The 52,635-nt window shown below is 36.0% G+C and carries 53 protein-coding genes; 17 read left to right on the top strand and 36 right to left on the bottom strand.

What is annotated here, in order from left to right; genetic code table 11:
- The 10 genes from A3EE_RS21950 to lpdA all read right to left on the bottom strand — a co-directional run.
- Nucleotides 1-2,576 (bottom strand): glycoside hydrolase family 11 protein (locus A3EE_RS21950; protein ID WP_211208929.1); only part of this gene is annotated, 2,576 nt, incomplete at its 3' end.
- Nucleotides 2,577-3,453: 877 nt separating this feature from the next.
- On the bottom strand, nucleotides 3,454-3,840 hold the full coding sequence (locus A3EE_RS0110770) for a hypothetical protein (protein ID WP_018343456.1): 387 nt from the start codon (nucleotides 3,838-3,840) through the stop codon (nucleotides 3,454-3,456).
- A gap of 111 nt (nucleotides 3,841-3,951) precedes the next feature.
- Nucleotides 3,952-4,686 (bottom strand): hypothetical protein, encoded by a 735-nt coding sequence (locus A3EE_RS20370; protein WP_018343455.1) that lies wholly within the window; start codon nucleotides 4,684-4,686, stop codon nucleotides 3,952-3,954.
- 125 nt (nucleotides 4,687-4,811) lie between these two features.
- Nucleotides 4,812-5,582: a hypothetical protein gene (locus A3EE_RS0110760; RefSeq protein ID WP_157446977.1), complete on the bottom strand. Its 771-nt coding sequence runs from the start codon at nucleotides 5,580-5,582 to the stop codon at nucleotides 4,812-4,814.
- A 13-nt stretch (nucleotides 5,583-5,595) separates the two neighbouring features.
- Nucleotides 5,596-6,396 carry a hypothetical protein gene (locus tag A3EE_RS0110755; RefSeq protein ID WP_018343453.1) on the bottom strand — a complete coding sequence of 267 codons (801 nt, stop codon included), beginning with the start codon at nucleotides 6,394-6,396 and terminating at the stop codon, nucleotides 5,596-5,598.
- Between the two features lie 162 nt (nucleotides 6,397-6,558).
- Nucleotides 6,559-6,876: a hypothetical protein gene (locus A3EE_RS0110745; RefSeq protein ID WP_018343451.1), complete on the bottom strand. Its 318-nt coding sequence runs from the start codon at nucleotides 6,874-6,876 to the stop codon at nucleotides 6,559-6,561.
- A gap of 153 nt (nucleotides 6,877-7,029) precedes the next feature.
- Entirely contained in the window at nucleotides 7,030-7,758 is a 729-nt protein-coding gene (locus tag A3EE_RS0110740; RefSeq protein ID WP_018343450.1) for a hypothetical protein, read from the bottom strand.
- Between the two features lie 266 nt (nucleotides 7,759-8,024).
- Nucleotides 8,025-8,264 carry a hypothetical protein gene (locus A3EE_RS0110735; protein ID WP_018343449.1) on the bottom strand — a complete coding sequence of 80 codons (240 nt, stop codon included), beginning with the start codon at nucleotides 8,262-8,264 and terminating at the stop codon, nucleotides 8,025-8,027.
- Between the two features lie 239 nt (nucleotides 8,265-8,503).
- Nucleotides 8,504-9,934 carry an SDR family oxidoreductase gene (locus A3EE_RS0110730; RefSeq protein WP_018343448.1) on the bottom strand — a complete coding sequence of 477 codons (1,431 nt, stop codon included), beginning with the start codon at nucleotides 9,932-9,934 and terminating at the stop codon, nucleotides 8,504-8,506.
- A gap of 244 nt (nucleotides 9,935-10,178) precedes the next feature.
- Entirely contained in the window at nucleotides 10,179-11,573 is a 1,395-nt protein-coding gene (gene lpdA / locus A3EE_RS0110725) for a dihydrolipoyl dehydrogenase (RefSeq protein WP_026209729.1), read from the bottom strand.
- A gap of 279 nt (nucleotides 11,574-11,852) precedes the next feature.
- On the opposite strand from lpdA, the gene fabG reads away from it, so the two are divergent.
- The 4 genes from fabG (at nucleotide 11,853) to A3EE_RS0110705 (ending at nucleotide 17,036) form a co-directional block, all read left to right on the top strand.
- Complete coding sequence (fabG, locus tag A3EE_RS0110720) at nucleotides 11,853-12,599, top strand: 3-oxoacyl-[acyl-carrier-protein] reductase (protein ID WP_018343446.1); 747 nt, start codon at nucleotides 11,853-11,855, stop codon at nucleotides 12,597-12,599.
- 176 nt (nucleotides 12,600-12,775) lie between these two features.
- A complete protein-coding gene (locus A3EE_RS0110715; RefSeq protein ID WP_018343445.1) occupies nucleotides 12,776-14,848 on the top strand; it encodes a hypothetical protein in 2,073 nt (690 codons plus the stop codon).
- Nucleotides 14,849-14,996: 148 nt separating this feature from the next.
- Entirely contained in the window at nucleotides 14,997-16,040 is a 1,044-nt protein-coding gene (locus tag A3EE_RS0110710) for a hypothetical protein (protein ID WP_051081610.1), read from the top strand.
- Between the two features lie 108 nt (nucleotides 16,041-16,148).
- A complete protein-coding gene (locus A3EE_RS0110705; RefSeq protein WP_018343443.1) occupies nucleotides 16,149-17,036 on the top strand; it encodes a hypothetical protein in 888 nt (295 codons plus the stop codon).
- A 125-nt stretch (nucleotides 17,037-17,161) separates the two neighbouring features.
- Here A3EE_RS0110705 and A3EE_RS0110700 read toward each other — a convergent pair whose 3' ends face one another.
- Nucleotides 17,162-18,091, bottom strand: coding sequence for a hypothetical protein (locus tag A3EE_RS0110700; protein WP_157446976.1), 930 nt, complete (start codon nucleotides 18,089-18,091; stop codon nucleotides 17,162-17,164).
- A gap of 96 nt (nucleotides 18,092-18,187) precedes the next feature.
- Nucleotides 18,188-19,192 (bottom strand): DHH family phosphoesterase, encoded by a 1,005-nt coding sequence (locus tag A3EE_RS0110695; protein ID WP_018343441.1) that lies wholly within the window; start codon nucleotides 19,190-19,192, stop codon nucleotides 18,188-18,190.
- Nucleotides 19,193-19,514: 322 nt separating this feature from the next.
- Between A3EE_RS0110695 and A3EE_RS0110690 the strand changes: the two genes are divergently transcribed.
- On the top strand, nucleotides 19,515-21,176 hold the full coding sequence (locus A3EE_RS0110690) for a leucine-rich repeat domain-containing protein (RefSeq protein WP_018343440.1): 1,662 nt from the start codon (nucleotides 19,515-19,517) through the stop codon (nucleotides 21,174-21,176).
- Between the two features lie 304 nt (nucleotides 21,177-21,480).
- Nucleotides 21,481-22,353: a hypothetical protein gene (locus tag A3EE_RS0110685; protein ID WP_018343439.1), complete on the top strand. Its 873-nt coding sequence runs from the start codon at nucleotides 21,481-21,483 to the stop codon at nucleotides 22,351-22,353.
- A 25-nt stretch (nucleotides 22,354-22,378) separates the two neighbouring features.
- On the opposite strand, the gene A3EE_RS0110680 is transcribed toward A3EE_RS0110685, so the two are convergent.
- From A3EE_RS0110680 to A3EE_RS0110655, 6 genes are all read right to left on the bottom strand, one after another.
- Nucleotides 22,379-22,954, bottom strand: coding sequence for a histidine kinase (locus A3EE_RS0110680; protein ID WP_018343438.1), 576 nt, complete (start codon nucleotides 22,952-22,954; stop codon nucleotides 22,379-22,381).
- A gap of 119 nt (nucleotides 22,955-23,073) precedes the next feature.
- Nucleotides 23,074-23,535 (bottom strand): hypothetical protein, encoded by a 462-nt coding sequence (locus A3EE_RS0110675; RefSeq protein ID WP_018343437.1) that lies wholly within the window; start codon nucleotides 23,533-23,535, stop codon nucleotides 23,074-23,076.
- Nucleotides 23,514-23,909 (bottom strand): hypothetical protein, encoded by a 396-nt coding sequence (locus A3EE_RS20365; protein ID WP_018343436.1) that lies wholly within the window; start codon nucleotides 23,907-23,909, stop codon nucleotides 23,514-23,516. Before A3EE_RS20365 ends, A3EE_RS0110675 begins: the two co-directional genes overlap by 22 nt.
- A gap of 65 nt (nucleotides 23,910-23,974) precedes the next feature.
- Nucleotides 23,975-24,808 carry a hypothetical protein gene (locus tag A3EE_RS0110665; RefSeq protein WP_018343435.1) on the bottom strand — a complete coding sequence of 278 codons (834 nt, stop codon included), beginning with the start codon at nucleotides 24,806-24,808 and terminating at the stop codon, nucleotides 23,975-23,977.
- Between the two features lie 168 nt (nucleotides 24,809-24,976).
- Nucleotides 24,977-27,523 carry an ATP-dependent Clp protease ATP-binding subunit gene (locus A3EE_RS0110660; RefSeq protein ID WP_018343434.1) on the bottom strand — a complete coding sequence of 849 codons (2,547 nt, stop codon included), beginning with the start codon at nucleotides 27,521-27,523 and terminating at the stop codon, nucleotides 24,977-24,979.
- Nucleotides 27,524-27,679: 156 nt separating this feature from the next.
- Nucleotides 27,680-28,318: a WbqC family protein gene (locus A3EE_RS0110655; protein WP_033417835.1), complete on the bottom strand. Its 639-nt coding sequence runs from the start codon at nucleotides 28,316-28,318 to the stop codon at nucleotides 27,680-27,682.
- 14 nt (nucleotides 28,319-28,332) lie between these two features.
- On the opposite strand from A3EE_RS0110655, the gene A3EE_RS0110650 reads away from it, so the two are divergent.
- A complete protein-coding gene (locus A3EE_RS0110650) occupies nucleotides 28,333-29,208 on the top strand; it encodes a lysophospholipid acyltransferase family protein (protein WP_018343432.1) in 876 nt (291 codons plus the stop codon).
- Between the two features lie 112 nt (nucleotides 29,209-29,320).
- Nucleotides 29,321-30,139, top strand: a complete 819-nt coding sequence (locus A3EE_RS0110645) for a hypothetical protein (RefSeq protein WP_018343431.1) — start codon at nucleotides 29,321-29,323, stop codon at nucleotides 30,137-30,139.
- A gap of 89 nt (nucleotides 30,140-30,228) precedes the next feature.
- Here the strand turns inward: A3EE_RS0110645 and A3EE_RS0110640 are convergent, their stop codons facing one another.
- The 5 genes from A3EE_RS0110640 to A3EE_RS0110620 all read right to left on the bottom strand — a co-directional run bounded on the left by A3EE_RS0110640 (nucleotide 30,229) and on the right by A3EE_RS0110620 (nucleotide 36,312).
- Nucleotides 30,229-30,645: a DUF1801 domain-containing protein gene (locus A3EE_RS0110640; RefSeq protein WP_018343430.1), complete on the bottom strand. Its 417-nt coding sequence runs from the start codon at nucleotides 30,643-30,645 to the stop codon at nucleotides 30,229-30,231.
- A gap of 164 nt (nucleotides 30,646-30,809) precedes the next feature.
- Nucleotides 30,810-31,343 carry an HD domain-containing protein gene (locus A3EE_RS0110635; protein WP_018343429.1) on the bottom strand — a complete coding sequence of 178 codons (534 nt, stop codon included), beginning with the start codon at nucleotides 31,341-31,343 and terminating at the stop codon, nucleotides 30,810-30,812.
- 235 nt (nucleotides 31,344-31,578) lie between these two features.
- Nucleotides 31,579-34,446: a tetratricopeptide repeat protein gene (locus A3EE_RS0110630; protein ID WP_018343428.1), complete on the bottom strand. Its 2,868-nt coding sequence runs from the start codon at nucleotides 34,444-34,446 to the stop codon at nucleotides 31,579-31,581.
- Between the two features lie 70 nt (nucleotides 34,447-34,516).
- Nucleotides 34,517-35,488, bottom strand: coding sequence for a WD40/YVTN/BNR-like repeat-containing protein (locus A3EE_RS0110625; RefSeq protein WP_018343427.1), 972 nt, complete (start codon nucleotides 35,486-35,488; stop codon nucleotides 34,517-34,519).
- A gap of 197 nt (nucleotides 35,489-35,685) precedes the next feature.
- Entirely contained in the window at nucleotides 35,686-36,312 is a 627-nt protein-coding gene (locus A3EE_RS0110620; protein WP_018343426.1) for an L-threonylcarbamoyladenylate synthase, read from the bottom strand.
- A gap of 189 nt (nucleotides 36,313-36,501) precedes the next feature.
- Between A3EE_RS0110620 and A3EE_RS0110615 the strand changes: the two genes are divergently transcribed.
- Nucleotides 36,502-37,149, top strand: coding sequence for a hypothetical protein (locus A3EE_RS0110615; RefSeq protein ID WP_018343425.1), 648 nt, complete (start codon nucleotides 36,502-36,504; stop codon nucleotides 37,147-37,149).
- A gap of 49 nt (nucleotides 37,150-37,198) precedes the next feature.
- Here A3EE_RS0110615 and A3EE_RS0110610 read toward each other — a convergent pair whose 3' ends face one another.
- From A3EE_RS0110610 to A3EE_RS0110595, 4 genes are all read right to left on the bottom strand, one after another.
- A complete protein-coding gene (locus A3EE_RS0110610; protein ID WP_018343424.1) occupies nucleotides 37,199-37,720 on the bottom strand; it encodes a hypothetical protein in 522 nt (173 codons plus the stop codon).
- A complete protein-coding gene (locus tag A3EE_RS0110605; RefSeq protein WP_018343423.1) occupies nucleotides 37,701-38,192 on the bottom strand; it encodes a hypothetical protein in 492 nt (163 codons plus the stop codon). Before A3EE_RS0110605 ends, A3EE_RS0110610 begins: the two co-directional genes overlap by 20 nt.
- Before the next feature lie 261 nt (nucleotides 38,193-38,453).
- Nucleotides 38,454-39,173, bottom strand: a complete 720-nt coding sequence (locus A3EE_RS0110600; RefSeq protein ID WP_018343422.1) for a hypothetical protein — start codon at nucleotides 39,171-39,173, stop codon at nucleotides 38,454-38,456.
- A 197-nt stretch (nucleotides 39,174-39,370) separates the two neighbouring features.
- Nucleotides 39,371-39,568 (bottom strand): hypothetical protein, encoded by a 198-nt coding sequence (locus A3EE_RS0110595; protein ID WP_018343421.1) that lies wholly within the window; start codon nucleotides 39,566-39,568, stop codon nucleotides 39,371-39,373.
- Between the two features lie 107 nt (nucleotides 39,569-39,675).
- Between A3EE_RS0110595 and A3EE_RS22180 the strand changes: the two genes are divergently transcribed.
- The 5 genes from A3EE_RS22180 (at nucleotide 39,676) to A3EE_RS0110570 (ending at nucleotide 41,807) form a co-directional block, all read left to right on the top strand.
- The gene (locus A3EE_RS22180; RefSeq protein ID WP_018343420.1) at nucleotides 39,676-39,801 is read left to right on the top strand and encodes a hypothetical protein; all 126 of its coding nucleotides are present in this window, start codon (nucleotides 39,676-39,678) and stop codon (nucleotides 39,799-39,801) included.
- A gap of 14 nt (nucleotides 39,802-39,815) precedes the next feature.
- The gene (locus A3EE_RS0110585) at nucleotides 39,816-40,316 is read left to right on the top strand and encodes a thermonuclease family protein (protein ID WP_018343419.1); all 501 of its coding nucleotides are present in this window, start codon (nucleotides 39,816-39,818) and stop codon (nucleotides 40,314-40,316) included.
- Between the two features lie 89 nt (nucleotides 40,317-40,405).
- Complete coding sequence (locus A3EE_RS0110580) at nucleotides 40,406-41,161, top strand: hypothetical protein (protein WP_018343418.1); 756 nt, start codon at nucleotides 40,406-40,408, stop codon at nucleotides 41,159-41,161.
- Nucleotides 41,161-41,565, top strand: a complete 405-nt coding sequence (locus A3EE_RS0110575; RefSeq protein ID WP_018343417.1) for a DUF5675 family protein — start codon at nucleotides 41,161-41,163, stop codon at nucleotides 41,563-41,565. The genes A3EE_RS0110580 and A3EE_RS0110575 overlap by 1 nt, the downstream gene beginning before the upstream one ends.
- Before the next feature lie 8 nt (nucleotides 41,566-41,573).
- Nucleotides 41,574-41,807 (top strand): hypothetical protein, encoded by a 234-nt coding sequence (locus tag A3EE_RS0110570; RefSeq protein ID WP_018343416.1) that lies wholly within the window; start codon nucleotides 41,574-41,576, stop codon nucleotides 41,805-41,807.
- Between the two features lie 234 nt (nucleotides 41,808-42,041).
- On the opposite strand, the gene A3EE_RS0110565 is transcribed toward A3EE_RS0110570, so the two are convergent.
- Entirely contained in the window at nucleotides 42,042-42,767 is a 726-nt protein-coding gene (locus A3EE_RS0110565; RefSeq protein ID WP_245553831.1) for an ATP-binding protein, read from the bottom strand.
- On the bottom strand, nucleotides 42,679-43,311 hold the full coding sequence (locus tag A3EE_RS0110560; RefSeq protein WP_245553830.1) for a hypothetical protein: 633 nt from the start codon (nucleotides 43,309-43,311) through the stop codon (nucleotides 42,679-42,681). The genes A3EE_RS0110565 and A3EE_RS0110560 overlap by 89 nt, the downstream gene beginning before the upstream one ends.
- A gap of 361 nt (nucleotides 43,312-43,672) precedes the next feature.
- Between A3EE_RS0110560 and A3EE_RS0110555 the strand changes: the two genes are divergently transcribed.
- The gene (locus A3EE_RS0110555) at nucleotides 43,673-44,479 is read left to right on the top strand and encodes a response regulator transcription factor (protein WP_018343413.1); all 807 of its coding nucleotides are present in this window, start codon (nucleotides 43,673-43,675) and stop codon (nucleotides 44,477-44,479) included.
- A 540-nt stretch (nucleotides 44,480-45,019) separates the two neighbouring features.
- Here A3EE_RS0110555 and A3EE_RS0110545 read toward each other — a convergent pair.
- From A3EE_RS0110545 to A3EE_RS0110530, 4 genes are all read right to left on the bottom strand, one after another.
- Nucleotides 45,020-45,325: a hypothetical protein gene (locus tag A3EE_RS0110545; RefSeq protein ID WP_018343411.1), complete on the bottom strand. Its 306-nt coding sequence runs from the start codon at nucleotides 45,323-45,325 to the stop codon at nucleotides 45,020-45,022.
- Nucleotides 45,326-45,462: 137 nt separating this feature from the next.
- The gene (locus tag A3EE_RS0110540) at nucleotides 45,463-46,731 is read right to left on the bottom strand and encodes a Y-family DNA polymerase (protein WP_018343410.1); all 1,269 of its coding nucleotides are present in this window, start codon (nucleotides 46,729-46,731) and stop codon (nucleotides 45,463-45,465) included.
- 6 nt (nucleotides 46,732-46,737) lie between these two features.
- Nucleotides 46,738-47,166 carry a LexA family protein gene (locus A3EE_RS0110535; RefSeq protein ID WP_018343409.1) on the bottom strand — a complete coding sequence of 143 codons (429 nt, stop codon included), beginning with the start codon at nucleotides 47,164-47,166 and terminating at the stop codon, nucleotides 46,738-46,740.
- A gap of 100 nt (nucleotides 47,167-47,266) precedes the next feature.
- The gene (locus A3EE_RS0110530) at nucleotides 47,267-47,644 is read right to left on the bottom strand and encodes a hypothetical protein (protein WP_018343408.1); all 378 of its coding nucleotides are present in this window, start codon (nucleotides 47,642-47,644) and stop codon (nucleotides 47,267-47,269) included.
- A 103-nt stretch (nucleotides 47,645-47,747) separates the two neighbouring features.
- Between A3EE_RS0110530 and A3EE_RS0110525 the strand changes: the two genes are divergently transcribed.
- Nucleotides 47,748-47,963: a helix-turn-helix domain-containing protein gene (locus tag A3EE_RS0110525; RefSeq protein WP_018343407.1), complete on the top strand. Its 216-nt coding sequence runs from the start codon at nucleotides 47,748-47,750 to the stop codon at nucleotides 47,961-47,963.
- A 201-nt stretch (nucleotides 47,964-48,164) separates the two neighbouring features.
- Here A3EE_RS0110525 and A3EE_RS0110520 read toward each other — a convergent pair whose 3' ends face one another.
- From A3EE_RS0110520 to A3EE_RS0110510, 3 genes are all read right to left on the bottom strand, one after another.
- Nucleotides 48,165-49,328, bottom strand: a complete 1,164-nt coding sequence (locus A3EE_RS0110520) for a GmrSD restriction endonuclease domain-containing protein (protein ID WP_018343406.1) — start codon at nucleotides 49,326-49,328, stop codon at nucleotides 48,165-48,167.
- Nucleotides 49,325-50,497: an adenine-specific methyltransferase EcoRI family protein gene (locus A3EE_RS0110515; RefSeq protein ID WP_018343405.1), complete on the bottom strand. Its 1,173-nt coding sequence runs from the start codon at nucleotides 50,495-50,497 to the stop codon at nucleotides 49,325-49,327. Before A3EE_RS0110515 ends, A3EE_RS0110520 begins: the two co-directional genes overlap by 4 nt.
- A gap of 303 nt (nucleotides 50,498-50,800) precedes the next feature.
- Complete coding sequence (locus tag A3EE_RS0110510) at nucleotides 50,801-51,457, bottom strand: hypothetical protein (RefSeq protein WP_018343404.1); 657 nt, start codon at nucleotides 51,455-51,457, stop codon at nucleotides 50,801-50,803.
- 583 nt (nucleotides 51,458-52,040) lie between these two features.
- Between A3EE_RS0110510 and A3EE_RS0110500 the strand changes: the two genes are divergently transcribed.
- Nucleotides 52,041-52,541, top strand: a complete 501-nt coding sequence (locus A3EE_RS0110500) for a hypothetical protein (protein WP_157446974.1) — start codon at nucleotides 52,041-52,043, stop codon at nucleotides 52,539-52,541.
- Nucleotides 52,542-52,635 lie beyond the last annotated feature (94 nt).

Raw genomic sequence — 52,635 nt, 5'->3', positions numbered from 1 at the left:
GCGTACCATTTCAATGCTGTACCCGTTGCAGTCAATTGGGTTGCTGCAGCATTCTGACAATAAGCAACTGTTGCGGTTACTGCCGGAGCAGTTGGTGCAGCATTTACTGTTACGGTTGTTGCAGTTGAAGTAGCTTTACATGTATTGGCATTGGTTACTTCTACGGTGTAAGAACCGGCTGCTGTTGCAGAGTACGTTGCTGCCGTTCCAACTTGTGTGGAACCGTTTTTCCAGATATAAGAAGAGCCCGTGCTTGCAGTTAATGTTACTGAACCACCTGCGCAGAATGTTGTTGAACCACCTGCTGTAATTGCTGCAGTTGGTAACGTATTAACCGTTACTGCAATTTGTGCTCTTGCACTTTCACAACCGTTTGTAGTTTGGGATACAAAATAGTTTGTTGTACCTGTTGCTGAAGTTGAAGGAGTTGGTGCAGATGCTAATGCTGTAGTTGTTGTATTATCTGCGTACCATTTTAATGCAGTTCCTGTTGCAGTCAATTGTGTTGCTGCTGCATTCTGACAATAAGCAACTGTTGCCGTTACTGTTGGTGCGTTTGGAGCAGCATTTACCGTTACTACTGTTGCAGCTGACGTTGCTTTACAATTATTTGCATTGGTTACTTCTACTGTATAAGAACCGGCTGTTGTTGCAGCGTATGTTGCTGCTGTTCCAACCTGTGTTGTTCCGTTTTTCCAAATATAAGAAGAACCTGTGCTTGATGTTAATGTTACACTTCCACCTGCACAGAAGGATGTTGAACCACTTGTTGTGATTGCTGCAGTTGTTGCCGCACTTACGGTTACCGCGATCTGTGCTTTTGAACTTTCACAACCGCCTACATTTTGAGTTACATAATAATTAATTGTTCCTACTGCAGACGTAGATGGAGTTATTGCCGTAGCTGATCCTGTACCTGTCGTAGATGTATACCACAATAAACTTGTACCGGTTGCTGTTAAAGCTGTTGCTGTTGAATTCTGACAATACGTTGCTGTTGATGTAACAGTTGGTGCCGCAGGAGTAGTACAAGGAAGCAAGCCCTGTAAAATTGCAGTACCAAATAAAGACGGATCTTCCCAGGCATCATCTGCTGTTGCGTTCCAGGCAAGTTTACCATCGCGGGTTCCACCATCATCATCGTCGTTGATCATGAAATCCATCCCAACCAACTGACCGATTACAGGTGATCCCTGTAAGGTTGACCATGGGATACGTGCTTCCACGATATATCCTCCTGTTTTAGCTACCGCAGAATACGTAATATTTGTTGTAGATCTTCCTGAAGGCAATGAACCAACGGTTGTACCATCGTTCCAGCCAAATGAATACTGTACATCGTTTGTACCGTAAGTAGTTGCTTTATCATTATTAATATCGACATATACTTCTACTGCATCATCGTCGTATACATTCGTGCTTTCATTTATCAGATTCGCATCTGTAACGTCAGCCAATACATATAGATATGTATCATCCCATAAGGCTTTAAAATTACCTGACAAATCCGCGGCGTTTGTTACTGTACCCGACAATAATTTTGCAGCAGCTGCAGGTAATACACTTGCATTGTTCCATGTGGCTTCTATTGTACCATCAATGGCTATAGGTGTTGAGACTTTAAAAATCTTATATTTATTTACTACATTAATTGTAACGGAAGTTCTTGGACCTTCACAACCATTCAATGTTTGTCCAACATAATATACCGTTGTTCCGGCAGTACTTGTACTCGGTGTTGGAGCTGCAGATAAAGCAGTACCTCCACTAGATACTGTATACCATTTTAAAGCAGTACCGGTTGCAGTTAATTGAGTTGCTGAGGCATTCAGATCGTAGTTAACAACTGCTGCAGGAACTGTTGGTGCAGCTGTTGCACAGCTAGGGCATTCACTTACTGTAATGTTTGAACTTCCTGAACTGTGGTATCCTTCTGATTCCATGATCTGGTAATCCCAGGTTGTACCCATAGGCATGCCCGCTGCCTGCCATGCGGCAACGTGATTGGCAAAGGTTATGGTTCCGCTTGAACGTGTCTGTGTACGCACACTCCAATATTGTTTGAATGTTGCTGTACCTATAATCGATGGCTGGTTTGTACGTGTAGCTGTATAGATCGTGTATGTACCGCCGTCACTTGTATATGTTCCTTTTTGCTGAATATCACTTGTATTGCCCGGTGGTGTCCATGATCCGTGATTCTCACACACATAATATTCGATCAGGTTATTTTTTGTCCAACCATATAAGGCTAAGAAACCATTGCTTCCACCATTAAAACTACCGGAAAAACATACCACGCGGTCTGCTTTCCCAACAGCCCAGCCCTTACCTGCCGTGAAGTTCCCGACATTGTTCCAGGTTGTACTGTAGTTACCTGCAGCACCTAAGGTCATGGATGCAGACCCCTGGGAATTATCATTCCAGAAGGAATAAAAGAAACCATTGTTGGTGCTTTGCGTATTAGTGGTTACTGTCTGTGCGTATGTTTGCATAGTTACAAACAATAATGCGAATGAGAATACTATTGGTGAGAGTTTCTCAAATACGATTTTTAAAAGTATTGATCTTTTCATGCCTTATATAATTAAAATTACGGGTCTAAACGGACGTGATTTTTTATACTACTGATGAAGGGTTAAAAAAGTAAACAGTATTTTAAAGATTTAATGATAAAACAGGATTTTGGCACGATTGAAAAAATAAACAGCCTCCGGACACGTTTATAGGGTTGTAGGACAAAACAGGATTTTGAGCGGATGAGGAGGGTTTCTTTGGCACTTATCTTTATTTTTCAAAACTTTGTATTGGATTAGGGACGGATTTTTTGATGTATTCTTATTTTTTTGATTTACTATTTTTGCAGACCAACGGAATCAATTCAATCATTTTATTTATTATGAGGCGGATCATAGGCGGAATGTAGGCGGATTATACACGGAATATATATAAAATAGCCATGGTTAAAACCGTGGGCTATGCAATCCATTTAATAGTTTACACACTAATTAAACAAAAAGAGTCCCGTCCCGATAGTTATCGGGACGGGACTCTTTTTGTTTAATTATAATGGATGTCGTTTACAGTATGCTACACATATTTAAGCAGCATATAAATAATAATGAACACGATGATGGTACCCAGGCATCCGCCTCCTAATTTTTTTGCGCCGTAGCCTGCAATGATTGTTCTGAAAAAGCCATTCATAATGTTCGTGTTTATAGGTTGAGTTTATTTAGTTTATAGTACAAATAAACCTGTTTCAAGAAACACTCTTTTTACATTTGTTTTGGATTTCGTTGTATAATTATGGGGTGTTAGTAAACAGTAGTCAGTAAACAGTGGTCAGTGGCTCTCTACTGTTGAGATTTATTCAACATAAAGAGGATTACAAATCCTTTTATCTGGCTTCCGGATTACAAATCCGGAAGAGGTTTGTTGTTGAAAAATATTTTATTCTTCAATCACTGAGATCTTCAAATCCGAAAAATGTTCTGCGATTGTTCTTTCTTCTCCTTCTAACCATAAGAGAATAGCCGGATCCGTAGCTTCTTCATTCGATACATCAAATAACAGTAAGCCACCATTACTCATTTCTCCGTAGTTTTCCGGATGGTGGTTCAAGCCCAACAATCCAAAGGGTTTCCAATCGCCGGTTGCTATTTTATCTTCGCATGCTTCGTCGTTTACAAAATAGTCCAGGATATCAGTATACTCCTCGCCCATAGTTCCGGATAATACATCCCAATCAATAAAAGTGATATTGTCTTTTTCACCGTTAATAACAACTTCCGTTTTTTTAGAGAGGTAAGGTTCGATGAATGTTTTGGTTGTGCTCATAATTGGTTGATGCGTTTTATTTTTATAATGTATCTAAAATCCAGCACATATCTGCACATCTTTTAATAATAAGAATAAGTTTCGATCTATGTACCACAAACCAATGTGATTTTACATTTCAATTTCCTGATACGTTTTATTCAAATCCAGTCGCATAGTATATAATTCCATTTCCTTCTCTTCTTTAATAGAATTGATATACTTTTCATTGTTGCAGTTCATTTTCTTTGCTAAGTCAAGCGCTTCAGTAACTGACAGATTTGATTTATTGAGTTTTGTAATAATCAATGCATGCGGTTCTGCATTGGCTTTTCGATACGCTAAGAATTTATGATGCCCGTCCAGGATGAAGTTAAGACAAGATTCTTCATTCTGTAAAATAATTATAGCTGGCTTCGTTCCTTCTTTTATTTGTTCGATATAAAACTCAACCCAGGACTCTTTTATATTATTCTGGGTAGGAATGAGATCCGGACAACCTCCATAATAATCAAAATGTTTAAATTCATCATTCTTCGGAATATTTATCCAGTCGTGATGTTTATGTAATTTATAATATCCGAATTCGTATTCTCCTCTTGCTAAAAACTGTTTATAATAATCCACTATCGCATAAAAATCTTCCTCTGTTAAAATTCCTTTTTTAACACGTTCCTGATTTTCCAGATTCTCTTTAATCGTTCCCGGAGGCAAGCCCTTTGCAATGTGAAACCTCCACGTTGAGCCAATTTCTGCGAACCATGTGTATTGTATCGGTTCTTTATTCAAATACAAAGCCGCATCCTGAAAGCTTCCGCGAAGCTCAATTACCCCATCATCGTTTTGTATGTTGATTTTCTTTTTCATAGGAATAGGTTAGCAGTTTGTATGGGCAACGTGTCGGTGACGCTCGGGTTACAGTAAATTTAACATCATCTATCGATCTCGCTAAACACCGACAAGGGCGGAGATATCAGTGAACAGCATGCGTTTCATTTTGCATCAATTACAATCTTCCCATTTTTAGTGAATTGTATTATTGCATTGTATTCAGAATACTTCATCGCAGAATTACCATCATCACCATCAGTAAATCCTTCTTCCTTAATCAATATTTTATAATCTGAATCTATTAGAAAATCCATCTCGATTGCTGAGTCGATGTAATAACTATTTTGCACATTCACTATGAGCGCTTTTTTATTTTGGGGATCATAAAATATAAGAAAGCCGCAGGTTAGTTCTACAAAATTTTTACAAATGTTCAACTGTTCATATTCCTGGCTTGACCGACAATAGAACTGTGTATAATAAACCTGATACTTATAAATATCGGGCAACCGGTTATTGTATTTATTAAATGCGAAAAGTTCTTCTCTATCATTAAAATTAAAATTAAAACCCGTTTCCCATGAATAATAAATAATCGTATCTATTACCGGCAATATAAAAGATGGATCCTTCCCGGCCTTTTGGGATTCAAACGGCAGTTTTGTTATTGAAGACTGCTTTGCCGAAGCCGTTGAATCTAAACGAATGTATTTAGTTGCATTGCGTTTAAGTAATGTATCTATTTGAGGAAATGTATCGGATACGATTGCTATTACATCATTTGAAATACTATCGGCATTTAGCTGTTTAAGAGAATCCTGTTGAATCACGGCTTGCAATGTATCTTCTTTCAGAACCTCTTTCTGTTGTTTTCTTTCACATGAGAGTAAAAAAATCACGGTTAAAAAAATGTAGCCATATAGTAGTTTCATATTCAAATCAATTTTATTGTTTTTCAATATATTCAACCTTTATAATATCCTTATAGTTTTGAATCTGTTCCCATTTTTCCGTAGCACGAAATTCTTTTTTTGTTTCAATAACAATGGTGTTATTGTCTTTCCAATATGTTTTTATACCTAAATTTATTCCGTTCGGAGCATACACTCCTGAGCATGAACTTTCAAATTGAATAAATACTTGCGTATGTTCTCCAATCCCCTCTGTGCCGCTTTCTGTAAGTATCAACGTACGTTTGTTGTCAGGCGAAGGACTTTCTAACAATACATTAAAAAAGTGTTTTTCTTTTGAAGAAGATTGACGCTTACTCTTCGGGGTTTTGGTTCCGCTTATTTTATCTTCAAAATCTATTATTAAATCATTCAACAGATCCAGCTTCTGCTGATCAACTGGTGTTTGCTGACACAGATTATCAATCATCGACATTACATCACGGTATTGGTTTTCTGTTTTGATCTGTTTGGGCTCTATGATCTTGTCGATGCGTTTGTGAAAGCTGGAAAAAACATCCAGGTCATAACCTGTCTTTTCCTTTATATATTTACCATAACCAAAGTCATCTGTTTCTCTTGTCGCTTCATTCATATCCCGAAGACACTGCCTCATCCATGTCAAACTTCCTTTTTGATATTTTTCTTCGGTCTTTTCTTTCAATTGCTGGTAGTGTGCTACTATATCAAACTCTCCATATGCCTCAACATTTGAGCGCTCAATAAAGTAGTCAAATGTCGCGAGTAAGATATCGCGGTGTCGTTTTAATTCGGATTGTTTCTCTTCAGGTGTCATGATTTTGCACAAGATTTAATCACTCCTATTATTTTCCAATACGTTTTAATATATCCTGAGCCTCTTGATAATCTTCATCAAAAATATGCATGGAAATCATTTTACGTTTTTCATCCATTATTACATAATAAATAATAATATAGAAATTCTTATTTGTACATTTCAGTCTCCAAAAGAAAACGGCAAACTAAAATCTTTAAATTCTTCATATGTGTGTTCGTAGCTTTCAACCGGATTTTGTTTTCCAAACTCATCCAATCGTTTTTTCAATTCTTCCCGGGTTACATCTTTACCTTCTGACACCCGATCTGCACCCATAAATTCCATTGTTCCATATTCAAGCTGTGGTGCATAGGTAATGATCCTGTTTACATCCCATGTATTCATGGCTGCGGAAATATTTTTGGTTATTTCTTCCTTCGGAACAGGAACACTTTGACAACCTAACAAAACAAGTGTAATTAAAAGTATTTTCTTCATGGGACGGAGATTAAACTATGTGTTAATATACGAGTTAATGTGAGCTAAGATATAATCAACTTATTTTCAAATTGAGTCAAAGACTGCGGAATGAGAGGCACCAGTCAACGCTTCGCTAAGACTGGTGCCAGAGAAGGTAATTGAAAACTAGTTTTATACGATCCAGGTTTGCAACGTTTTTTCTGGCAAACATGACAAACACACTAGAGCAATAATTATTGTTCCAATACATACTGCAATTAAAGCATTAATTGTTTTCGAAGGAGTATAACCTTTATTTAAAACAATTGCATCCGGACTTACATTTATACCTGCTTCTGTAAGTAAGTTTAATACCTCAGTACTTACTTTTTCATCGCTGTACTGTCCTTCGATCGTAAAATTGGGATTGTTAAAATATTTCCCACCCGTACTGTCCAGTTCTGATTCTTTCACATAAGGATCATGAATGATTACTTTCGAAACAATAGCATCTGTATTTTTCAATACAGAAATTTTGCCTGTCGAATCCGCTACAACTTGTACGTTGCCGGAATGCATTGCGTCCTTAAGTTCTTTGATATCAAGTTTAACATCTTTACTTGAATATACGGGATAATAAATACTGCTTAAAGAATTGCTTTTACTGTTTCTAAATTCTGCATACGATGCAGAAGGAACCACAGCGTCTGTAATTTTCACATAACGAGGTATCTGATCAACAGGCGCATTCATTAATTCTTCAAACGTCATTTCAACTGCTTTCCCGCCTGTCAGGTTAAACTTAATATCAGGAATTGCTATTCCGTATATAAAATAGAAAACGGCTACAACAGGAATCAAACGAAAGAGAAAATTAAATCTCTTAAAAAACAATGCGATGCGACCTAACGTTTTTTTCATAAATTATCAAAGTTGTGTTTTTATAAATAGTAAATTTGTAGTTGATATATTTTAGTTATATAATGCCACTTAATATGTCCTGAGCTTCTTTCGAATCTTCATTAAACATATTAAAGCAATACATTTTGTATGTATCATTTATGATTGCATAGGTAATAAATATATAGAAATTTATATTTGTGCATTTCAATTTACCAAATCAGAAAAATATTCCCGGAGTTTTATGGAATCTTCATGCATATGTTCGTATGCTTTAACCGGTTTTTTTAAAAAAAATCACTCAATCGTTGTTTCAATTCTTCCCGGGTTACATCCTTCTCTTCCAATAAACCATCTAAACCGATGAACTCCATTGTTCCATATCCAGCTTCCGGCGCATAAGTAATAATCCTGTTCACATCCCAGGTTTTCATCGCTTCAGAAAGATTCTTTGTTATTTCTTCCTTCGGAATAGGAACACTTTGACAACCTAAAAAAATAAGTGTGATTAAAAGTATTTTCTTCATGAGATGGATAATAAACTATGTGTTAATATACGAATTAATGGGAGTAAAAATATTCAACAAACAAAAACAACAATGAGGATTACAAATCCTGTTTATCTGGCTTCCCAATTACAAATCCGGAAGAACGATGGAGTTAAGATCACATCAACCTTTTCCTATATGCAGTCAAAGACTGCAAAATAATAAACACCAGTCCTCGCCAGGCCAAGACTGGCGAAAGATACAGATATACCGAATGATTATGAGCCGTTATTTTGTTTTATAATCTTCCGGATCATACCATTAAAAATGAATCCATGAAATGGTAGTATCGCATACCAATACATTCTTCCCAACAGTCCCAAGGGTCGGAAGGTTGCTGTTTGTATCAAGGTATTATCTACAATCTTAAACTCAAGCCAGGCATCACCGGGTAATTTCATTTCAGCAAACAGCAACAAGCGCCCTTCTCCTTTATCTGCATACAGTACTCGCCAAAAATCCAGTGCATCTCCAACATATAACTGCTTCTCCGAAGTACGTCCTCTTCTCAACCCAACTCCACCTGCCATCTTATCCAGAAAACCTCTGATGCGCCACAGCCAGTTTGCATAATACCATCCGTTTGTACCACCAATGCTCCAGATGTTATTGATACAATGCTCCCGATCGATGAAAGTCTTCATCCGTACATCAGTAAAACAACCAAAGGTCGGCACCTGAATAAACTCGGATACATTCAGATTGAAGCTGCTGCTGATGAACGAATCTTTCCAGCTCGAAACAACTTCATTGCTTTCAATTTTACGGAATGCTCTTTCCAATGCTGCCTCATAACGCATAGGCTCAATTTCAAGAATGGCACTGATATCATTGTTGCGGCAGACCACTTCTATTTTCATGCTATTCACCAGCGCAATGGCAAGCTTGTAAGATGTTGACGTTACAAAATACAGCCAGTACGAAGAAAGTTTTGGCGTCATCACCGGAACAATAAAAATACGCCGTTTTAGTTTCCGTATTTCAGCAAACTTCAGCAGCATGTCTTTATAAGACAAAATATCCGGACCACCGATATCAAAATTTTTATTAAATGTGTTTGGATTGAAGATCGTTTTTGACAACATGTTGATCACATCTGAAATACCAATCGGCTGACATTTTGTATTGAGCCATTTAGGAGTAATCATCACAGGAAGCTTTTCAACCAGATCGCGCATGATTTCAAAAGAGGCACTGCCAGACCCGATGATAATGCCTGCACGTAAGGTTGTGAAATTGTAGCTGCCTTTGCTTAGTTCTGATTCTACATTCTTTCTGGATGTCAAATGCTTCGATAAGGTAGATTCATTCACGATGCCGCTTAAATACACAACATGGCGTACCTTGGTTTTAGAAAGTGCAGATCTGAAATTTTCTGCCGACTCCTGTTCCTGTTGAAGATAGTCTGAAGAAGACGACATGGAATGCACCAGATAAAAAGCGCCGTCTATATCGGTTGGAATATTCTCAAGAGAATTTTTATCAAGCAAATCAATTTGTATAATCTCAATTTTTGATTTTAGTGAGGCCGGAGGAGAAAACCGTTTGATATCCCTAACACAACAAACGACCTCATGACCATTTTCTATCAAGACAGGAAGAAGTCTTTTTCCAATATAACCGGAAGATCCGGTGAGTAGTATTTTCATTTTCGAGGTAGCTGATTATTCTGATACAGTAATATACGGCTAGCAAGACGAAATGGTGAGAATTGGGTAAAATGTTTTTATTTGCACTGCTGCAATGCCTGTATACCGCATTCGGAAGGGAATAGATCATCACATGCAGAGGATAAAAAATAAAAAAAGGCTCCACATTTCTGCAGAGCCTTTCATTATCATTCAAGCGGTCGGACCACAAAAAAGTGGTCTGACCGCAGTTCTTATTTTCGTATTACAAGTGAATCACTTCACCGTACGCAGCAGCTGTAGCTTCCATGATCGCTTCAGACATTGTAGGGTGCGGGTGAACCGCGTTGATGATCTCATGACCTGTAGCTTCCAATTTACGTGCAACAACTGCTTCAGCAATCATCTCTGTAACGTTCGCACCAATCATGTGAACACCTAGTAACTCGCCGTATTTCGCATCGTAGATAACTTTAACGAAACCTTCTTTTGCACCGGCAGCACTTGCCTTACCTGATGCAGAGAATGGAAACTTACCTACTTTCAATTCGTATCCTTTTTCTTTTGCAGCTTTTTCAGTCAAACCAACAGAAGCAATTTCAGGCGTACAGTATGTACAACCCGGAATGTTGCCGTAATCCATTGGCTCCGGATTTAACCCTGCAATTTTTTCAACGCAGATAATACCTTCGTGTGAAGCAACGTGTGCAAGCGCAGGACCTTTAACAATATCACCGATTGCATATACACCCGGGATATTTGTTTTGTAGAAATCATCAACCAATACACGTCCTTTGTCAGTAGCAACACCTACATCTTCAAGACCGATGCCTTCAAGGTTTGTCGTAACACCTACTGCAGAAAGAACTATATCGCATTCGATCGTTTCAACTGCATCGCCTTTTTTAACTTTCACTTTACAACCTTTACCTGCTGTATCTACTGATTCAACAGCTGCATTGGTCATAATGGTAATGCCCATTTTCTTATATTCTTTTTCTAATTGCTTAGAAATTTCTTCGTCTTCAACCGGAACAATGTTCGGCAAGTATTCAACGATTGTTACTTTCGTACCCATCGTTGCATAGAAGTATGCAAACTCAACACCAATTGCACCTGACCCCATGATTACCATGCTCTCCGGCTTAGACTCCAACACCATCGCCTTGCGGTAACCGATGATCTTGTTGTTGTCGATCTTCACATTTGGTAATTCACGTGCACGCCCGCCTGTTGCTAAGATGATATGGTCTGCAGCGTAAAGGCTTTTATTTCCTTTATCGTCCGTAACTTCAACCTGCTTGCCTTTAGCTAACTTACCGAAGCCTGTAATGATTTCGATCTTGTTCTTTTTCATTAAGAACTGAACACCTTTGCTCATACCAGCTGCTACATCACGACTGCGTTTTACAACGGCAGAGAAGTCTGCTTCTGCTGAACCCACATTGATACCGTAATCTTTTGCGTGTTTGATGTATTCATATACTTGAGCACTTTTCAAAAGTGCTTTCGTAGGGATACATCCCCAGTTCAAACAAATACCGCCTAATTCCGCTTTCTCCACTACCGCTACTTTCTTTCCCAATTGAGAAGCTCTGATTGCAGCTACATATCCACCAGGACCGCTACCGATCACTATAACATCGAACTTTGTTGACATATCTTTATACGTGTAAATTAACGGTGCAAATTTAAGGGATTTAGACTCATAATAAAGGATTCGGGGATAAAATGCAGGTTTCAAAGATACAACATACCACAACCTTCTGTTTAATAGAATATTAAATATCCTCTACGAGTTAAACTATTGAGAAAATGTATCGATTTACGTCTTTGAAATTTGTGTTTTGTTATTTGGGATTTCTAATAGGCAGTCTTTTGGAATTTGGCATTTCTAGGGTATATTTGACCCCTAATACAAATTTTAAAACATCGTAAAATGGGCTTACTTAGTGGAAAAACTGCTCTTATCACCGGAGCATCAAAAGGTATAGGTAAATCAATTGCAATCCGTTATGCACAAGAAGGTGCAAATGTTGCATTTACATATTTATCCAGTGTTGAAAAAGGTCTGGCGGTAGAAAAAGAATTGCAGGCATTGGGCATTAAAGCAAAAGGATATCGTTCGGATGCCTCTAAATATACAGAAGCAGAAGAACTTGTAAACTCCGTATTAGCAGATTTCGGTCAGTTGGATATTGTTGTAAACAACGCTGGTATCACCAAAGACGGTTTATTGATGCGTATGTCCGAAGAACAGTGGGATACGGTTATCGAAGTAAACTTAAAATCGGTATTCAACCTTACCAAAGCTTCTTTAAAACCAATGATGAAAGCGAAGGCAGGTTCAATCATAAACATGACTTCTGTAGTTGGTATCAGCGGTAACGCCGGACAAACAAACTACGCTGCATCGAAAGCAGGAATCATTGGTTTCACAAAATCGGTAGCGCAGGAATTGGGTTCACGTAACATCCGTTCTAACGCAATCGCTCCGGGTTTCATTGAAACTGAAATGACAGAAGTGTTAGATCCGAAAGTGAAAGCGGAGTGGGAAAATGGTATTCCATTAAAACGTGCTGGGAAAAGCGAAGACGTGGCAAATGCGTGCGTATTCCTTGGTTCTGAACTTTCTACCTATATAACTGGACAAGTATTGCAGGTTGATGGCGGTATGTTAACCTAGTCAGGTTGGTTATCCCAAACCTATGAGGTTTTCTATCCATTACCTCATATAACCCAAAATCTCAGTACTCTTTATTTAGAAAAACCTCATAGGTTTAATTATAAACCTCATAGGTTTTGAAAATTTCTTTTTATCTTCAATCCTGCATCTAAACCGGTGCAGGATTTCTTTTATCTATGAACGGCATTTCACTTTACGCATCGAGTTCGCCTTGGTTTATTCTTCTTTGTATTGCAATCGGTGCAACGTACGGATACACTCTCTATTCTAAAAAACAAACACTCTGGAGCAAACGCACCAATTATATACTGGCAGCATTGCGCGTGGTATTGGTAAGTATTATTGTATACTTATTATTCGGTCCGGTGATCCGTTATTTTGAAAACAGCAAAGAGAAACCTACAATCCTCGTTCACATCGACAATTCTTCTTCCCTAAAATTGATCAGTGATTCTACACAACGTGTACAATGGATCAGCACCATCGAAAAAATTACTTCTGCATTGGAAAGCGAAGGCATTGAAACACGTGTACATTCATTTGACGGCAAAGCAGAGTTGAACGCCATTTCATTCAATCACGCAAGTTCAAATTTAAATCTACTGATTCAGGAGCCGAAGCAGGAAGAAAGCGGAAAAAACATCGCCGCTAGTATTTTATTGTCGGATGGCATTTACAATGTAGGTATGAACCCAAGCATCACGCCATCGGCTGCACCTATTTATACCATTGGTATCGGCGACACCACCGATAAAAAAGATGTGCGTCTGGTTTCTGCTATTCACAACAAACTTGCCTTTAAAGGAAATACATTCCCAATCCTTGCCGAGCTTGCACAGAAAGGCTACAACGGTATTGCGGCAACTGTTCAACTCAAGCAAAAGGGGAAAGTTCTTGCTTCTCAAAAAATCACTTTCAGCCGATCTGAAACACAGGCTCCCATCGAATTCAGAACATCGTCTGACGTGGTCGGTATACAGCATTATGTAGTAGAAGTTGTTCCGTTGAACGAAGAGTTTACTACAGAAAACAATACGCAGCATGTGTACATTGATATTGTAGACAACAAACAGAAAGTATTGATCGTTGCTCCTTCTCCACACCCCGACATTAAAGCCATACAGGCTGCATTATCTGCAAAGGAAAATATTGAAACTACTATATTCATCCCGGGTATTCATGAATACAAAGTGGATAATTACAGCTTGATCATCTTTCATCATTTCCCGGATGGAACTGCAACAGGTAAAAAAGAATTTGATGCATTGGTTGCTTCCAAAGCGCCGAAGTGGTTTATCGTTAGCAATCAAACAAGCATTCCGCATTTTAATCAGACAAATTCATTGATGCAGATCGCTGTGCGCAGCTCTCAAAAAGATCTGATCTATGGCGATGTAAACAGTTCGTTCGATCGTTTTGTGATGCCTGCCGGAATACAGGAACTGTTGGGTAGCGCGCCGCCACTACAATGTTTCTTCGGCGATTATAAATTAAAACAAGACGGACTTACTATTTTATTTCAACGTGTTGGCAGAGTGGTTACGACCAAACCTTTGTTGAGTATTTCTTCAAACAGAGAAACAATGGTGTTAGCCGGAGAAGGTATCTGGCAATGGCGCCTGCACAATCAATTGCTTCAGCAAAACACAAATACATTCGATGAGTTTATTCAGAAATGCGTGCAGTATATGTCGAACCAAAACGATAAGCGCAAGTTCCGCGTGTACCCTACTGTGAATGATCTGCAAAGCGGTGAACATTTATACTTCGAAGCGGAGCTGTACAACGATATCATGGAACGCATTTACGGAACAGATATTTCTCTGCAGATCAAAAACGAAGCAGGCAAAGTATTCAACTATTCTTTTTCTACCAGTCCGGGCAATAACCGCTTTGAAATAAAAGGATTGACAGAAGGCGTATATCATTATACTGCATCTACTACATTGAACGGCAAAGCAGAAAAAAGCGTAGGCGAATTTATTATCCGTAAAACAAGTCTGGAAGCCCAATCGATCAAAGCCGATTTTAATTTACTGAAAACAATTTCGAATAAGAGCAACGGCAAATTTTACACCATCAATCAAGCCGATGCGTTGATAGAAGAATTAAAAAATAAAAACTTTAAAACCATCATCCGTTCCAAAGAAAGCTTAAACGAGATCATCAATCTCCCATGGATTCTATTGCTGTTGATCGCATTAGTGAGTGGTGAATGGGTGATACGGAAGCTGAATGGAGGATACTAATCTAAGTTATAAGTAATAGGTTTTAAGTTTTAAGAATGCTCTAACAAAACCATTACCTATAATTGAGACTGTTTACCTGTTATCTATTGAAGTCTATATAATGCATTCTTAGAACATATTACTTAAAACTTATTACTTCGTTTCATAATTGAAAACTCAGTTCCTTCTTCCCTTCCTCTTCAGCCTTGCAGTCATACTCGGACCTGCATACAACATGTATGTGCATTATGATTTTTCGCATTCATCGGATACGGAAAGTTATCTCGCTATGTCGAATGGAGATTACAATGTAAATCCGGTTCACCGTTATCGTTTTATTCTTCCTTTAGTCGCTAAGGTTGTTGCAATGCCTTTGCAAGCAGTGTATACAAAACTATGGCCGCACCGTGCTGAAAGCTTCTGGCCGTTGCAGCTTGCCTACTTTATCATCAACTCTTTCCTGGTAGCATTTTATGGCTGGATCGTTTACCGATTATTGCGGTTGTATTCGCATGAGCTTGTCGCAATACTTATTGGTTTAATTGTAGTATTAACGAGCCGCTGGGTGGCTTACATTGCAGGATTACCATTAACAGATAGTCTTTACCTCATTGCCATTGCAGCATTGTTGTACAGTATTAAAACAGAGAATAAAATCCTCTTTGTAATCACAGTTGTTCTTGGAGGTTTGATGAAAGAATCGTTCCCGTTGTTTGCTCCGCTTATTTTATTAGCAGGACCTTTTACCTGGTATGTGCGTGCGGGATTGATTGCGGCAAGTTTAGTTGTTGTTTTCGGAGAGCACAGCATCATTGACTCCTTATTGCCGCTACAGGAAACTACTGCGGGCTTTAAGAGCGAAAGTTTGGTTGATATTTTTATGCGTACGTTTGCAAAGACATTTGAAACTGCATTGGATCTGCTAACGGTACGTGGTATTGGAGAAGTATTTACGGTATTAGGAATCTTTACATTTATTCTGATCTATGGCGCATTCAATAAAACATGCCGCAGTATATGGAAAACATATGTAGAAAAATATTACTGGATCTTCTTTGGGTGCATACTCATACATGTATTGATATCAGGTGACGCAGCACGTATGTTTTATTTTGGCGCTCCGCTATATGGCATACTGATAGTTAAAGTAATGGAGGTATTGCTGAGTAAAAATAGTTTTATTGAATCTATTGCTTCAATAAGAAAGCAATAGATTATTTCATAAATTTATTTCAATAAACAGAAAACTAATTCTTTTTTTTCAGAAGAACAGATTCTCTACTAATTCACCTCGTAGATTGGCTTCATAATCTCTATGTTTATGAAACTACTCCTTAAACATCTTTTTCTTATAGCATGCCTGCTTGCTTCGGTACTGTCGCATGCACAGATCGATTACTTTAAAAAATATACAGTAAATGGTCTAAGCTTAAACGCCGGGTATACATTTGGCGATTTTACCAAGGGTTATAAATTTTCCAGCCATGGAAATGTATTAGAAAGAAAATTTATTAGCTATGGTGATTATTATACCGGAAACTGGGACTGGCATGTAAAAATGCAATACCGTTTTAAAAAGAAATATGCGATCGAAGCCGGTGTCGTCAGATCGCAAGTAGATTTTTCTTTTGCCGATAAAGCTTTTTCAGCAACACTTTCTGATGCAAATTATATCGGGGGATTTGACTTTGTACAAAATTATATCGCACCTTCACTCTCTGCCACTTATTTTTTGTCGTACCCAGGAGGTGAGCATTTACTCGGGCTGTATTTTACAGGCGGAGTGAATTTCAATATCAACATGAATAAACCGTGGACTGCTCCGGCTCCTTTCTACACCAACACGGCACAACAGCATGTTAGCGCAACCAATGAAGAACTTAATTTTAACATTCAAACCAAGTCTTTTTTTATGCAGTATTATCTGGAATCAGGAATTAATTTCTGCCTTTACAGATGCAACTTATATTTAGGTGCCAAATATAGTTTCTCTCAAAACATGATGACCGGAAGTTATCAGCATTTAGAAAATGGAAACATCACCTATTCCGATCAGGTACACTCGCCATGTAATTATTTTTGTGCAACAGTTCGTATAGGCTATATTCTTTTCCAGGATTGGGACAAGGAAAAGACTCCGCGTCATAAAAAGGAACATTATAAAAAGGGTCCGAAGTTAAAAACTATATACATCGAGCCTAAGTACTGATTTATTATTACTTAAATCTTTAACAAATTGTATCAACATGCGTTATAGCTATTTAATCTTTCAAGGAATAAAATAACAAATTGAATATAAAAAGAGTATGTAAAAAAAATTAAACTGCGCAGCAATCATTTAAAATACTCAATTTCTCTCGTCGTTTTAAAAACGACACGCGAATCTTTTATCGTCATCATTTCAATCCAATTTCCGCAATCATCATAGGTATATTGAAAACGAGCATTCTCCCAATCTCCACTTTTATAAATGAGATTTTTCTGCGAATCGTATTCGTATTTATTAGCTGTCTCGAGTCCATATTCCGAAGAGCCAAATTGTTTTTCAATCAATAAATTATTTACATCATAAACATATACTTCATGTATGGGGAATTTATATTCCTTTTTATTCGTAATTGTTTCTATTAATTTATTGTCAACATCATACTTGAGTATTTCATTTCCGATATTAACTCCTTTTTCATCATAAAACATTTGTTTAATTAAAAAATCAAACTCATTAAATGTATATGAAGATTGAATAACCCCTCGAATATATCTCTTTTCTGTATGAGAAGAGCCAACGTATTCGTATTTGATTCTCATGATATTATCATGATTCCTTCTTTCAACAAGTTTATCATTTACATATAAATCATCATAATATTCATAATGGTGCATAAATGTATTTTCATTTATTTTCTCAATCATTGGCTGAATACGTTTCTCGGAACCATCACTTCTTTTTATATAGTAATTTATTGCAAATCCTGAGATGTTATCGTATTCATATGTTTCATATTGAATTAAATTATTACCTTCATCATACCACTCCCACCTTAGTATCTTCCCTTCTGAAAAATTATAATATGTTATTACAGATGTACGTCCAGCCTCTTTAATGATTTCACATTCCTCATTGAAAAAAAAGGTATACGTCCCGCTATCGTCCATATATACAAGAGCTGATTCATCTTCATTCAAACAATAGTCTTTATGACTCATTTGCTTAATAGCACCTTTCAAATTATTCAATTTTATAAGGCCTGAATTATTTGACATATTTGAATCTTTATGATTTCTCTGAGTATATTTATTTCGTATTATATTCATATATAGATGTTATTATATATTATTAATGTATAGTAAAACGCCATTCTACTGAACAGAAAAATACTGAGGTACCAAGCTTTTAATTTTATCCAACGTTTCTGCTACAGACAATTCACTCATGCCTCCTGCAGCATTCGCATGTCCACCACCATTGAAATGATCTGCAGCTAACACGTTTACCGAATTTTCTTTTCCTTTAGAACGGAATGATATTTTCATCATGCCATCACGTTCTGAAAATACAATTGCTGCTTTCATTCCTTTGATCGATAAGGCAAGATTGGCCAAACTATCTGTATCCCCTTTTTTATAGTGATATTTTTCAAGCTCTTCTTTTGTCAAAGAAATAATAGCTACATGGTATGCCTCCATGATTTCCATCTTCTCACTCATAGCATATCCTTGCAAACGCAAACGACTCGCCGTATTGGTATCATTCAGTGCTTCGTGAATGAGGTGATGCTGTACACCAGCACCTAATAGCTTGCCCAATATTTCATGTGTACGAGGCTGTACAGAAGAAAAACGAAAGCTTCCTGTATCTGTTAATATACCCACATACAAAGGTGTTCCGATTTTCTCATCCAGTAAATTACCATGCCCGGACTGTTCTATCAATTCAACAATTAATTGTGCTGTTGAAGAAGCTGCGATCTCTGAAACAACAATCGTTGGAAAATCTTGTGGATTTAAATGATGATCGATCATTATTTTTTTACACGATGCAGACTCGAGCAAAGCCTGCATATCCGAACCTACCCGATCCGTTGCATTATAATCCAAACAGAAAATCAGATCTGCCTTTTGAAAAGCATCTGTTACTTTATCCGGCTCATCTGTCATCAGTGTTATCACAGACAGATCCAGTATATCCAAAAAATCAGGTGCTTTATCCGGATGGCATACAATAGCTTTCTTGCCAAGTTTTTCAATAAAGTATAATAATCCCAATGAGCTCCCAACCGAATCTCCATCGGCAGATTTGTGAGCAGTGATGACAATATTAGAAGCATGCATTATTTCAGCTTCAATTTCTTTATAAATATTCATTAAGTTTCTGTAGTGAGGTGTTAAATTGAAAGAACCGTAACATTCGACCACTATAAAGATCCGCCCTTTCATGCACAAAACAAGACAGCCGAAATAAAACTTATAAACACTTCACGAATAAAGAAGGAAGATTCAAGTCTGAAACATTCCTATTAATTTAATAATTCAATTCTAAAAAAGTCTCCTTATATTGTTATTCAATCATTCTTAATGAGCAGTGTATACAGTATGCACTGCCTAATCTTCAAAATGTATAATCTTGATTATTCTATAATTGAACATGATCAAAATGACCGGCCTTTTTATATTTAGTACCATTTTTATGTTGAGTTTCTTTTTATCGGCACGTGCGCAAAACCCATTGAAATACAAATACCTATTTCGCAATACCATTTTAAGCACATCCAAAACATATGAACTTGCTGCCGTACTTCGCGGCCGTGTGTATTATCCACGTTACTTTTACATTCCGTCGCTAAAACAATACATGGTCTATTCAGACCTGGATGAAACGGGACCGTTCAAGGTGTATGAAGTGAACAGAAAACCTGACGGTAAGGCTTATGCAATGCTGGATGAAAAAGGCCACATCGTTACTTCATTCGAAACGCCCTTACGCTTTTCATATCGAAGCGGTTGTTTTTATGGACCTGCAACATACATCCCTTTATTAGAGACGGGCAAAAAAGATACACTGCCTTATCATCGCATACATAATGCAACATTAGATTTAAACGAAAAGGATTTTGAACAACTTTTTATTGAATTGTACAACACATCTGAATATATAGAATTTATAAACCTTCGCGCCTCTCGTGACGACATACATCAGGCAGGCATCATTTTCAAACGTCAAGGTAAGGTTGAAATTTTACTTTCAGGTTTGCAGGATAGTCGTATGATCTGCCGTTTCCAGGAAGATCGTACAATCAATAATTTTGATGATTATTATTTACCTGACATCTCAAATCAAGAAAATTATCCGCAGTCGCCGTCGGCAATAGAGATGATACCTCTTGTAACAAACAATATCAACCCGTTTGTTTATTGGAGAACAGGTTTCAATCGCACCTTTCATCTTAAGAAATACAGTCGGGAATATTCTTCCGGCTGGCAAGGTATTGCAAAGGTTCATGGTATTCCAATCTATGTACCCGGAGAAGGATCAGGCACAGCATATGTGCGTTTTAAAACAAAAGATGCAACGTTCAATATAAAAATACTGGATGTAGAAAAGACAGATTTATTTCCGGCGTATCGTTTAGGCCTTCGCACCTTTGAATTACCTGCAAATATTCGCACAAAGGAGTCACTGGTATTTATGGAATCTGTTCAAAATGCAGGAGATAATCGTTTGGGTGGTGGCGTATTTGTGGTACGCAGAACTGCAAATATCAATCCATCATCCGACATTCCATCTGATATAACAGAAGAACATTTCAACACCTTACCGCTCACCTTGCAGGTGGCATTATTAAACCCGGATAGTGCAACAAGTATTAAGATCGGTGCGAAAAATATTACTGCATGGATACCCGAAATTGAACGTTTGAAGAATCTGATCCATCTCGAAATGACTACCGGAATGAATGAGATTCCGGATGAAATTTCAAAACTTACTAAACTGCAAACACTTTCCATCACATACAGCAGCATACAAAAGATCTCTCCTAAACTAGCTGAACTAACGGAACTGAAAAGCATTGATCTCTTCTCGAATAAATTAACGGAGTTCCCACGCGTCATTTTAGAACTTTCGAAATTAGAAACATTAAAAATCGGAGCAAACAAAATTCCGAATTTACCTAATGACATAAATCGACTAGAAAAATTAAAATATTTAAGTATTACACTAACCGATATTACTACTTTACCAGAGTCGATGATTGAAATGAAAAATTTATACATCGACGATAGTCAAAATTTAAGAGACAAGGTACCGGCTGCGTTTAAGCATTTATTTGATTATACAAAACATGAATAAACAGATACGTTAAATGACAAGCATCTACAGATGCTATTAAATACAATTACTGTCTTATGTATCATATGCTATCCTTTTAATTCCAGTACAACCTTTATTCAATACCAAAATTTAAGTATAACCAATACCTGTAATGCAGTAGCTTCTGCAAGAACGATACGACTATTTTTTATTGACTTAAATAATAGCATATCAATCAATAGACTATTCTTACATTGAGAGAAAAAACTCCTGTACCATACACAAATAATAGTATTCTAAGGCTATATTGTAATGTATTTGGCCCTGCAAAACATTTACAGCAATGAAACTAAACAAGCCTCTCATAGGAATTCTTGCCTTCTTAACGGTATTGCTTACGATGCCTCTTGGTCATGCGATCATGATCATCATGGAAAAACAATTCGGAGAGATGCATGTATACAGAGCTGCCTTAACGATGGGAGCTGCAGGTGTGATCTTACTGGTTTGGGGAAGTATGCTGCAAACGGAAAACAAGGCAACATTTGCAGGACTTTTTTCCGGTTTGTTTATCTGGACCGGATGGATCGAATTTTCACATGTATACATTGCACATCGATTCAGTGTATCGCCTCTTATCGAAAACGGAGAGATAGTAACCAAACCCGAATACCTGATCATGCCTGCATCTGTGGGGTTTCTGGTAATGCTGCTGCTCTACTACATTTTCAATACAAAAACAGGCTGTACTTTTTTCATCTGGATCCAGAAACTTATTCGTATCCCTTCACGCTTTGCCATCCAGTTTACAGCTCAACAAAAAAACTACGCTGCAATTACTGCCATAGAATTGATCGTTCTGTTATGGACGTTCTATCTCGTACTATTGTTTGCATATGACAATACACTTCTTGGAGATAAGCATCCTGTAACTTATATCATTGCATTTGGTTCTTTATTATGGTCTGCTTTTCTTTTTAAAGACTTATTAAAAATGAATAATCTCGGTTATGCGATCCGGTATGCAATCCCTACCGTAATTATCTTCTGGAATTTTATAGAGATCCTTGGTCGTTGGAATGTGCTTGAAGAGATTTGGGTAAAGCCTTATGAATACTGGCTTGAAGTAACACTCATATTTATTGTATTTGCTTTGCTTATTTCAGTATCACTGATTGAAAAAGGGAAGCAACGCAAAATACTTACAAAAAATTAACGTAGTACAACAGAATCAACTCCCCCTATTCTATTTTGATTTTTTGTTTTTGGTTTATATCGTCCGCTACAATTGTCAGTTTTCGTGTAAACCCTTCCAGTTCAAGAATACTTACTTTCAGATAATTGACCATCTCTCTTAATTCTTCCTGTGTATACACCTTATCACTTTCCAGGTGATTCATTAAGCCTATACAATTTGTAATGGGCTTCCGTACTTCATGTGAGATCATAAACACCATTTCTTCAAGCTGTTTTTCATACTCATTACGTTCCTTATTAAAACGTTCAAACTGTGTCCTTCTTTTGTACGCAATAAAAGCAACAATACTAATTGCAGTGATCGTAATACATCTGTTAATAAGCAGAATATATGTATCTGATGAAGGTAAAAAGAAAATAAATTTTATAAGCGACACTACAATAATACAACCAGCAAAGACAATGATCGTTGTTTTGGATTGTCTGGAAATACTAAAAAAGCAAAACAGATACATTACACCAATGGCAATGCCAGGAGGAAACTTAAGATCGAGAATAAAAATCCCACATAATATACACGCTGCAATAACAACCTGCTTGTAAACTAGTAATTTTTTCATTACATAAAATTAAGGGTGTCTAATTTTAAAGATGAAGGAATTTGCTCAAAAAAGCAAATCAAATAAATCCAGGGCACCTCAGATAAAAAAACACACGCCTTGTCTTAAAAGAAGTTGTGTTATTCAAAGTGCACAGCAAGCAGATCCTGTATATCCGGATTGGCGTCTATACTTTTTAGTAAGGCATCAAAACTATCCATATCTCTTTTCATAGTAAATTCAGAATAGTTGCGATAGTCTATTTCATTAAAATTTACTGCAATGCTATAACGTCCGTCAATATTGGTCATTTCATGGATAAATATTTTCTTATATGTTTCTTCATACTTTTTAAACTCTGATTCAATCGCAGCAATTGTTTTCTTTGAAGGGGTACAACTAAAATTGAACACAATATTTACATCCGGGAAATATTGTATGTTATAGGTAACGTCAAATCCGTATTTACTCCTTTCAGGAAAGAGCAAAGCGTTTTCGTATTCACGCTGTTTGGAATTGCAGCTAACACAACATAATACGATTAAAATAATAAGTATGTGTTTCATTTTACTCTCTCCATTTACTTCCAGAATTCCCAACATTTCTTTTTATTCAATGCCTTCTGAATATATTCTTCATCATAAAATTCTCCTTCGTCACCCTGCACCCTTGCATTCAATGCTTTTGCAATCTGAATCATTTTTGCAATGGTGATATCGTCGGGGTGTTTTGTGGAAATACTTCCTTCGAAAAAATCCAGCCAGGAGGTCTCATAGGTATTACCGGGATATTCTTTCCAGATAACAAACCCAGGTGAATCATCACCATACATTCTCTTAGAGGGATCTAGTGAACTGTTCGGGATCAATTCACTATCAGTCTCAACATAGGCAAGCCATTCATCCAATGTAATAGAACTTTCTTCTTCGTAATCTTCCCAATCTTTTTGTCGTACAATGTGTAATTCGTATCCCATATTTGATTTATTCGCTACGTGATTTAAAATCTTTTTCTCAAACTTTAAAATAAACAGCTATAATCTTATTGTTTCATATCCACCAGCACTTCCCATTGAATATTTACGGGCTTACCTTTTCTGGTTGCAGACATCAGCGGTAGATTCTTATATAAGGTCTTTACGAAATCAATATATACATCTGAACAGCTCAAGTCTAGATTTCCTGCCCTACTGATGTTTCTGATACGCCCCTCTGCTGTTACAACAAACACCGTACGGCTAACATAATAGTATGGATCATTATAACATAAATTTTTCACTTCCCAATTCATTTTTGCAAAAACACTTCCGTCCTGCAGTCGCGGCAGAAGATCGCATTGCTTACTCTTATAGATTTTTCCCTTAACAGGAGTTTGATTCAATCTGTATGAAGAGTTTCCTTGCGGGAAATGTGATGTATATGCGTATGTTGTATACCACAAAGTATCCGTTCTGTCTGCTGCAATGGCTGCAAGTTCTCCTTTAAATTGCAAAGGCATCACACTGCTTGCCCATCCCGAATACCAGAACCCATCGATCACGGCATTCACCTCATACAAAGAATCGTTGTACTTTCTATACATCCATGCTACGGTGTCTTGCAGAGTTGAGATCAGAACTACGTTGTCTGGTTTTAACTGATAGACAGAACCGATACATTTGCGGACAGAATCCATGTAATAACAATATTGAATAGAGCGCAGGGAATCAAAATAGAGAATATCTTCACGTGCGTATTGTACATACCCGTAGAAGGAACGTGTATCCTGATGTATAGTACTTTCATAATATACGGAAGGCTCTACCTTTATCGTATCCTGTGCAGATACAGAGTTGATAAAAAATATTGCGGCAAAAATAAACAGCAGTTTCTTCATTTGATTTTTTCAAGATAACTACAACACGTGGATAATTATGAATTATTTTTCATTCCCATAGATAAAACTATGGGCTATGAAAATGAGATCTATTAGATCACTCAATAAAAAAAGTCCCGCGAATATTATTCAGCGGGACTTTCTATTATTATCTATAAGAAACGATTCTTATTTACCTTTTTCACCTTCGGTTTTTTCTTCTGTTTGTTTTTTATTACGAACAGTTAAACCGTCAGCACCTTCTGTGTAGTCAGCAACAATTGTGTCGCCTTGTAGAACATCACCTCTTAATATCTCTTCCGCAATCGGATCTTCAAGATATTTCTGAATCGCTCTGTTCAACGGACGTGCACCGTATTGTGCATCGTATCCTTTTTCAGCTAAGAAGTCTTTTGCTTTTTCAGTCAATTCAATTGCATAACCCAATGCCAGGATTCTTGCGAATACTTTTGATAAGGTAATGTCAATAATAACATGAATATCTTCTCTTGAAAGCGAATTGAATACAATTACATCATCCAAACGGTTTAAGAATTCAGGAGAGAATGCTTTACGCAATGCATTCTGAATTGTACCTTTCATCATTTCATCTACATTCTCTTTACGAGACTGTGTGTTGAAACCGATACCAGATCCGAAATCTTTCAAGTCACGAACACCAATGTTTGATGTCATGATGATGATTGTATTTCTAAAATCTACTCTTCTACCTAAACCATCTGTTAAGATACCATCGTCTAGCACCTGAAGCATCAAGTTGAATACATCCGGGTGAGCTTTCTCGATTTCATCCAACAAGATTACGCTGTATGGCTTACGACGAATCTTTTCAGTTAACTGACCGCCTTCTTCGTAACCTACGTATCCCGGAGGCGCACCAACTAATCTTGAGATAGAGAATTTCTCCATGTACTCAGACATATCGATACGTACCAATGAATCGTCTTTATCGAATAAATATTTCGCAAGCGACTTCGCTAATTCTGTTTTACCAACACCAGTCGGACCTAAGAAGATGAATGAACCAATTGGTTTCTTCGGATCTTTTAAACCTACACGTGTACGCTGAATCGCTTTAACCAATTTCTCGATCGCTTGATCCTGGCCTACTACAGCAGCTTTAAGGTCTGCACCCATGCTCAACAATTTCAAAGATTCTTTCTGTGCTACACGAGCGGAAGGAATACCTGTCATCATTGCGATTACATCTGCAACGTTCTCTTCTTTTACATGGTAACGTTTCTTCTTGGTTTCTTCTTCCCAACGAAGTTTTGCGTTATCTAACTGTTCAATCAGTTTTTTCTCGGTGTCTCTTAATTGAGCAGCCTCTTCGTATTTCTGACTCTTAACAACTTTGTTCTTTTCCTTCTTGATATCTTCGATCTGTTCTTCCAACTTGATGATATCTGCAGGAACGTGAATGTTGTTGATGTGTACGCGAGCACCTGCTTCATCCAACACGTCAATTGCTTTATCCGGCAAGAAACGGTCGCTGATGTAACGGTCTGATAACTTCACACACGCTTCTATTGCTTCCGGAGAATAAATAACATTGTGGTGATCTTCGTATTTCTCTTTAATATTATTTAAGATCTGAACCGTTTCTTCTGGAGTCGTTGCTTCGATCATTACGATCTGGAAACGACGAGCCAAAGCACCGTCTTTCTCTATGTACTGACGATATTCATCTAATGTTGTTGCACCAATACATTGGATATCTCCCCTCGCTAACGCAGGTTTGAACATGTTCGATGCATCCAGAGAACCGGAAGCACCACCTGCACCAACAATTGTGTGGATCTCATCAATGAATAGAATTACCTCAGGAGATTTTTCCAATTCATTCATTACTGCTTTCATACGCTCTTCAAACTGACCGCGGTATTTTGTACCTGCAACCAATGAAGCAAGATCAAGTGTTACTACACGTTTGCTAAACAATACGCGAGACACTTTCTTCTGAACAATGCGTAATGCAAGACCTTCCGCGATGGCAGTTTTACCAACACCAGGCTCACCAATTAAAATCGGGTTGTTCTTTTTACGACGTGACAAGATCTGAGCTACACGCTCAATTTCTTTTTCACGACCAATGATCGGATCCAGTTTGCCATCTTCCGCATATTTGGTAAGATCTCTACCGAAGTTATCCAAGACAGGAGTTCTTGATTTCTCAGCACCCGGTCTTGCCGTTTCTTTACCAGCCCCAGCACCGCCGCTACCGAACAGACGAGACGAATCATCGTCTGCATCTTCTGCATCAGAAGCTTTAGGAGTGTGTGTATGGTATTCCAATAATTCTTTGATCACGTCGTACGACACATCAAACTTGTTTAATATTTGCGTTGCAACGTTGTCTTCATCTCTTAAGACAGACAGCAATAAATGTTCTGTGCCTATTAAATCGCTTTTGAAAATTTTAGCTTCCAAATACGTAATCTTCAACACTTTTTCAGCTTGTCTTGTAAGAGGTATATTGGTAAGGTTTTTTACATTACCTGTAGCAGTACCGCGTACTGCATCTTCAAGCGACTTTTTTAAAGAATCTAACGTGATACCTAGTTTTTTCAATAAACTAATTGCCACACCTTCTCCTTCACGAATCATCCCTAACAACAAGTGCTCTGCACCGATGTAATCATGACCCAAGCGCAATGCTTCTTCACGACTTAAGGATATAACCTCTTTCACGCGATTTGAAAATTTTGCTTCCATGTGTTTCTACTTAGATTCTAACTTAATTCAAACTATTGTAAATGTATTCTTTTTTATTGAAATATGTTCAACTAAACCTCATACAGATATTCACATAAACGTATGAGAATCAAGTTTGGTTCTGTATATATTGCAATTATTGAATTTACCACAGATTTACCTCAGAATCTGAGGCGAATCCAGTACCGCGCAAAACAAGAGATCCAGAACACTTAGGTTCATAACAAATTCATTGCCAAAAACCTGATGATATTTCTCTCTGCCAATTTGCCCCTGCGATGGATTGGTTTGCGGATTTATTTTCCCGCGCCTATCTATCACATTCTCTGGCAACTCATCCGGCATAATATACGAATTTGATTCTGAAATCTCTTTATTTAATGTTAATTTTTCAAGACAGAGTGTCAGCATGCTGTAATTTAAATCCCACAAATACACGTTTTTCTGAGCAAAAACAGCAGAAATGTCGTCCATGATGAAATCAAAGAAAGGGGATTTTCCATAGGCAGCTCTTAAAGTCCGGTCGTGGATCTGAAACCACCGCTGACTGTAATCTATTTTAATGTCTTTAATAAACCCACTTGACCCATGTACAATGGGTACAATGAGTACCTCTTTTCCATTGGCGGTGAGGATTTCACACCTATTTCTATAGGTCTGTTTCTGAAAGGTTTCCTGTGCCTCCAATACAATATGATCTGCCTTTGCCAATTCTTTTATGTAAGGAATTGAAGGAAAATATTGCAGATCAATAAGCAGGGTTAATTTATTAGATGTATTTTTGTTGCTAGTCATTATTGATTCCTTATATGCTTCGTTTTCTATTACGTACACTGTCCCGACTTCCCTTTCCGGTCTTGTATGCACTTTCAAGTTTTACTGCATTTGTACTGCACTACATTGTACGTTACAGAGCAAAGGTAATACATGAGAACTTACAAAACTCATTCCCTGAAAAAAGTGCTGCTGAAATCAAACAGATCACGAAGGATTTTTATCTGAACTTAACAGACGTGAGCTTTGAATCGCTGAAGGTTCTGGATATTTCGAAAGAAGAATTAGAGAAACGTGTACGCATTACAAACATCGATGTGCCGATGTCTACGCTCGACAACGGACAATCGCACCTGGGCTTGACCAGTCATTTGTGTAACTGGGAATGGCTGCTGCAGATCTGTGCGATACAATCCAAGTACCCTATTGACGCAGTATACAAACCTCTTCATAATGCAAAGATGGATCAGTTCATTTACAACCTGCGTGCACGCTTTGGTGCGCATCCGGTAGCAATGAAAGATACACTGCGTGAATTGGTAAAGAATAGAAAAACGGTTCGCTCTATGGCGATGGTTGCTGACCAAACTCCGCCACACAGTGAGATCCAGCACTGGGCTACGTTCTTAAATCAGTATACGCCTTTTTATGTAGGCGGAGATAAGATCGGTGGTGCTATGCAGATGCCTGTATTATTTGTAAGTATGAAACGCATTAATCGTGGCTACTACGAAGTAACGTTTGAGATCTTAAAAAATATCCCGATCGCAAAAGAAGGCCATGAAGTAACGCAACTGTTCATTGAACGTCTGGAGGCCTGCATTAAAGAGCAGCCAGCAAACTGGTTATGGTCGCACCGAAGATGGAAGCACAAGGAGGCGAAAGTTGTAAGAAAGGGGACGGTTGTTTAATTAGTGGTCAGTGGTCAGTGGCTCTCTCTTGCATCTATGTCAACTAAGCTTTAAATATTCCAATAGTTAAAGCTATTGGCTATGCAGAGCAATCGTATTTTATTCAAGGATAATGAGAATTATTTTTAACGTATTCCTATTTATACTATTATCTGCACAGGTATTTGCGCAGCAGAATTCTATTATCGGTGTATGGAGAACGCCGCCGAATTTCAGCGTATTGACTTATACTTTTGATTCATCCGGACACCTAAGCTTTACGCAAAGAGGTTGTATGAGTAGTTATGCATTAAGCGGGACTTATAAACAACACAACGATTCTATTTTTATTTTTTATGATACCTTAACATCCTTTCAACAAAGTCTATATAGAATTAAAGATCGATTGCTTTCTCCCGACACCTTAATCTATATTAATGAACATAAAATTCAAATCGCTCCGAACTTTTTCATGTATAATCAGGACCGTGATGAGCAGGTATGTACCATTACTTCCAATGGACTTTTCTCCTTTAAGATAAAACACTTTGGCGACACCTTCACTATTAAACAGTTCACCTATAATGAATGGAAAACGATTGATACCATTATCCCTCCCAATGATGAATATATTAACATGGTGAATTACCCACTATTTTTGCATTCAGGTACAAACAAATTTGCAATCTATATCAACAATAGAACTTATTCAAGGTATACATTTACGGATGGAATTATTATTGATGCCAATAAACCACCGGTAAAAATAGAAAACAAAAAAGTAATTAAGAATACCTTATCATTCAGCGATACTACCATCTATGAAGTTCAGGATCGCTATGGCAATAAGCTTTTACGTGGAAAAGGAAAAACTATTGATTGTAAAACCCTACCTGCAGGTAAGTATGTTCTGGAGTTTGATAATCGGACAACTGTATTTGTTAAACGATAATATAGTGGTCAGTTATGATCGCTCAAATGCATACATAGCTGAAGCTATGGGCTATGCAGAGCGGATGAAATAAATTCATAATTTATAACTCATAATTCATAATTAGTTTTCACTTCCTTCATCTGATTTTTGATGAGTTTTTCAAGTACTGTTAGATCAACGTCATCCAGCTTTGCTATATACACACAGCCTTTGCTGGCTTTATGTTTGCCTAGTTTTTCAAGGAATGTTTCACGACTATCAAAAGCAGAAAGATAAAGTGTTAGTGCTGTTGCGCGCGGAGAAAAGCCTACTAGCGGAGCATTTCCTTCGTGACCGCTTTCGTATTTATAATGATAACTACCAAAACCAATAATGCTTCCACCCCACATCTTTGCTTCAAGCTTTGTGATCGTTGTTATCAATTCAATCAAACGAAAAGCATCCTTGCGTCTGGCTTCTCCTTTTAGTGCATTTACAAAATCTGTAACGCTGGTGGTGGTTTCGGTTGTTTTGTTTTTGGCCATAAATTTAGTGGTCAGTGGTCAGTAAACAGTGGTCAGTGATTCTCTCTTGCGCCAAAGTTAATGAATACTCAAATACGATCCCATAGCTGAAGCTATGGACTATGCAAAGTTGTGTTCATGACAAAGTTCGGTTTAGAATTTCTTACTGATTACTGACCACTACATTATAATTCATACGTCATAATTTTCTTACCCAAACGCTCTTCCAAATAGGGGTTGCCTCCTGTCAGTTCATCCAATAAAATGATTGATTCGTTTCTATAATCATTTCTTTTAGCAACATCCCAATGCAAAGGTGGTTTTTGGAGATTGGTAATTCGATCTGCTAATTTAACCGCCCACACTTCTTTTGGTTGTAGCTTGATCCGGTTAAGGCTGTCCTGCATTTTCTCAGATGAAGGCAGTGTATCACTTTTAGTTAGTGCTGAAACAGCAATGGCAACATGCTGTCCGAATATAGCTGTTAGATCTTCCATGGTAGCAGAAGTATCCTCCAGTGTATCGTGCAACAACGCAACCTGAACAGCAAAGCCCAGATTGAAGTCCGGCGAATAGGGTGCTGCAATCATAACTTCCATCGCCACATTGCTCACATGCACAATATAAGGCAGATTTGTTCCCGGAATGGTTTGTTTTTGCTCCTGATGTTTTGTTGCAGCAAATTTTATGGTCTCTTGATAAATCGTTTGTATATCCATGGGGAAAGAATTTAAGATTCAACAAGAATTAAGATGACGTGTTTTGCATCTGTAAAATAAGATACAAATAAATTATGAGATTACTGTTATAGTAAACAGTAAACAGTGGTCAGTGGCTCTCTCTTGCGTCAATGTTGATGAAGGACAAATAATCCCATAGCTGAAGTTATGGACTATGCAGAGTTGTGATCGTGAAAAAGTTGGATATGCGATATCTTACTAATTACTGACTACTCTATTTTTCATAATACAAATCCATGATACTTTTTGCAAGCTTTGCTTCGGGATTTATGAGTAAGGCTACATTCAAACAATAATACGCAGAGGCATATTCTTTCTTCAGCATCCATATAATTGCCGACTGTGTAAATAAATCTTCATTATCTGTATTGATTTTTACTGCAGTCACGCAAAAAATATATGCTGCATCATTATTTCCTTTTATAAGTGCAACTGCTGCAAGGCCTGAATACGCATCTGCACAAAGTGTATCAATAGCAAGTGCTTTGTTGCAATACTCTTTTGCTAAGTCATACTTTTTATAATAAAAGTAATATCTGGCCATATCTGAATAATCTTTCGCTTTAAGATCTACTTCCGGCTGTTTTGCAATGCGATCCTGTTGTACCTTTTGTGCTCCTAAGGTATCTCCCATTAGAATATAGGCTGAGGTAAGCTGATCATACAATCCACCTGCATTAGACAAAGAATTATTTGTTGCATTCAATTTCAATTCAATTGCTTTTTGAAAATACGGGATGGATTTTTTATAATCCCCATCAATCAGATATAAATTAGCTAATGATTTATAGAAGGTAGATTGATTCGGAAAGTCATTCCGTTTTAAGGCTGTTTCAAAGAATAATTTCATCTGCGCAACCTGTTGTTTATCATAAAGCGTAGGTTTAAACTCTTCGGAAGTAACCTTTATTACTAAGGTTAATTGCTGAAACATTTCATAAAGCAATTTCAATTCGAAATTATTTGGATATTTTTTGCAAGCGGCATCCAAAGAAGAATAATATATTATCTCTTCTAGTTTTTTATTTGCTGCATTTATAACAGGGAAACCCAATTTACTAAGCGAATCTCTTAAAACAGCCATATTTATACAGATATAGGAAAGCGCAGATTCAGGATACTTAATTATCGTATTGATTCCATATTCGTACATTTTCGTGGTATTATTTGTAGCGATAAAACACATTGCTTGAAGTCCTTTCAACGTATCACTTTGGGGATACTGTTGGTAATATTTTTCAAACGAATCAAGTGCTTTATAATAGTCATCCATCTGGGTATAGACCATTGCCAGACTTAGATATGTTTCCATATCAGAAGGTGTTTTATCAAGACGAGTATGTAACAAATCAAGACATATGTTGAAATAATGTGTAGCTTCTTTTCTTTTATTGATCTTCTTGTACATCCTAGCTGCTTCAAAGCACAGTTCATAATTATTAGGATCAGCACGGTATTGATTCACTAAAGCGACAGCCTTTTCTAACGTTGCGGGCTCTTCTGTCTCCTTTTGTGTTACGGATAATAAATCATAGGAATCCAGATTCAAGGTAAGTTGAAGCATTACTTGAAAACATTCTCGCGATAGGTTTACCAATAACATGGAATCGCGTTTTGTCAGAGGTTTTTTTAGCACACCCGGTTTTTCCAGGACTTTTTTAATTTCAAGTTGTTTTGCACTATCTCTATCCTTTTGAGCACCCAGCTTATCATTAAGACTTTCTTTAATTACAGCCCGTTCTTCGTAAATCTCAATATCTTGTGCATAATTCATTGCTGCATCATAATAGATCAATGCTTCTCTGTATCGCCCTAACTTTGCAGTACATCTCCCCTTCCAGCAATTCAATTTATACAACTCAGAAGAATTACTTGCCTTTACGTTGGCAAAGTCTGCAAGAGCATCTTCATACTTACTTGCAAAATACAGGGCTTTACCTCTGTTGTAATAGATATTGGGATAGGTGTTATCCTGATCAATCACTTTTGTATAATCAATGATTGCCTCTGAATATTTCTTTAAATTGTATTCCGTTTCTGCCTTGTTTGCATAAAACTTTGCAGTCCCTTCACCTACAAGTAATTTTTCAGCCTTAATAAAATCGGCCAAGGACAATTCATATTTCTCTTGCTTTTGATAGAAAAGGCCTCTTTGATAATAATATTTTGCTGTTGCAGGACTTAGTGAAATTGCTTTAGTGTAATTTGTTTCTGCTGCGCTGTAATTTTCCATGTAGGAATAGCTGGCTCCTCTGTACACCCAATAATCAGCGTTATTCGGAGACAATTCAATCGCTTTGGAAAAATCAATGGTCGCACTATCGCTTTTCGTTCTGAAATAATACATCAAACCTCTGTTATAGTAATAGTCCGGATTAGTTGGATTCAATTTTATTGCTGTTGAATAATCTGAACAAGCAGCTCCATATTGTTTCAATGCCTTATAAATCTCTCCTCTAACAAAATACGAGTCCGCATCTTTGGGTTTCAGCAAAACAACTTGATTGCAATCAGACAGGGCTTCAGCATATTTACCTAATGCATTGTATGCATTGGCACGCTGTTCGTATACATCTGTAGCTGCTGGATCTAAACGCAAACAGGTACTAAAATCCGATACTGCATCTTCGTATTTCTTAAAATTATTCATGTACAGCAGTCCTCTTTCATAATAGGCATTCGAGAATGTTTTATTTCCTTCGATTGCTTTATTATAATCATTTAACGCGGATGTGTATTGCTTCATTTTCCTGCGGTACATCCCCCGGTAATAGTATACGCTGAATTCATTGGGGTTAAGTTCTAACGCTTTGTTAAAATCTGCCAGACCTCCAATGGAATCGTTTAAAAAATTACATCGTATAATTCCACGATCTATATACACAGAAACGTATTTGTTATCGCAGGTTATGGCTTCAGAATAACTTTTCTCTGCAGCAACAAAATTATCGTTATTCGCATACTCGTTCCCTTTCGTTGCATATACTTTACAAGTACCGGACTGTTCTGCTGTCTGAGCTACAAGAGTTAATTGTAAAAATAGCATTGTAAGAATGCTACTAACTAGTTTGTTCTTATTCATACGTTTTTTTTCAGTGGTCAGTGGGTATGCAATACTATGTAAAAGGAAGTATGCAATACGCCCCTACTATTTATAAACGGATTTTCCAGATACCATTCGGAGTTACGGCATACAAGGCATCCCCTTTCGTTATCAGTTCCCAAACATCATTGCCACCTCCGGAATAGACCCAATGTTTACCATTGTCTACTGATTTAAACACTCCCAATTGCGTCCCTGCATACAAGGTGCCATTATACAATTCCACACTGCTAACTGAATTGTTACCTATCGAATTTAATCCCTTACACAGTGTCCAGTTCTGACCTTTATCCTTTGAAAAATACAGATCGGATGAATAATCGTTAAATGTCATACCATAAAGGACATTGTCAACCACTGTGAATTTATAAAAAGGCAACTGCCCCATTTGTGATGATGGATCAACTGCTGTCCAATTGGCTCCGTTATCAATGGATGTATACAACACTTGCGTATTACCACTTGCACTTGTCCATACGGATGCTATAAGTGTATTGTCTATTCCTACAAGTGTATTTGCACGTACGATGCCGGACATGCTGATATCTGTCCAGTTGGCTCCTTTATTCGATGAGAAATAGATTTTGTTCGCACACAGATATACTCCTGCATCTGCAGCAACAATGTCTGATATGGAAAGAAAACCAGGCAAATCGGTCGTTAACTGTGTCCAGCTTCTGGCTAGATCATTTGAATACCACAACCCTTCAGCCTCTACATATATTCGGTCCTCACATGCCCTGAATACTACTATCGCATTGTTATTTACTGTTACCGGAGCATCCTCTCCATAGAAGCCTGCACTCTGTTTCCCGGATCCCATGTAAAACCTCGGTCCGGAGAATTCATTATACAATGCAACAAATGTGTCGCGCAACATTACCATGCCGGCAAAACCATTTTGATTATACAGATATCCTTGTTTGACCCATGGATCTGTTGGCGCAACGGCAGCGGGATCTTTTTTAGTACAAGAAAATAATGTGCATGCAACACAAAGAATAAAGAATATCTTTTTCATTTCATTCAAACTGTTTCAATTCTTTTAAATTTACTTCATTTTATATGTTTGCACAATCACTAATAATGGCTATTCTCATTCAACATTTATTCCCATAGCTGAAGCTATGGACTATGCAGAGTTGTGATCGTGAAAAAGTTGGATATGCGATATCTTACTGATTACTGGCCACTATTTACTGACCACTATTTTCTATATTATAATTCTTCTACGCTCCCCTTACCTTCTCTGATTACTTCTACTTCGTTTGTTGTGCAATCGAGGATGGTTGAGGCTTCGTTGCCTCCGAAACCTCCGTCAATGATGACGTCTACCAGATTTTTATAGCGCTCGTAGATATCTTCGGGATCGGTGGTGTATTCAAGAATCTCGTCTTCGCTTTTTATGGATGTACTTAACAGCGGGTTGCCTAATTCTTCAATCAGTAACTGTGTAATTTTATTATCGGGAACACGGATGCCGATCGTTTTCTTTTTGGTGTGCAGAATGTTGGGCACGTTGTTGCTGGCGTTCAGGATAAAGGTGTACGGTCCGGGCAGTACCTGCTTCATGAGCTTAAACACGTTTGTAGGTAAGGCTTTGGTGTATTCGGAAATATGACTCAGGTCTTTGCACATGAATGACATATTGATCTTTGCCGGATCTACATTCTTTAAACGACATACTTTCTCTACGGCCTTTTGATTGTGGATGTCGCAGCCAATGGCATAGACGGTATCGGTGGGATAAATTACCACGCCGCCTTTTTTTATGATCTCTACAGCAGCGCGGATCTTTGCTATCTGTGGATTATCGGGATGGATTTGAAGTAAGAGTGCGGACATGTTTTATAATTATGAATTATAAATTATGAATTATGTTTTACATTTCATAATCGAGTGGCCGGTACTTAGTGCACAATGGGGAGCAGATAGCTACATAATCATATGATTATGTTTTTGGGTACAGATTGCTTTATTAGAAATAATGTATTTAATTGGTCATAACAACTATACATTGCCTTTTTACACATCATGAAATATCTGATTTACCTATCTCTATTTTTAATCTCAAACCTGGCGTTCTGCCAAAACAAAAAACTCAATAATCCATCTAAGCCCGGAGATACCACACGTTGGGATAAGCAAATCGCGCTGAATGATATCAAACATTCCGAGTACAACTGGTATTTCAGATTGTATACAGACAAACAAGTAATAGATGTCTGGGAAGACACAGCTGGAAAAACATTCGGGGAAATAACGTGCTGGACAAAAGAACACACATCTAATTACAAAAAACCTTCCAACAGCATTTTTTCTGAAAAGAGTTTATTGAATTCTATACAACTATCTAAGGTCATATCTTTAATTAACTCTTCACAGATATATGCAATTCCTGATCAGGATTCAATCAAAGGATGGGAGCAAGGATTTGATGGTATAACGTATACCATTGAACACAAAATAAAAACGGATTATGCTATCAAATCCTACTGGACGCCACAAGCACAGGGTTCATTGACTGAAGCCCTCCTGGTTCAGAATTTCGTTGATGGTGTACTGAAGGCTGTTGCTGCAAAAGAGGTTTGGGATGCGTTTGCTTCACGTATACCTTTCACATGTTATATCAATGGAGGTCCAATGATAACCTGTAAAGTCCAAAGCAGGGAGGAGTGGTAAACGTTGGTAAGCTTTCCCATAGCTGAAGATATGGGCTATGCAGAGCGGGTTATTTTCTTTTTAATTTTAACAGGTATTGCTTCCAGTTGTGGTTGTATACATTCAGCTGCATGATCAAACTATCCTTGTTACGTTTTACGATTGTTGCATAAGACATCGGCTCTGCTACAATCACGATCGCTCCGGATGCATTTGTTATAGCTTCATTATCGACTTTTTTTCTTTGGAATAGTATGGTATCTCTTCCCTCCCATTGATAGAGATGTGGTGCAAAGATAACAGATCTCATTCCCATAAACTGTACTTCTTCTTTACCAATATCCACCAGTACATTTTGCATGGTATACACGGAATCTTTCAGCCTGGTAAGAGAATCTTCTATCGCAGGGGCATAGACTTTGTATTCAATAATGCTTGTACTATCTAAGGAACCGACCCAGGTTCCCTGGATCGGTGAACGATCGTCTGAATGTTTCAGATCACAACTCAATAATACCAGCAGTACACCAGCAAAGAATATAGTTGTCAGTGAACCGTGGTCAGTGGTCCGTTTAGAACAGTTCTTTTTCAAGTTGTCCTTTTTTATTGGCGTCTGATAACTTCTTTAATTGTTTTGTCAGGGGAATGTTGTTTTCGGGTTTATCGCAATACTCAAGTAATATTTTGTAGGTATGGAGCTTAACTACTTTCGGATCTTTCGCATAGGCAGGCTCCTCCAGGCAGTATTTGGCCATTGATGCAAAGCATAATCCCAAAAGGTTTGGATTTTCTTTGTTCAATTTCATAATAGGCTCATCTATGATAAATGTATAATCGGGTGTGCCTTCCATCCATTTAATGATGAATGCCACGCAGGATGTTCTTACAGAATCTTTGTCTTTATAGGGTGTTGTCAGCAGGTAGGCAGCAGCCTGTTTCACGGTAGGTTCGGCGGATTTGTAGTCTCCTTTTTTCTCTAGCTTGATCTTACTTAAGTCGGGTAAGGTCTGTGCAAAAATGCTTGTGCAGGCAACTAAAAATACCAGTGCTAACATCTGTTTCATAATAAATTGGTTTAGGGGATTTGGTTTAAATGACTAATCTACAAAAAAATAATTGTATTGTCTGAACCGCTGATTAAGCTGATTTAAATGATGACGCTGATGAAGGGCGTGATTTATTGAAAACTTTTAATGAAAATATGGATAACAAAAAATGTTCTTTATGAAAAAGAGGATTGTTGCTGGATATGTTAAGAATGCTCTTTGTCTGAACCGTTGATGGAAGCTGATTTTAACTGATGCAGTTGATGAGGGGCGTGATTATTATGAAAGATGTACTTGTATGGTCATGTTTAAGGCGGAACGTAATTCTAATTTAGATTGTAGATCTTTAAGCTCAGCGCTCCAATCTATGGATTCCTGTTCGTTCTTTTCTATCTTTTTTTTCTTTAAAAACACTTCTACACAACGCACTAAGCCTTGCTTTGGATCAGTGCTTCTTATTAAACCTTTACTTACGGTTACTTCTCTATCAATCTTATCTCCTAGCTCGTGCAAGCAGCAGGCTTTGATATCTTCAGCCGTCACTATTTTGTTGTGTGTTAAACTTGAGTATTTATAGGCATCAATGTGCCTTGCAGGTGTTAAAGCATATTTGCCTCCAACAGAGGTAGTCTTTAAGCAAAGTGAATCTTTTTTCAGTTTGCTTCCTTTGTAGTTTGTTAGTTTTGTACCTGCCATTATTCCGTTTCCATGAATGGCATTGGTTACCCAATAGTCAACAAAATAGGTTTCATCATTTTTAGGATCTGATAAAAATAAGTAGCTGCAAACATCTACATCTGAAATTATTTTTTTATTTACCCGTTGATTCAGCTGGAGTATAAGTTGATCTAATTCTTTTAACATGTTAGTTATGGCATCCTGCCCATAACTTGCAAAAGCAGCAGACTCATCGCGCATCAATTCAACCAGGTAATCTAAATATTCTTTTGCATCACGTGCATCCATGCGTTCCATGCCTCCTTTGCGGATCCTTCCCATACTAGCACCTGCTACCTTATGCTATTTATATACTAGTCTCATACTTCTCATATGGTATTACCTAGCTAATACCGTACACAGTCAATACATACTTCATACATAGCTGATACTAGGTTCATACTATGCTCATACATACTTCATACTTCAGCCATACTTACCTCATACTATCGTCATACTTAAACCATACTTAATTAGTCTTATAAATCTTTTATAAGATGTATAATTTCTTCTTTTTCCAAGCCAGTATAAATGCAAAATTCATCAATCGTTACAAAAGACCCTTCTGATTTATTTAATGACTTTTTAATCTTATGAAGTAAAGCTAATGCGGGCTTATATTTTTTACCAGTTATTAACTGAATATCGCTTGTATAAATAATTATTCTGTGTTCCATTATATCCTATTTTATCCCATTATATCCCATTTCACCCCAATTATCCCGAGGTGAATTTTTATCGATTTTATATCACCGTAAAATTGCATAACAAATTATTATAGGCAATGAAAACACAGCAATCGTTATCCAATCAATTCTCCACAAAACCTTTATTCAAAAGGATTGAAGAGCAAAGTGTACAGGTAAGTGTACAGGTACACATCTTAAAAACAAAAACTATTATTCACTAAAATCAACTAAAAAAATGAAGAAAGTAATTTTCTTTTTGGCCGCCTTATTTTCAATAAGCCTTGCCATAGCACAGCATTCAGCACATGTAATTCGTGTAATTGATGGAGATACGTTTATCGCTAAATGGGGGAATAAAAATTACACCTGCAGGCTTGAAAATGTAGATGCTCCTGAGTTAACTCAGAATTTTGGAACTGAATCATACCGTGCCCTAAACAATTTAATTATGGGCCATAAAATTATGATATCAAACCATAAAGTTGATTTATATGGCAGGCGCTTAGTATCGGTTACTGTAGATACCAAACGAGTAGATAGTTTACTCATACGAAATGGTTTTGCATGGCTCTATATCAACTATTGTAATGAAGCACTTTTGAAACAATGTATGCAAGATGCTATTAACTCAAAATCTGGATTGTGGGATTGTGGGAAAGAACATGTTTGTCCACCATGGTTATACAGACACTACAATTATAAAAGTAAACTAAAATATTGTACAGGCTGTAAGTAAGCCGAATTACAAAATAGATTAACTGATTGGTGTTTCATTTTCATTGCTTTAAATAATTTCCATTTCAACCACATAAACCAATTAACAAAATGGCTAGACAGAAAGGCTTATTAAAAATCGATGGTACAATTGGCGGAATGACCTTCTACCGTACACAAGATGGAATGATTGTTAAAGAACAATTACCATCTACAAAAAACAAATTTGAAACTGATGCTTCTTACCAAAGAACTCGTGAAAATGCTCAAGAGTTTGGTATGGCAGCAACATCAGGAAAAATGCTCCGCGATTCAATACGTAGTTTTATAGCAAGTGCTGCCGATAGCAGGGTGACTGCAAGATTAACACAAATAATGAGTTATATTTTGAAGGAAGACACAACAAGTGCCAGAGGACAACGAAGTGTAGCAAAAGGATTGGCTACAGTAAATGGAAAAGCTTTTTTAAGAAATTTCAATTTTAATAACAATGCCATTTTAGGAAGCGTCGTGTTTAAACAGATCAATTTAGACAAAGCTACGGGAGACATGACGTTGACCAATTTGAATCCAATAAATGAAATTGAATATCCACAAGGAGCTACTCATGTTACTCTCAAAAATGCTTTTATGACCATTGACTTTACTACCGGTCAAGCTTTCGTTGTATATTCTGGTGATTATAATTTATCACTTAATGCACCAGCAGCAGATCTTTTGATAGAAACTAATACAGTTCCTACAATAAAACCAGGCATGAATAGCATTTATTTGATAGCTGTTGAGTTTTTCCAAGAAGTAAATGGTGTCCAGTATTCTCTTAAAAATGGTGCCTATAACTGTTTGGAGATTGTTGATGTAGACTAATGGAATTCTTACTTGAACGAACTTATAAGGCTGGCTTACCAACTAATGGTAGCTGGTCTTTAAATGGCAAACATGTATGTTATACCATTGAGTTACCGTGGCTAAATAATGAACCTAACATTTCATGTATAGAGGAAGGGACCTATCTTCTTAATCGTTGCTATAGCACAAAGTTTGGATGGCATTTTATCTTAAAAGATGTACGTAATAGAAAATTCATTTTGATACATCCCGCAAATAATGCTTTAAAAGAACTAAGAGGGTGCATTGCTCCGGTTACAGAATTATTAAGACCAGGAATTGGCAATCATTCTGAAGATGCTATGAAACATTTATGCCTGCTAGCATTTCCAGCCCTTAAAAGAGGCGAAAAAGTTTATTTAACAATTTCATCAGCTAATTAAAATTTATTATGAACGTAGTACAAAGAGTAAAAGCACCAACACCGAAGTTCTTTAAAATATTAAGAACGATTGGAATTAGTTTAGCTGTTGCAGGAGGAGCTGTTTTAGCCTCTCCTATTGCAATTCCTGCGGCTGTAGTTTCGGTAGCAAGTTATGTTATTCTTGCTGGATCTGTTATTACAGCAGTAAGCCAAACAGCTGTAGAACAGAATAAAGAAGATGAGCAGCACACCGAGCAATAACGGAACAGTTGTTTGCACTATTGGAGGGACGTTATTAAGCGTCCTTAACAATATTCATGCTGACGACTTACTTAAAACTTCAATATTAGCGACAATTGGAGCAATTGTTAGTTTTAGTGTTTCTTTTGCATTGAAACTTCTTGTTCGAAAAAGAAGGGGAAATTAATTGTTTTAATTTAATAAAAAAGGACTTCATTGAAGTCCTTTTTTATTGATACTTATTTTAACACAATCTCATACTCTTTTATCTTTTGAACCTGCATCAAATGAAATTAAATTAAACATTTCTCTCATTCGACTTCTTACCCTATTGCCATAGAGATTCTCAATCTCTTGAGCAGTTAAATTCGTTGTAAGGTGTGTCAGCATATCTTTTTGAACAAATAAGTCATATCTACTGAGCAATATTTCAGCCATTAAGTTGCATTCATTACCGTAATACTTTAGATTATTTTCTGTACCTAAATCATCAAAGCACCACACCTTTGGAACCTTTATATTTTCAACAGTCTTGAATGATTGATAACTATAATTATGTAAGACTTGATAACCCTGGGATATAAACTCGTAACCAACTTCCCTGCATGATTTAATCATATATTTATCATTCTTTGGATTAACGAAGTTTATAAGCCTCATAAGAGAAGTTTTACCGCATCCAATCGGCCCAGACAATAAAATACCTTTGTTTAAATCTATCTTATGCTTACGAGCATTCTTTTCATCTTTAATTGTATAAACAAGAATTTTAAAAATAACCTCATAATCTTCCGGATGAACTAAAAAGCTTTTGCCGAAAATTTCCCTTCCTTTTTTATTAAGAAATTCTACGCATTCTTGGAAATCAATTATTTTATTCGTTTCATCTTGCTCAGAGAGGATCTGAGTAGTTTTTGTTTGTGGTTGCATGCAAGTTTCCTGGGGTACCAGATTTTTTGTGATTGTTTTTATCTTTTCCATGTCTGCTATTAGAATTTAAATTGTTTAATATCCATTTTTCCGCCGAGGCCTTCCAATCTAAAATTTTAGATTTTCCAGCATACCAATCGGTCGATTGATAATGAAAAAAAAATTTATCTGCTTCTGATTCTTCCCATTTTTTTTCTTTAAAAAAATCAATTATTTCATTTTGTGTGGGTGGTATCTGTTTTTCTTTTCCTTGTTTGTTTTGTTTATTTTCGTTTATATATAGTAGATGTACACTTTTGCTATCACTAAGTGTACTGGGAGCTGTACACTTAGTAGTATACATACTAGTAGCAAAACTGTACATGTTAATCTGCGACCCCAATGGATTACAACTTGGCTTATAGTTTAAATAATCGAATTCATGTAGTTCTTTCAAGCATTTTGTATAGGTACTTAATGACCCTATTTTTGCCGCTTTCATCAAACTATTTCGTTTAATCATTAATGGATTTTTAAAATGATTCATATTCCAGTTATTAAATAAGGCTATATAGAGAGAAATATGGAAAGCAGACAATCTTTCATCGTCTTGCATGATTTCGAAAAACTTATTGAGATGTTTTATGTAGTTCATGAATTATTATGATTATGTATTGAAAATATAGTTCGTAAAATCGATTGCAAAAATTGAATAGATTATGAGACTACACAATACGTAATAAACGTAAACAACAAAAAAATAAGACGTATTTATGTAAGTATTGTATGTACGTCATTCTAAAAACTACTTGATAAATAGTACTTACACTTTAACATAAGTTAAAAAAGACCCTTATTGAAAATATTTACTTGCTCGGAGCTAACTCATTTTATAGCTTTGAAGATTATAAATTTTCATCTCTTAATAAATTTCTTTTTTTGATAATCTTTTATATCTATTATCAAATATTAACATCATGCAGCAATTCTTGTTTTTATTATTATCCATTCTAGTTTTATTCTATAATACTTTACATGGCATATTTTCGAATCAGGCGATTCATCTTCCTATTGAATTACAGAAATCTCTAATTGGTTTGAGTTATATACTTTTATCTATTTATTTACCAGTATATTTTTTAAAGGCCTTTAATCTAAATCCCATAAAGTTTTTTGCTTATTGGGGAGGATTATTATTTTTTCTAACACCATATGTTTTATTTAATATCATGCCTATTTATTTAGTCAACTATTTTAAATTTCATAAAGAATTTCAAATAGTTGCTCCTATTATTTATGGTTTTAGTATGCTGTATTTTTATATAACATCTCTTTTCAAAGAGCATTCCAACTTAATTTCCCTCTTTTCAAAAGTTGAGATTGCAACTATTTTTGTTTCTCTTATGATATGGTCGTTATTACCCATTCTTATATATTTTGATTTGAGTACTCTACTAGAGAATTTTATAGTTAATTCTTGTTTTGTTTTATTGATTGTTATTCTACTTAAAAAGAATACTTCCGTATCCAAAAAGAAATACGAGGATATGCTGGCAGCTTTATCTGATGGAAAGGATAATCATTTCATTGATACATTCAATTTTACCAGTCGCGAAAAAGAAATCATCCCCTATTTAGTAAAAGGATATACATATAAAGAAATAGGTGAAGTTCTATTCATTTCTGACCGTACTGTGGGAAAGCATGTAAGCAATATGTATGCTAAAACTGGAGTAAATCAAAAATATGATCTCTTTGAAAAACTAAACATTATAAATTTTTAAAATTAATTTTAACAATTGTTAGTATTAGGCATAGCTAATTATAACAATTGTTAACAGTTCTTTTTTTATTAATACACTACTTTTGTTGTAATCAAATTTTAAAAATATTTTATGTTAACGTCAGAAAAAATCACATACTCCATTTGGGATGTTTATATTTTAATGGAGGAAATTAATTATTTCAAATGTATTCACTCTTATGAGTTCAAAAAAATATCTATTTTAAATCGCATTATAGAAGGTCAGTTATATATTGAAAATCGAATTATACCATTTAGAATTGATGGAACTGATATTATCTATAACGATATCTACAACACCAATTTACTTATTATCGATAAATATATTTTTACTATACCATAGCCATTCAAAGCCTTATAATACCAACATCTTTATTTAGAAGTGTAGTTAATTGAGAGAGCCGGCACTGGATTGTAATGATCCTTGTCGGTTTTATTTTGTGTCACTAATTCTAGAATCTTATAACTAGTATATACATGTATCTACTTGCCTAAAGTATTTACCTATTTAAAAAGTAAATTATTTTAGACCAATCTTAATTATATTCTCAGCCGATTCATAGAGTCCTTCAGCTTTACTTATTAAAACTTCAGAACCATCCTTATTAATACCATAAAGTACATCATCGTCCTTTACAACAATCTTTTTAAACTTCTTATATAAAAGGTCTGTTTGTTGTTTATCAAATACGTGATGGTGAAATTTAGATTGTTCTGCTAAAGTTAAAGCATCATACACAGTATTTCGTTCATTAAGGAATATACCAAAACAATCCTCATCATTGACGTATTCAAACTGTGATATAGAAAGTTCAATTGTTTTCATTAGAATACATTTTTAATTTACTAAGTGTTATAGTTGTTTTTCTCCAGCTGAATTACAATAATCTATAGTAATATAATATAATTAAATATAATCAGTATAATGTTCACATAAATTTCAACCATAATTAAGGCAATACTCTACATTGCAATAATTGTTATTAAATCATTCCACCTAGTAGAATAGCATTTACTAAGTTTTTCTGCTTTTAAATTCCATTGTTTTGCAACTCCCAACGAACCAACTTTCAACACATCAGCCCCATATCTATTATTGAGCGTATCCAGGATATTGTTTACTTTACTATGCTTTGATCTATCGATGTTATCAAACATATTTTGTTGTATTCTATTCTCCGGAACAATACCCGATACTATTACACCGCACTTCATATAACGATAACCATCTCTATAAACTAAATCTAAAGCCTTAAGTGCGTAGTTAATAATTTCGATTGTATTATTCGTTGGTACATCTAAATGAATGGTTTTATTAGCGAAGTATTGTGGTTGATCTAATTTAAATCTATTGGTATATAATATGATTTGAATAACACTACATACTGTTTTATCTTTCCTTAACTTCAATGCACACCGACTAGCGAAATTACTCATAGCCTCACCTATTATACTTTTATCCGTTAAGTATCTTCCAAATGAACGGGATGTACAAATATTCTTCTTCGCATCCGTTGTTAATTCTAATGATATACATTTTATACCTTTCAGTTCCTTTTGCATCCTTAAACCAACAACCGATAAATTAGATTTTACCCAATCTTCAGGAAGATTAATAAAATCATAAGCAGTATACACATTATTATTATTTAGTAAAGCTTCAAATTGTCTACCAACACCCCACACATCACCAATCTTAATAATACGTAATGAATCCATAATCTTCTCGTTGCTGTCAAGTACACAAACACCATTATAAGATTTATTCTTTTTAGCTATTCTGTTAGCGAGTTTGGCTAAAGTCTTTGTAGGTGCAAAACCAACACTAACAGGAATACCAGTATTACGAAATACCGTAGCTTTTATATTTTTACCAATATTATTTAAGCCACCGATCAATTCAAAACCTTCAAAATTTAAAAACGATTCATCTATGCTATATACTTCTATCTCTGGTGTAAATTCTGCTAAAGTGTTCATTACACGCTGTGATAAGTCACCATACAAAGTATAATTACTACTAAAGGCTATTACATTATGCTTCTTTAAATCTTTTTCTATCATATAATACGCACCACCCATATCTATACCTAATTCTTTAGCTTCATTAGAACGTGCGATTATACAGCCATCATTATTACTTAATATAACAATAGGCTTACCATTCAAACTAGGATTGAATACACGTTCACAACTTGCATAGAAGTTGTTACAGTCAATAAGTGCGTACATAGTATATTAATAATTCTTTTTAATAGTATAAACAACAACACCCCAAATAATAAACTCCTGATCTTCTTTAACTATTATTGTTTCAAAGTTTTTATTGCTCGGCAATAGATGTACTTCTTTTTTACTTTTAAATACCTTCACACGCTTTACAGTAAATTCACCATCTAGATAACAAACAGCGATGGAATTATTCTTCAACGGTTTTGATCTATCAATTATTAATACGTCCCCATCTTCTAGTCCTGCATCAATCATACTATTACCTTTTACACGTCCGCAGAAGGTAGCATTAACATTACTTATAAGTTCTTTATTTAAATCTATTGATAGGTCTAGGTAATCGGTAGCAGGTGAAGGAAAGCCACAAACAAGTTGATTTTCACTAAATGGAATCAGTTTACTTGTTGAATAGTCGATCGTGTAAAGATTTATCATAATTCAATATTTAGCTAAAAATAATAGATTGGCCCTCTAATTGCTAATATTTTTAGCAATTAGAGGGCCAATCTATTGAATATCAACAAATAAATATTTTCTAATTATCGAATCTTGGAAGTTTAGCCCAATCTAATAATGCATATACAGTGAATTTATTTTTAGGTGTAACCATAACCTGGCAATGAGTTGTTTTTTGTAATAACTCATAATATAATCTGTCGGCTAAAAATAATTGATTTTGCCTGAACTTGTTTAGATCTGTTTCCAACATAGAAAATACAGTATCTTCATACCAGTTATTGATTGCAATAAGATGTTGCTTAGGTATTTCAAATTTTGAAAAAATCAATTCTGAAAGGTCTGTATTAAAATCATCTGTACATAGACCTGTAGCTTCTAGTCCAATAAGAAGTTTTCGACTCCGCATATCTGCAAGTATAAGCGTTATTATTTCATTTTTGTTGTTTGTTTCCATAGCTGTGGAAGGTTAAAGTTATATGATACAATTATATAACTTTAATTCAATATGTCAACATATATGATGACATATTTAAATTATAAAGTTTTCACATTGTATTGTGAAAAAGGAAGAATTACAGATAAAAATAGGTTTACGAATTATTGAGTTACGTGAACATAAGGGATGGTCGCAATCTGACCTGGCAAGAGCTTGCAATAAAGATCGACAAGCAATTGAAAGATTAGAAAGCGGTAGATTTAATCCAACAATTTTCACATTACATGAAGTTGCAACTGCTTTGGGAGTTTCGTTGAGTAAGGTGGTTGGGGTGTGAAAGGGAGGATTTTATTTATATGTAGTACATACGTTTTGCATCTAAACGCAGGCAGGGATTTTTACCACAATACTTGATTTAAAAAACTAATGTTTGATTAAATACAAAAGTGTCTTGGGAACACGAAACCCCGCTTTTTTTTTGGGTAGGTGCTGTTATAAGCTGGTGTTTTTTCTGTCGTGGTTTGTCCGTACATTTTATTTACTTATTACCTTTTGCTCTGTTGTGAGTTTTACATAACATTTCACAATTATTAATGTCTGTCGCACCACCTTTGCTCCAAGCTGAAACGTGGTCTGCGTCCATTTCGGCTAATGACCATATTTTAGTTTTGTTTGTGTTGTTACCAACTGCACACAGAGGACAATTTGAAATTCCTTTTTTCTCGGCTTCTGTCTTTTGTTTGGCATAAACAGATTTTTTAGTTGCTTCGTCAAATACTCTAACTTCTAAAAGTTTCGTGTCTCTTGAACCGCCAAGTATATATTCAAAAATGCCTTTTCTAGTTTTTATATATGGGTCAGCATAAAGTTTTTTCACTTCTGCTGATACGGTTTTTAAATTATATGGTTTTTTGTGGTATGTTTCATATAAACGTCCCCATTCAAGTCCTTTCATTTCAGTTTCAACGTCAGAAAATACAGAAGAAATCCAATCGATAACACTTGTAAAATAATTTTTCAATTCTGTTATGTTTGTGTCCAATCTATGTCGACTCATGTATTCGCCAATGTTTCCTTTGCTTACCCAATCGAATGCTCGTTCCAAATATTCTTGTCGATTAACACTCCCAGAAATATAAGCACTCCATTTCTGAATGTTCGCATTTTGACTATTACTAAACTCTTCTTTACCAAGTGTTACAAAAGGACCAGAATACACTGCGTTTAGTAATTCCTGATTAGTGAGTGGAACACCTGAAATATTTATAGTTCTAAACCATTCTTTGATTTCGCTTTCCGTCCCTTCACATTCATAAATTAAGAGTTTTGCGTTTAATATCTTTTCCTGTTTATCTTTTGCAATACTGTCAAAATTTTGCTCCATTCCACTTTCGTCTTTAATAGCAAATTTGTTTGTAACAAATCGCCCAAAACTTGTAATCCGTTGCTGTCCGTCAAGCACTTCAAATTTTCCTGAACTAACTGTATTGAAATAAATTAAACCTAATGGATAACCTTTTAAAATACTTTCAATAACGGCAACATCTCTTTTCCCGTCTGCATAAATATAATTGCGTTGGTATTCTGGTTGGATTGTTAATTTACCTGATAAACCAAATAACCCTTTACCTTCAAGTTGGTTATATACAAATCCATCGCAAATATCTTTGACTGTGATTTCTGTTCTTAGAGTTGTTTTCATTTAATAGGTCTTTTGTGTTTGATAAAAATTCTTTTGTAAGCCATTTTCGCTATGTTATTCTCATAAAATCCTGCTGTTGGATTTCCTTCTTTATATGCTCCAGTACCGCCATCTTTATAGTAATCAGCAACAAATTCTTTTGTTAAACCAGGTGTCTTTTTGTATTCGTCAGAAACAAGACCATTATCACTTGTACCGACAATCTCAAATTGTTCAGGTGAATATTTATCAAGAAATGTAATTGGCACACCAATTACACCATCATAATCGCTTGGAATTGCATCAGTAAACGGAACATCAATAGCATCGTAATTGTCGTATTGTATGTAAGAATCTTTCCCTTTTATTTCTTTGTGTTTGCTGAATTTAAAATTATCTTCCATTGTCATTAACGGCAATGATTGATGTCTTCTCCCGTGGTCTATATTGGTAAACCAACAAACACCTGGTACACGACTAACTTTTTCTCCATTTTGTTCTCTTTCAAATTTATAGGTTGAAGAGTAAACAAAGTCTGATGGTACTTTAAAGTACATTCCTTTGTTAAAATTTGTTGCACCTAACCAAACTTTATTTTCTTTTATTAATGGAAACAATTCTTTGTAAGTAATTGCATTCATATTTCCAATTAATAAAAATGACTTGTTTGCTTCAACAATCCAAACTAAAAAATCTCGAAATAATGAAAAAGGAGGATTGGTTATGATTATATCTGATTCGTCTCTTAGTATTTTTATCTCATTACTATTGAAGTCTCCGTCGCCTTTTAAGTATTTCCATTCTAAATCATTTACGTCTATTTTGCCGTCACCTGATTTATCTCTTGTCAAAGTGAATATTTTACCATTTTTTACAGTTTTATTTTCGTCAAATTGTGGGTCGTTGACTTCAAAAAGCGTTGGCTGGTAGTTACTCTTATAGTTTTTACTGTCAGGAGCGTAACTAGTGCTTATAAGTTTTTTTATTCCAAAGCGTTCAAAATTTTGAGCAAAAAATTTAGTAAAATTACTCCATTCAGGGTCGTCACAAGGCATAAGAATCGTCTTACCACGAAATGCATTAGCGTTAAATTCTAAATAAGCTTCAATTTCTTTTTGTATGTCGTGGTATTGCGTATAAAACTCATCATTCTTTGCCGTTTTTGCATTTGTCAGATTACTATTTGCCATTTATCTTGTCTTATCGTTAAGGTCGTAAATTTACGATTTTAATTCTTGTTTTTTGTCGGTTCGTTGTCGAGTTGTCGCTCGTCCTACACTTGCTTGTAACGGTGTTGCTTGTAATTGGTGCAAATGTTAATGCTCATCAGTTTCCACACCACTACTGAAAGGTATGCCTTAATATTCAAATAATTCATGCGGTAGTAACGCACCGAAGTTTCCTTGCAACCGAACTTGCACTAATTACTAGCTATTGTTAACAGCATTTTATTTTGTTAGTCAATCTATTTCTCAATATACGATTACTAATTTTTATTTCCACATTGTGATTCCTGTCCCTACTTTCCCTTTAAATTCCCAATATAAAGGATAAAATACTTCGTATAATTCAATGCTTATTTTTCCGTTTTTAAAATCTACTTCATTTCTGAGAGATAAAATTATAAAGGTCGCGCCTAACGAAGAAATCGTTTGTTCAAGCGTTGCTTCTTTTATATTTGAAAGTCGGTTGTGCTTTAATTTTGTGTAAGCAGTCCACCACTTTAGTCCCCCTCCAGTTTCCCAATTATCAAATGGTTTTATTTTAAATCCGTTAACAGGTCTAGATAAAAATTGAGGGTTGCCGAAAAAATAATCCTCATAGATATTGAGATTTACTTCTTTTTCAGACATTGTAAACTCCCTTTCTAAAAGTGTTTTATAATCAGCCATATTAAAAAACTCTGTCCCAGATATTTTATCTGAGAAATTTTTAACGGATAAAGAATTACTAAAACTGTGTCCGCTAACTGTCATATCAGTAATTAATGTTTGACATAAACTGTCAAAGAATGCGCAAGTGTCCACAAAAAGATTTTCAATTTTTATTGAGTAGGTTTCAAAATTATCTTGATGGCAAGAAACATAAAGTATAATATCTTTAAATCTTCTTTGTAGTTCAAGGTAATATGGCGTGTCTAGTTGTCTCATTTACTATAAGTATTAGATCATTTTTTTGTCAAAGTGAAAAATTGCTGTTAACTAGTTTATATATGCACCATGGTGCGACTAATTACCCAAATTTGGTAAGATAGCATTACCTCAAGTACATGTATATTACATATATTGATATCTTATCTGTCTCATTAAACGGATATATCCGATTATAATCGAATACCAATTTTTGAATTACAAAAAGTAAATCTTTTATCTATCCAAAAAATTGCTGCTTTTAAATATCTGCTATTTTATTTTATAAAACAAAAGTAGGTGTCAATTCTAATAAGTAAAATCAACCAGCTCCCTCTCACAAAAAGATGTTTCCAACATATCTTCTCACTTTAACGAAGAAACGAATTCCTATCTTTAATTTTTAGAATCTCCCAGAATTTATGATACACTACCAGAATCTATATTTCATTCCTTTAGCGGAAAAGAAAACAAACTTGAAATCATTGAAGAAATAAAAAAGCACAGAGAGGAAGAATCTCATGCCCGTCTTTTCTTTCTGCCTTTCGAACAGGAATTTTTCAATATAAGACGAACACTTTTTTCATTTGAAGATGAATTTGAATTGATATCAAACGCATCCAACTTAATTGACATCTATAAAGATTTTTATCCCGTATTAAATAACCTAAGCACGCAAAAAGGATATATCTTTTTACGACTCATTCCTTTAATCCATGAGATCCGAGATGATTTTCCCAAAGTTTCTGCATGTTTAACAATGCTGCTAGATGCTACTGTTCAAATCTCCACTTCTTATAAACGAAAGCCTATCACTACTTACAGTCCACCGGAATTGGGATTCGCCACGCTCGGATACGATACGCTTCTTGGAAGTTTTATTGAAGATGGGGAGCCGGATATTGATCTTCTAGTAACACTAACCAATCTGTCCGAAATATCTGATTCTTTATTTTTCGATCGGACTACGCTCCTCGCCCAACAGCTATGTAATTATTTTATCGGAGCTCAGTATGAGATTTCTGTTTCTTATGCGTTTGATGCGAGTAACACAGGGCTGGTTATGGGTGGCAGATCTTTATTGGGGTATAATGTGTATTTGTAGCTATCGCGGACACGATTAAAGGATTGCAGGATAGACACGATTACTGCGGCGGTTATTTTTTCCTTTTGGGGTGATCGGGTTCGAATTTTATTGA

This window comes from Cytophaga aurantiaca DSM 3654 (genome assembly GCF_000379725.1).
Taxonomy (GTDB): Bacteria; Bacteroidota; Bacteroidia; order Cytophagales; family Cytophagaceae; genus Cytophaga; species Cytophaga aurantiaca.
The sequence above is the reverse complement of the archived record's forward strand: the minus strand, read 5'-3'. Positions and strand labels throughout refer to the sequence as shown.

Coding starts and splice junctions, on each gene's coding strand:
- A3EE_RS0110760 (WP_157446977.1), bottom strand. CDS start 5,582: ATGAAACTACTATATGGCTACATTTTTTTAACCGTGATTTTTTTACTC.
- A3EE_RS0110700 (WP_157446976.1), bottom strand. CDS start 18,091: ATGTCAAATAATTCAGGCCTTATAAAATTGAATAATTTGAAAGGTGCT.
- A3EE_RS20370 (WP_018343455.1), bottom strand. CDS start 4,686: ATGAAAAAGAAAATCAACATACAAAACGATGATGGGGTAATTGAGCTT.
- A3EE_RS0110680 (WP_018343438.1), bottom strand. CDS start 22,954: ATGAAAAAATTACTAGTTTACAAGCAGGTTGTTATTGCAGCGTGTATA.
- A3EE_RS0110685 (WP_018343439.1), top strand. CDS start 21,481: ATGAAACTAAACAAGCCTCTCATAGGAATTCTTGCCTTCTTAACGGTA.
- A3EE_RS0110645 (WP_018343431.1), top strand. CDS start 29,321: ATGAGAATTATTTTTAACGTATTCCTATTTATACTATTATCTGCACAG.
- A3EE_RS0110570 (WP_018343416.1), top strand. CDS start 41,574: ATGAACGTAGTACAAAGAGTAAAAGCACCAACACCGAAGTTCTTTAAA.
- A3EE_RS0110530 (WP_018343408.1), bottom strand. CDS start 47,644: ATGGAAACAAACAACAAAAATGAAATAATAACGCTTATACTTGCAGAT.
- A3EE_RS0110620 (WP_018343426.1), bottom strand. CDS start 36,312: ATGTCCGCACTCTTACTTCAAATCCATCCCGATAATCCACAGATAGCA.
- A3EE_RS0110615 (WP_018343425.1), top strand. CDS start 36,502: ATGAAATATCTGATTTACCTATCTCTATTTTTAATCTCAAACCTGGCG.
- A3EE_RS0110625 (WP_018343427.1), bottom strand. CDS start 35,488: ATGAAAAAGATATTCTTTATTCTTTGTGTTGCATGCACATTATTTTCT.
- A3EE_RS0110735 (WP_018343449.1), bottom strand. CDS start 8,264: ATGAAGAAAATACTTTTAATCACACTTATTTTTTTAGGTTGTCAAAGT.
- A3EE_RS0110580 (WP_018343418.1), top strand. CDS start 40,406: ATGGCTAGACAGAAAGGCTTATTAAAAATCGATGGTACAATTGGCGGA.
- A3EE_RS0110675 (WP_018343437.1), bottom strand. CDS start 23,535: ATGTTGGGAATTCTGGAAGTAAATGGAGAGAGTAAAATGAAACACATA.
- A3EE_RS0110565 (WP_245553831.1), bottom strand. CDS start 42,767: ATGGAAAAGATAAAAACAATCACAAAAAATCTGGTACCCCAGGAAACT.
- A3EE_RS0110520 (WP_018343406.1), bottom strand. CDS start 49,328: ATGAAAACAACTCTAAGAACAGAAATCACAGTCAAAGATATTTGCGAT.
- A3EE_RS0110540 (WP_018343410.1), bottom strand. CDS start 46,731: ATGTACGCACTTATTGACTGTAACAACTTCTATGCAAGTTGTGAACGT.
- A3EE_RS0110660 (WP_018343434.1), bottom strand. CDS start 27,523: ATGGAAGCAAAATTTTCAAATCGCGTGAAAGAGGTTATATCCTTAAGT.
- A3EE_RS0110535 (WP_018343409.1), bottom strand. CDS start 47,166: ATGATAAATCTTTACACGATCGACTATTCAACAAGTAAACTGATTCCA.
- A3EE_RS0110655 (WP_033417835.1), bottom strand. CDS start 28,318: ATGACTAGCAACAAAAATACATCTAATAAATTAACCCTGCTTATTGAT.
- A3EE_RS0110695 (WP_018343441.1), bottom strand. CDS start 19,192: ATGAATATTTATAAAGAAATTGAAGCTGAAATAATGCATGCTTCTAAT.
- A3EE_RS0110510 (WP_018343404.1), bottom strand. CDS start 51,457: ATGAGACAACTAGACACGCCATATTACCTTGAACTACAAAGAAGATTT.
- fabG (WP_018343446.1), top strand. CDS start 11,853: ATGGGCTTACTTAGTGGAAAAACTGCTCTTATCACCGGAGCATCAAAA.
- A3EE_RS0110650 (WP_018343432.1), top strand. CDS start 28,333: ATGCTTCGTTTTCTATTACGTACACTGTCCCGACTTCCCTTTCCGGTC.
- A3EE_RS0110575 (WP_018343417.1), top strand. CDS start 41,161: ATGGAATTCTTACTTGAACGAACTTATAAGGCTGGCTTACCAACTAAT.
- A3EE_RS22180 (WP_018343420.1), top strand. CDS start 39,676: ATGAAAACACAGCAATCGTTATCCAATCAATTCTCCACAAAACCTTTA.
- A3EE_RS0110595 (WP_018343421.1), bottom strand. CDS start 39,568: ATGGAACACAGAATAATTATTTATACAAGCGATATTCAGTTAATAACT.
- A3EE_RS0110585 (WP_018343419.1), top strand. CDS start 39,816: ATGAAGAAAGTAATTTTCTTTTTGGCCGCCTTATTTTCAATAAGCCTT.
- A3EE_RS20365 (WP_018343436.1), bottom strand. CDS start 23,909: ATGGGATACGAATTACACATTGTACGACAAAAAGATTGGGAAGATTAC.
- A3EE_RS0110545 (WP_018343411.1), bottom strand. CDS start 45,325: ATGAAAACAATTGAACTTTCTATATCACAGTTTGAATACGTCAATGAT.
- A3EE_RS0110560 (WP_245553830.1), bottom strand. CDS start 43,311: ATGCAAGACGATGAAAGATTGTCTGCTTTCCATATTTCTCTCTATATA.
- A3EE_RS0110755 (WP_018343453.1), bottom strand. CDS start 6,396: ATGACACCTGAAGAGAAACAATCCGAATTAAAACGACACCGCGATATC.
- A3EE_RS0110600 (WP_018343422.1), bottom strand. CDS start 39,173: ATGGGAAGGATCCGCAAAGGAGGCATGGAACGCATGGATGCACGTGAT.
- A3EE_RS0110770 (WP_018343456.1), bottom strand. CDS start 3,840: ATGAGCACAACCAAAACATTCATCGAACCTTACCTCTCTAAAAAAACG.
- A3EE_RS0110630 (WP_018343428.1), bottom strand. CDS start 34,446: ATGAATAAGAACAAACTAGTTAGTAGCATTCTTACAATGCTATTTTTA.
- A3EE_RS0110740 (WP_018343450.1), bottom strand. CDS start 7,758: ATGAAAAAAACGTTAGGTCGCATCGCATTGTTTTTTAAGAGATTTAAT.
- A3EE_RS0110715 (WP_018343445.1), top strand. CDS start 12,776: ATGAACGGCATTTCACTTTACGCATCGAGTTCGCCTTGGTTTATTCTT.
- A3EE_RS0110705 (WP_018343443.1), top strand. CDS start 16,149: ATGAAACTACTCCTTAAACATCTTTTTCTTATAGCATGCCTGCTTGCT.
- A3EE_RS0110745 (WP_018343451.1), bottom strand. CDS start 6,876: ATGAAGAAAATACTTTTAATTACACTTGTTTTGTTAGGTTGTCAAAGT.
- A3EE_RS0110690 (WP_018343440.1), top strand. CDS start 19,515: ATGTTGAGTTTCTTTTTATCGGCACGTGCGCAAAACCCATTGAAATAC.
- A3EE_RS0110730 (WP_018343448.1), bottom strand. CDS start 9,934: ATGAAAATACTACTCACCGGATCTTCCGGTTATATTGGAAAAAGACTT.
- A3EE_RS0110640 (WP_018343430.1), bottom strand. CDS start 30,645: ATGGCCAAAAACAAAACAACCGAAACCACCACCAGCGTTACAGATTTT.
- lpdA (WP_026209729.1), bottom strand. CDS start 11,573: ATGTCAACAAAGTTCGATGTTATAGTGATCGGTAGCGGTCCTGGTGGA.
- A3EE_RS0110515 (WP_018343405.1), bottom strand. CDS start 50,497: ATGGCAAATAGTAATCTGACAAATGCAAAAACGGCAAAGAATGATGAG.
- A3EE_RS0110635 (WP_018343429.1), bottom strand. CDS start 31,343: ATGGATATACAAACGATTTATCAAGAGACCATAAAATTTGCTGCAACA.
- A3EE_RS0110605 (WP_018343423.1), bottom strand. CDS start 38,192: ATGAAACAGATGTTAGCACTGGTATTTTTAGTTGCCTGCACAAGCATT.
- A3EE_RS0110555 (WP_018343413.1), top strand. CDS start 43,673: ATGCAGCAATTCTTGTTTTTATTATTATCCATTCTAGTTTTATTCTAT.
- A3EE_RS0110665 (WP_018343435.1), bottom strand. CDS start 24,808: ATGAAGAAACTGCTGTTTATTTTTGCCGCAATATTTTTTATCAACTCT.